Genomic DNA, 57671 nt, shown 5'->3' on the forward strand with positions numbered 1-57671 from the left:
TTAGCACCCGATTTCAATTACTGTACCGTATTTGCTGTCTTGTTTCTTAAATCCCTTGCCAGTAAACCTTTCAAGACTTAACGGGAAAAGTCAGAACTTGGTATGAGCCGTTGACTTGGTGGGGAAGACAATGGACTTTTTAGTTAGGGGAGATATAATATAGTTGATTTTAGGGGCAAGATAGGCTGAGAGTATTGCTGCATAAGCTTTTTACCATCGCTTTTAAATAAATAATTCCAGCTTTGTTTGCTTGTTATTAAAGAAGGCTGTAACGAAAGAATAAGAGTTTTAGTCCTGTCATCGGCATACTACAAACCTCGTTCTTAGGTAAATTTGTACTATTTTGCCCCTCATGACACGTTCGCTAGCTTTACCCCTCCTACTCACCCTTTGCAATCTTTCGCCCTGTACTTAGGAGACTTTTATACACAACAAATTACTTTCCGTCGGGAGCAGGGCCAGGGGGTTGCGCGTGCATTTCCTCGCCTTTCCTTAAAGCGTAGTCCATTACACGCGCACGCCCTATGTCCCTGCCTTGTGCGCGGACTTCATCGAGTGCTGTCTCTACTGTGGAATGCACTTCGTCTACAGCTATAGCGTGCTGGGAGCGATTTGAGGCATAGGTGTATAGCCAAACGCTGCCCACTTTCTCCAGCAAGGTATCTGCTGCCCCGTACAGACGTTCGGCGCGCTCAAAATCGCCAAGCTGTTGGGCAAGAGCCGCTAACTCTTCGAGATAGTAGCCGAGGCTGGCTTCATCTCCAGCTTTATCCGAAAGCACTAACCCTTCTTCGACGAGTGCCGTCGCTTCGGTCAGCTTGCCTTCTGTCCGCTTACTCAGCGCCAAGTTATAAAGGGACAACAGGAGAGGAAGGGTATCGTTTACGATCCGGGACACCCGCAGAGCTTCTCCAAAGAAGTGAGCCGCCTGGCTGCGATCGCTTTGGCCGAGAGGAATCATGCCGCGAAAGTTGAGCATTATGGCGAGAAACCAGTTGTCGCCTAGCTCTCGGTAGAGGGTTAGGCTTTCCTCAAGCAACGTCTCGGCTGCGGCGTAGTCGCCGCGTAACATTGCTAGACGGCCGAGCATTCCAGTAGCTTTGGCAATCCCAGGCTTATCTCCCACTTCCCGGTACAGAGGTAAGCTCTGCTCGAACAGAACCTTTGCCCGATCCTCATCCCCACGAACCTCGACTTGCATAGCGAGTCCGCTCAGTACCCGCGCCCGTGGGTAAGGTGGAAGAGAGCCACTCTTGGTCAGCATTTCCTCGAACCAGCGGACACCCTCATTAATGTGTCGCTTCAACCACCAGAACATCCATAGGCCCCAGCCGAGACGCGCCGCCAACGCAATCTGGTCTTGGCTCAAAAAACGCGTGAGTGCGGCTCTTAGATTGTCGTTTTCAGTCTCAAGGCGCTCTAACCAAGCTAGTTGGTTAGGACTTTTCAGTTCCGGCTCCGCAGCCTCTGCAAGCACCAGATAATAATCGGCGTGACGGTCGCAGGTTGCCTGCCATACGGCACTACTTTGCAAGCGTTCCAGAGCATATTCTCGTATGGTTTCTAGCATTCCAAAGCGCGGCTCACCGTCCCGCCCTTCCTGTCGCACCAGACTATGATCCAGAAGTGAACTCAGCGCCTCGATACTCGTTAGAACCTGATTTGATTCTGCTGAGGAACCACCATCAAGACAACAGATGGTTTCCACTGCTTGCAGGTCGAAGCCCCCCGAAAACACGCCCAACTGGGCAAAAAGCGCCTGCTCGTCTTTACCTAGCAGGTCATAACTCCAGGCAATGGTATTTCTCAAGGTCTGCTGTCGCTCTGGTAGGTCTCGCGCTCCTCCCGTCAGAAATCCGAGACTGCTTTCGAGCCTCGTGAGTAAAGCCTGGGGCGACAGGAGCCTTACCCTCGCAGCAGCAAGTTCTATAACGAGTGGCAGACCGTCCAGCCTGCGACATATCTCGGTGACATCACGAGCGTTCTCTTGCTTGAGTGCGAAGTCTGGATTCGCAGCCTGCGCCCGTTCTACAAATAGTCGCACTGCCTCGTATTGCCCCAAGCTCTCAACTTCCGGTTCGGCTTCCGGCTCCGGCAAAGAAAGGGGGGGAACAGTGAACACGTACTCGCCACTGAGCCTGAGCATCGTCCGGCTCGTCACGATTACCTGGATGCCCGGCGCAGCGCCCAGCAATTCAGCTATTAGCGGAGACGCTGCGGTTACTTGCTCAAAGTTATCAAGTATCAGCAAGAGACGCTTATTATGCAAGTAGGATTTCAAATCCTCTAAGGGTGGTTGGCTGCCAGACTCCAGCAATCCGAGAGCTTTTGCAACCCTGGATGCCACGAGTTCGGGATCTGTGATGGCAGCGAGCGCCACAAAGCGCACGCCGTTCTCAAAACTCGAACCGAGTTTTGCCCCAACTGCTAGCGCGAGTCTACTCTTGCCGATTCCGCCTGGACCCGTAAGGGTGACGAGACGCACCCCAGTACGGTGCAGCAGCGCAGTGACTGCCTCGATCTCCTGCTCACGACCTACCAAAGGCGTGGGCGGCGTGGGTAGTGTCCCCTGCCCAATCTGCGAGGCTCTTTCGGGTACGCTCTGTTGAACACTGGCTGTCTGGAAGTGTTCCGTCAGCAGCAGGGCTAGGTCATTCTCGACCAAGCTTCGCAGTTCGGTGGGGGTGGAGAATGCCTTATAGGAAACACGGTCGTCCTCTCGAATATGAGCCAGCATTGCTGCCAGACGGGGTTCGCGATCGGGTGCTGGCGACTTGACGTAGATGAGCTTCGGTAAAATTCCTGAAAGTAGATATTCGTCCTCAAGACCTGATGTCTTTTCATCCGGTGCTACCCACCCGTAGCTCTGCCAGTAGATACCTACAAAAACGTGGCTTTGGGCTAAGTAAGCGCGGTAAAGTTTGCGCGGCGGGTGAGGTCTGGCACCCAACTCGAACATTACCGGCGCAAGCCTAAGATGGGCGATTCCGTCGCGTACCGAGCCGCGCTCGATCGCCAACTCGCCAAGCGTTGAACTTACAAAGACCCGCAACCGTTGATCGGGTGTAAGGATAAGGCGGGCTGTGGGCGGCGTGTCTGCGGTTGTCAAAAGGTCACTCATGCTTTACCTTAAAAAACACTGTAGGGTCGAGTCTAAACGCTGCAACATACACCCAACTGGGTCACATTGCGTGCGTCTATAGCTAAGTCTGTATGTCCATGCTTCTCGCGGACGAGATTCACTAGCCGAGCGATATCTGCGCTCTTAGTCACCTCTGCCTCCGCAGTCAATGTTTCCTTGCTCAGTACCTTGGCAGCAGATGCCAGGGTTTCTGCATTACATCCCGTCACCACAACTTTTGCGCCCTCGCTTTCAAACGCTTGAGCAGTTGCCAATCCGATACCGCTACTCTTATCAGTGATGATGACAACTTTATCAATGAAGTGATTCATTTTGTAACTCCCGTCTTGTTTGATTTGATGGTGTGGTAAGTGAAGTTCTTAACAGCAAGCAGTGGCAATCAGCAAAGTCGAGTCTTGTGAGGTTGCTGATTGGATAGTCGAGCTTGGTGGAACATTGCTCGATCTAGGATTGGAAATCGCGATCGCCAGTAAAGTGGTTGTCAATGCGGCTTGTGGTAATGCAATATTCATTTATTTTCTCTTCGGTATGAGGAGTTAATGAAGTCGTTAATGCGATCGTAGTTCATTGATTCTTAAACTTTGAGTTTTGTTTCACGGGTTGCTTCAATTAGTGGTTAGTAATAAAAAATCCGTCTGTTTCGATATGAACTTAGTCTGCAAAACTTCTGCAAATTACACCACGCAAGATCCGCCAGTTAAGCCCCAACTTAAGCCCATCACTTCAACGCTAGACTGCACCTAATGTTTTCAGGGTGGCTTTTTGAGCAACGGTCAATCCGGTTGAGCCTTGAATATTCATGCCTTCATAGAGACGATCTACTGTTAAAGTTCTCGTGCAGCATCCGGTCTTGACGTTCCATTGTTTAATTGTGCGATCGTCACTGCCACTCAAGAGAATTTCACCGTTGGAGCTAAAAACTAACGAAGTTACCCAACTTTTATGCTCGTGCAATATCCCAAAGCATTGCCCCGTTTGCAGATTCCATAATCGAATTGTGCGATCGTCACTGCCACTTGCTAAGGTTTGCCCATCGGGACTAACGGCAAGGGTATATATTCCTCTCGTATGACCTTGTAAAACCCGCAAACATTCCCCAGTTTGCAGATCCCAAAGCCGGATGGTGAGGTCTAAACTACCGCTTGCTAACTGTTGACCTCGATCTGACGCAGAATTAATATCATTGCCATAAAATGCCAACGCGTGAATACCGCCCGTGTGACCCTCAAATATCCGTAAACACTCCCCAGTTTGCAGATTCCAAAGGCGAATAGTGCGATCGAAACTACCGCTTGCTAACCTCTGACCATTCATGTCAAAAGTAATCGCCCGAACTCCGTTTTGATGTCCGCGCAACTCCTGCAAACACTGATGAGTTTGTATATCCCATAGTCGTACTGTGCGATCGTAACTACTACTTGCCAGAGTTTGACCTTTTGGATTGAAAATTGCTGCCCATACGGGCGCGTCATGACCTGACCACTGATTGAGGTGTCCTGTAAGCACATCCCATACGAAAATTGAGCCATCTTGTCCATTGGTTGCCACGGTTTGACCATCGGGGCTAAAACTTAAAGACGAAATTGCCATAGTTGCGATGTGAAAGGTTTTGGCAGGACGAAGCGGCGGGAGATCGCCATCTAACGGCAAATGCCACAGATAAATAGTTTCATCCTGACCTCTACTAGCAAGGGTGCGATCGTCAGGACTCAGGCTAAGAGCGCGAATGCCACTGGTACATCCGCGCAGGGTCTTGAGGCTTTGCCCGTCTAAATTCCACAGCCGAACTGCTTGATCTTGACCTGCACTAACCAATAATTGACCATCGGCACTAATTGCCAGAGCAAAAATATCTAGAGTATGACCCTCGATAACATTAATCGAGTTTCCGTCTTTGACATCCCAAAGACGCAGGGTGCAATCATCACTCCCACTCGCCAAAATGCCACCCTCTGGGCTAAATGCAATGCTCCAAACCCAATTGGTGTGTCCATGCAGTACCCTAACATTAGGCTTGCTATCAAAATGTGACGAACTGGCTTTAAAGTTAGGTAGTCCGCTCCACAATCGCACCGATCGATCGTGACTGCCACTAGCAAGTAGTTGACCGTCCGGGCTGTACCGCACACACCGAACTGCATCAGTATGTCCTCGCAATACCTCTAGGCACTTCCCATCAAGTACATTCCAAATCCGAATAGAGGTATCCTTGCTACCACTAGCTAAGGTTTGATTGTTGGGTGAAAAGTGAACTGAGTAAACGCTGTTCGTATGCCCTGCCATGACTTGAAGACATTGCCCCTGCAAATTCCATATCCGTACCGTGCGATCGTCACTACCACTCGCTATCCGTTGACCATCGGGACTAAAAGCAACCGACCATACACAGCCGCTATGCCCCGTTAAAATCTGCGAACATTCACCGCTTGTCACATCCCATAATCGGATTGAAGCATCCACCCCACTGCTGACTAGCGTTTTGCCGTCGGGACTAAAGACAACCGACCATACCCAGCCTGTATGTCCTTCCAAGGTGGCAAGTAGTTGAGTTGCGGCAATATTCCAGAGATAGATCCTGCCGCTCGAATCGCCAACGGCAACGATTTGATTGTCTGGGCTGATATCGAGGGAGGTAGCGATTTCTAAGGTTTCTGAAAAGATGGACTTAGATAAGTCGGCGTTCTGAAAATTGACTCCTGCTAAATTGACCTGTCGCAAGTCGGCTTGTACCACTAGCTCAGAAAAGTCTGAGTTACACAAATCGACATCAAGCTGTACTAAAAGATTAATCAGATTGCCTGCGGCGTATCCTGGTTGCTGTCGCTGCTGGGTTAATAGCTGCCTTACTCTGGCTTCGACCTCTGATACACTGCCAAATCGAGCGACAAGCTTTTTAAGTGCAGGTTGTACGAGCATCCGCAATTGAATCTCTTGCACGTAATCTTTTGCCTGCACTCGACTTAAGGGATGGCTTCGCAGTAAGTCAATTTGAGAAGTCTCAAATTCCTGGCAAACTTGCCCAATGAATCGTTCTGTAACGTATTCCATGACAACGGGTTGCAAGAAAAATAAGCCATCTGTTTTTTCGATTAGCGATCGCCTAATTAGCAAATTAATCAAGTTAGGTATGCTTTGCCCAGAGTTAAAATCGACAGTATTGTCACGAATTTCTGCAATCGAGACTGGCTCTCGATAAATTGCCAACCAGAATAATGTTTTTTGTTCGGCTACCGATAGGCGCTCAAACTGACGCTCAAGCAAATCGCGGATATCTTCAAAAACAAAAATTCCCTGAGCAATATAGGGTAAAACCTCTGCAATACTGCCATTAAAAAGCTCCTGGGTTGTGGCTGCTACCATTTTTAGCGCCAAGGGATTACCGCCATAATGACCGATTAAGGACTTCCATTCGGTTTCTGAACCCGTAAATGCTCCCTTTTGGTGAAAAATGGCGTGTCCGTCATCAGGGGTAAGTCCACTTAGAGGTAGAAGTCGCACTACACCGCGATCGCCTTCCATTAGCCCTATTTCGCTGGGTTTTTCTCGACTGGTGATTAACAAACAGCTTTTGTGGGCAGTGTCTCCAACGGTTCGCAGCAATTGTCCATAATTTTCATAGCCTGACAGCCAATGTCCGACTTGTTTGCTATGCAAAATAGTTTCAGCGTTATCGAGTATTAACAGACATCGACGCGATCGCAGATAATCCATTAATTTAGAAAACTTTTCATTGAGCGTAGTAGGAATGACAGGATCTTCGCCGTAGATTGGCATGAGAAACTTCAACAGGCTTGATAGAAGTTCTTCTAACGGTGGCGCATTAGCAAGACTTCGCCACACAATAATCTCAAATTCTGCCTGCATCTGGAGTGCAGCTTTTACGGCGATCGCACTTTTCCCAATGCCCCCGATCCCCAATAACCCAACAACGCGACACTGCTCAGATACAATCCACTGCCATAGTTGTGCTAGTTCTGTGTCACGTCCATAAAATATCGATGTATCTACCGCATTATCCCAATCCTGTTGCGGATCTACCTGTCTGTTTGGCGATTCTTCATTGGACGCAATGGAGGTAAAGTCTGCTTTTGTTAATTCCAGCCCAAATGCCCGAAAAAGATATTCTAATGACTGGCGATCTACTCTTAATTCACGCTTGAGCAAACGATGGAGAGTATTAAGAGATAGTCCAGTGCGATCGCTCAAATCTTCCTGTGTAAAATGCTTTCCCCAAGTTTCATCATTTTCCGCCTGCTGTTTTGCTGCCTGAAATCGCTGCCATCCTAGAGGCGATAGGATAATTCCTCGTGATCGCCCAGAGGCAGAATTACCTTGCCTAAATTTAGACAGATTGGAATTCATTAGTAAGTTCCCAATAATAGGAAACGCGCTCAAGCTAAGGAGATCGGAGTAATTACTCTCTTTGCAGATCGACTAGCAGATCGTTTTCCTCACTACTAGAGATCATAGCGGTTAACCAATTTCATCCCACTGGCGATCGCTACATTCCTCAAAGATATGTCTATAGGCATAAAACCATTAACTTGCGTCTTAACTCAAAGGACTTGAGTGTTTTAAATCGAGCGCAAGTTGAAGAATGAAGACAACCGATTTAGAGCTAGGTAAATTACCTTTGAGCGCGATCGCCACAACAATCAATCAAAAAAACATCCAGGGAGGATGATTTATGGAAATTATGACAAAAGGCATTGCTGTTCCAGCAGGCGTTGGTAAAGCGCTCGAAGTGCTGCCAGGAGAAACAGTGATTTTTAAAGCAGTCAGCGCAGATACAGACGGTGCCTATACTTTAATCGAAGTTACTGACGAGCCGCAAGCGGGACCGCCTCTGCATTTACATCGGCGCGAAGACGAAGCATTTTATATTCTGGAGGGAACTTTTGCTTTTCAGATTGGGGATCGCACTATGACGGCAACAGCAGGCTGGTTTATGACCGCTCCCAAAGGTGTCCCGCATTCTTACAAAAATATCGGTACTACGCCTGCAAGGATGCTTACTCTCTTTGTTCCCGCAGGCATTGAAAACTTCTTCGAGGATCTGTCTAAGCTGACCGCCGCAGGCACATTGGACATTGATAACATCGTTGCCGTCTCAAAGAAACAGGGAATAGAGTTAGTGTCCCCAACACTTCAACATTAATCTGTTTTGGAAACTGTAATAAATAACTCCTTCATTAATAGGAGGAATCTAATGACTCAATCTTTTTGGCTGTTTAATACTCATTTGCGTATCGTTGCCGATCGCACTACTACCGCAGGCCAGTACGATCTGATCGAAGGCTACTTTTCTCCTGGCACACAGACACCTCTCCACCGCCACACTCACTACTCCGAACAATTGTACGTGCTGGAAGGGGAACTTACAGCTTGGGCTGGTGAAAACAAGGCGGTGCTAACTGCTGGCGACCAATTGATGATTCCTGCTGGTATCCCCCACACGCTCGCCGTGTTAAGCGATCGCCCAGTTCGCGCGTTGGTCGTTGCTGCACCAAGCGGCTTTGCTCGACTAATTACAGCAGTCGGTACGCAGAACAATACAGAAATGACTGATATGGCACTGTTTGAGCGCATCTCCACTGAGATTGGCGACGAAATTCTGGGTCCGCCCGGAGCGTTACCCTCAACACATACTGTAATAACACAGCAATTCTCCTAGTCCAGGACAAAACATAACTTTTTAACTTTGTCTTAATCGAATCGCTGCAAATACTTTGAGCGCGTAACTAAATGGTGCTTTAGCGATCGCTTTTTAATCCATGCTCATTCATTCTTGACAACCTTTATCTATTGAAAACAAAAAAGAAGGATATATCGTATGACTCACTATGACTACATTATCATTGGTGCAGGTTCGGCAGGCTGTGTGCTTGCCAACCGTTTGACAGAAGACAGTAAAACAACAGTGTTATTACTCGAAGCGGGCAACCCAGATACGAAACCAGAAATCCAAAGCCCGTCAGCAGTCTTGAGCTTGCTAGGCTCTGAGGTGGATTGGGGCTACTTCTCCGAACCAGAACCGTACCTAAATAACCGCAAAATCTTCTGTTCTCGTGGCAAAGTTTTGGGTGGCAGCAGTTCGATTAATGCCATGATTTATATTCGAGGCAATCCTCGCGATTACGACCATTGGCAGGAATTAGGTAATCCTGGTTGGAGTTACCAGAATGTTTTGCCCTATTTCAAGAAATCTGAACACTCCTCACGAGGCGCATCCAAGTTTCACGGGACTGATGGAGAATTAAGTGTAACCGACTCGATTGCGCCTACTGCCATTTCTCAACGATATATAGATGCAGCAATGGCATTGGGCTATAACTACAACCCTGATTTCAACGGGGTGCAGCAGTTAGGAGTAGGACGCTATCAATACACTATTAAAGATGGTAAACGGCACAGCACGGCGGCTGCCTTCTTAGTGCCTATTCTCCAGCGTCCCAACTTGACAATAACAACTGGAGCATTGGTCACTCGACTGTTATTTGAGGGTACTCGCACCGTTGGGGTGGAATATTTACACGAGGGTACGCTGCACCAGAACCGGGTCAATCGCGAAGTAATTTTAAGTGCGGGTGCGTTTGATTCGCCCAAGCTGCTGATGCTGTCTGGCATTGGGTCTGCACAACCTTTGCAAGCAATGGGAATTTCTGTTGTGGTCGATCTGCCGGGTGTCGGTCAAAACCTGCAAGACCACCTGCTTCTTTCTGTGGTGTATCAGGCAACTCAGGAGCTACACTTTGCCAGCACAAGTAGTATGGGAGAAGCTGGATTATTCTTACATAGCCAGAGCGATTCGGAGGTTGCACCCGATTTACAGTTTTTCTTTGCACCCGTCCAGTTATTATCACCGGGCTATACTCCTGCTGATTTTGGGTTCTCAGGTGCAATCTCTGTGACCGACCTGCAAAACGTCGGCAGTGTGAGTTTGCGTTCGCCCGATCCCAAAGATGCACCAATGATTCGGATGAACTATCTGCAAAGTCAAGCCGATGTGCAAAAGTCAGTGGCTGCGATTAAATTAACGCGCCAAGTGTTCCAAAACAGTGCCTTTGATGAGTTTCGCGGTGCAGAAATTGCTCCAGGTGCCGACGTGATTAGTGATGAAGCACTTGTTGCTTACATCCGAGACACTGGCAGCACGGTGTGGCATCCGGTCGGCACTTGCAAAATGGGTACTGACCCAATGGCAGTAGTAGACCCCGAATTACGGGTACATGGGATCGAGGGGTTGCGTGTCGTCGATGCCTCTATCATGCCAACTATCACCACAGGAAATACAAACGCACCTACCATTGCGATCGCTGAAAAAGCCGCCGATTTAATTAAAGCTGCATATTACTTACAGCAAAGACGGTTAGTGTTTGCATAGACTCTCTGCTGGAGATACTATAGCAACGACTACGTTCACTACATCAGGGTAACGCTTTAAACTGGAACTGTCCGGTGAGGACTGCCGCCAACGCAAAGCGAAACACGATCGGCGACGAAGCATCGTTGAGCAGGCTTTCAGCTTCGACAAGGCTGACCAAAGATTTTGGCACGTTGACCCGCCGCACGATCGTCGTTGCGGAAACGGCATCAGGCAGTGAGACAATGCCACCCAAAAGAAAACCCAGTGCTAAAGTAAAACCGGGAACGATCGCGCTTGAGACCACTGCGATCACGCACGATGTTAAAATGACGATCAAAAAAGCAAACCCGATAATTAGTCCTCGCCATTTCCAGAATTCTTTCCACGAAACTTGCCACGCCGCTTCATAGAGCAAAGGTGGAAGGAAAATCAGGAAAACTAGCTCTGGGTGAATGGTGATATTTGAAAACGGAGCGACGAAACTCAGCGCGAGTCCGCCCAATACAAGGACAATCGGGTAAGCCAGACGCAGTTTATTGGCAATTACGAGCAATCCGAGAACGATCAAGATGAGAAAAATATATTGAATGAAAATGCTTTGCATGAAGTAAATATTGAAGTGTTAGACGACAGCTATTTTCAGGCTTCACGACAACCAGAACATTTGCTCAGACCCAAGCATAGTCCTCCAGTGACTCTGCTAGCTGCTTGTTTACGTGACGCATTGCGTCTAGGCAACGCTCCAACGTATAACTGTCGCGAATACTCCGTAAAGCAAAGCTATCGAGAATTATAGCTGTCGTCCGCTCGTCATTAATCTACCTTTTGCTGGATTAGGCAAGCCAGGTTTTTTAAAGTCGGATCGTGACGCGCGATCGCTTCTCAACTATCGATTGTGGTATACCCCTAGTCAGGTTCTTCTGCTCCGACCATCACTGCACTGTTTGACCGCCATCGATGACTAGGGCGTGTCCGACGACGAAAGCCGCCGCGTCCGAACACAGCCAGACGACGGAATTAGCGATCTCTTCGGGCTGACCCATTCTTCCAATTGGCTCCTGTGCAATCACCTTCTCCTGTCCTTCGGTAGTGCCGCCAGTGAAACGCTCCATCATTGGGGTGTCGATGTATCCGGGAGCAACAGCGTTGACGCGGATGTTCTGCGAGGCGTAGTCAAGAGCCGCCGACTTGGTAAGTCCGATTACGCCGTGTTTTGCGGCGGTGTATGCGGCTCCGCCCTTGATGCCGATGACCCCAGCACCCGATGATGTGTTCACGATCGCGCCGCCCCCTTGCTTGAGTAGCAGCGGAATTTCATACTTCATGCACAGAAAAACGCCGCGCAGGTTAATGTTGACGATCCGCTCCCACTCTTGCTCTTCGATTTGGGCTGTTGCTACATTCTTCTGTTCCACACCGGCGTTGTTAAAGGCAAAGTCCAACCGCCCGAACGCTTCGATGGTACTGTCTAGAGCCGCCTTCACGTCTTCGGCTCGCGTTACGTCGCACTTGATAGCGATCGCTTGTCCGCCGAGTTTTTCAATCAGGCGCGCCGTTTCTTGATTGCCTTGTTCCGAAACGTCGGCGACCACTACATTAGCGCCCTCACGGGCAAATGCCAGCGCCGTAGCTCGACCGATGCCGTTCGCTGCTCCGGTTACAAACGCAACCTTTCCCATATAGTTTCCATTCTCGTTCGTTGTCATTTTTTAACTCCTAACTTTTATTCCCATCAAGATTTCTGAAAGCCGTCATTTCGCGTCAGCTTTATATTCCTCGTCCGTCACAGGCTTGAGCCAATTCACCTGACTGTCGCCTTTGTAGTTTGTAATTACAACGTGCGTCATCCTGCTTTCGGGTGATGCGCCGTGCCAGTGTTCAATGTCCGGATTGCAAAGAATTACATCGCCTTTATTAATCGTTTTGATGGGTTTGCCTTTTTCTTGATAAAGCCCTTTGCCCATTGTCACGAGTATAGTTTGTCCTGCCGGATGATTGTGCCAGTTTGCCCGTGCGCCTGGCTCGAAGGTCACGCTGGCGATTGAAAAATTATTGCTTTCGGTTTTTGGAGCGAGTGGCTGCACATAAACCGTTCCCGTAAAAGTTTCCGCCGGGGCTTTTTCGCCCTTCGGAAAAATCGTGTTTTCAGTTTTATTTTCTGCCTTTTCCATTTTTGTTTGCTCCGTATTAGCCGATTGCTGATTGCTGTATCCAACAGCTAAAAAAAGTGGCGCGCATAACATCAATCCGATTGTTATATTTTTCATAATTTTATTCTTCCGGTGATTACTCCAATTCAAACGTCACCGTTACGTTTCCTGCTCCTACTGCGGCTTCAAGCCCTGAAGGATCGTCTATCCGTCTGAGTTTTGTATAACTGTATTGCGTCGGAAACGTTTTATAGAAAAGCACTAAGGTATTGCTTCCCCAAACCATCAAATCGCCTTTGTTGATTGTTTGGGGATTGGAAGAATTAGTCGGCAAATTGTTCGAGAAATCATATTTTTTCTCGTTGCCATTCAGTTCATCCATCTTCAGCGTCAACGGCAGCATCGCTTTGAAAGCGTTTGCCGTCGCATTGTCAAAGAGTGTGGCGTTGAAAGTCTTTGACCCGATTTTAATTTTCATCTTATTGCCTTTTGTCTCGTTGGCAGCATTACTGCTTTGATTATTAATATTCGTATTACCAGGAAATACCGATTGGTCTTGACTGCAACTGACGGAGCTGCCGAAAAGAAATATTGCTGAAAACATCATTACGATTAAGAATTTTACGTTGCTCATTCGTCTGTTTTCAAAGTGAAACGACTTCTTGGTTTCTGCTTCCCAATTACTTTAGATTCGTTTTGAAAAAGCTTTCCAGCTTGTCAAAAGGAATCAGATCGGTTTTGTCGTATAAATCAACGTGTCCGGCATTCGGAACAATAACCAGTTCTTTCGGTTCGGCTGCGCGTTTGTAAGCATCCTCGCTAAACTCTCTTGAGTGAGCCTTGTCACCCGTGATGAAGAGCATAGGACGAGGAGAGATCGTTTCTATGTCATTAAACGGATAGAAATTATTAAACTTGGTAACGCTGCTCAATGTCGGATGCGTAGTCAATTCGGGCGAACTACTTTTAGGCGTGTATTCTCCTCTTGGTGTTCGATAAAATTCAAAAAATTCACGCTGTATTGGGTCGGTGTTTTCATCTAATTTATGAACGGTTCCACCCACATATTCTGTTTTGCCACCGCTAAATTCCACATAACGCTGTTCGGCTGCCAGTTTCTGAAGTTGTTTTCTCTGTTCAAGCGTTTGAGAATGGTTCAACGCATTACGGCTGGCTGCTCCCATATCATACATACTGACAGTTGCGATCGCTTTCATTCGCGGATCGATCTTAGCGGCACTGACAACAAAGCTGCCGCTACCACAAACTCCAATGATTCCAATTCGGTTTCTGTCAACAAATGGACGAGTGCCAAGAAAGTCAACTGCTGCGCTGAAATCTTCAGCATAAATATCAGGTGCAACAGCGTTGCGTGGTTCGCCCTCACTCTCACCCCAGAAAGACAAATCAAGAGATAAAGTTACAAACCCTCGTTCAGCCATGTTTGCAGCATACACGTTGGCACTTTGTTCTTTTACAGCCCCCATTGGATGTCCAACAATAATCGCCGAATGTTGTTTACTTCGATCTAAATTCTTGGGAATAAATAAATGTCCTGCAACATTCATTTTGTATTGGTTTTTAAAAGTAACCTTGTACATCGTAACGTTGTCGCTTACCTTAAATGTTGTATATCCCATTGGTGTTATCTGTTCCATTTATGCTATTTCTTGCGATCGTCCTTTTTGTTCTGTTTGTGTGTAAGCTTGCCCGCTTATCATAAAAGTCATCATCGCTAAAATTAATATATTTTTCATAATTCATCCGCTTTTTATCGTCAGATTTACAGATTAAAATTGTTGGCTTTATTAAGCTTGAATTTCTCCAAATATCAATCTGATTTTTATCAGCAGCGTTGCTAACGTTTGTTGTATAAGTTCAATTATGCGGGTGTGAGAATGGATAGCGTGAGGACGTTCATCGAAAAAAACCGGACAATTCTCCAAAAATCCGCCGTGCAATGTGCGAAAGAGATACAAAGCGTTTGAGATAAATTTATGCACCAAAAAGAAGCAGAACTTGAAAAGCGAAAGATGCAGATCAACCAGGAAGCGCTGATCGAAAGAATGATGCGTCTCGCTCCCGAAAACAGCCTTTTGGAGGTGTTTCCGGGCATTTTCATCTATCATTCGTCGAAACCGACCGAGAGTGAGATATCTGTACTGAAGCCCGCCTTTTGCATCATTGCCCAAGGCAGCAAGGATGTCCTTTTGAATAATGAATTATTTCACTACGACTCCGGTCATTACTTAATCTCGACGCTCGATCTGCCGATTATGAGTAATGTCGTCGAAGCGTCTGAGGAAAAACCTTATTTGAATCTTCGGATAGACCTCGATTCAGCGCTCGTGGCTGCGGTGATGATTGAATCCGGCATCGAAACTAAAAAAAGCGGAACTGGAGTCAAGGCGATGGATGTCAGCCCGGTTGATGCCGATTTACTTGATGCAGTCGTCAAATTGGTGAAACTATGTGACACACCGGACGAAATGAAGTTTCTCGCACCGCCAATCATCCGCGAGATCATCTATCGGCTTTTAAAGGGAAACCAGGGCGCACGGCTCAACCAGCTTATTACTACCGAAGGCGACGCGCAGCGCATCTCTACGGTGGTCAGGCAAATTCGCGAAAACATCGAGCAGCCGTTGAAAATCGAAGATACAGCCCGCGAAATCGGCATGAGTGTGTCAGGCTTTCACCAACATTTTAAGTCTGTCACGGCGATGAGTCCTTTGCAGTTCCAGAAACAAATACGGCTTCAGGAAGCACGCCGTCTGATGCTGGGAGAAAACCTTGACGCTACCAGTGCTGCCTACCATGTGGGTTATGAGAATTCCTCGCACTTCAACCGAGAGTATAAGCGACTCTTTGGCGAACCACCGATGCGGGACGTGGAACGGATGCGAGAAGCTGTTAGAGAGATTCCTAGTTCAATTACGCTCTCTTCAAAACACCCTAATCTTGCCAGAAATCGCTAAAATATTGTGGAGAAAAATCTGCGATCGCACACCGGATGCTGAATGTTCTTGTGTCCTAGATAGTGCTGAATAGATTGTGTATCGTGTCCTTGACAAGTTTGTATTTGCAACCTGTTGTCACTACAACTCTATGTTTCATTATCTCTGCTCAAATTAACTTGGGAGTATAGACTTATCATCTACAAACAGTAGGCATAAACCATCCAGCTTATATTATTACGAACAATGGGTCAGAAACTAAATACGCAAAAAGTTGTAAATATTGTAGGCTGGCAATAAATATGCCAATATGTCACAATGTTGCCGAATGCTAGTATGTTCTCTCTATGCGAACTAGAGCAATTGTTGTTCGCAATGTTTATGTCATAACAAGAAGCTCCGCGTATTCTTTCGGTGTGTCAATGTCCGTAGCGCCTCCTGGAAAAGATATACTAAACACTTCCTGAGAATGCTTTTTAATAACTTGTTTCGCTCCTTCGCCATTTCTAAGTGTGATAAGTTCGCAAAACAAGCGATCGCTAAATAAAGCTGGTACACCTAAAGTTTCTGCATACTCGCAAGCAACAATAGGCTGATTTGTCAAATAGTATGTTAAGGCAAGCTGATTAATAATCTCAGTGGAGATGAAAGGTTGGTCGCAAAGCATGACTATTGCTGCCTCTACTTCTGGATAAGATGTTTTGAGCTTCTGAATACCTACTCGAATTGAGGAACTAATTTCCTTCACTCCACTGCAAGTTTTCTACTATTTGAATAGAAAGCTGGCTAATATCAGGCTTAATAAGTTGGGCATATGCTCCCAAAACAACAACAATTGGACGGCAGAGCGAAGACTTCGCAACTTCTATAGAGTGACAAAGTAAAGTGCGTTCTTGATAGGGCAACAATTGCTTAGGCGTACCCATGCGCGTTGATGCTCCAGCAGCTAGAATAACAATCCCAATGTTTTGATTATATTTTTCAACGACCTTCATACGCTGACATACTTTTTAACTGACGGGTTTAATTGATTACCCTGGGCGTGAATCGCTCCCTTGCGCTCTCGTAACTGGTTTCCCAAACGGTTAGTAATCACAGCTTGAATGCCAGCAATAATTGATAGGGCAATTTCCTCTGGAGTATCAGCACCAATGTCAAGCCCAATAGGAGCATATAATCGGTGCATTTGTTCTCTAGTGGGATTAATTTCTATTTGGTGCAATTCTTCAAGTAAGCGTTCGGTTCTACTTTTGGGACCGAGAATACCTAAGTAGCAAACTTGCGATGGTAGGAGAGTTTTGAGAACTTCAAGATCGTGTAAGTAATTGTGAGTCATAACTACAGCTACAGTGCGATCGCCTAAATCGATATAGTCACCAATATTTTCCAGGCGAGATAGCACAATAGCATCCGCATCAGCAAACCGATTTTGAGTTGCCGGAGCTTGCTTTGTATCAACAACGGTGACATTCCAACCTAATTCTTTAGCAAAACGCGCTACAGGTATTGCATCATGACCCGCACCAAAAATTATAAGTGGTAATGGTGGCTGGATAACTTCAATAAAAACCTCTACTTCACCATTAGGTAATAGATAAAACTTCAAAGTTGAAACTTTGTCTTGTAATGCTGTACGTGCGTCTTCTACTATGCTTGCGGCTAGAGAATTTGAGAAATGATTAATAAGATTGCCGTTTTGAAGCAACATTAAACGAGTTCCAACTTGCTCTTGAACCAAGCCTGTGATGCTCACTAAGGTTGCTACAACACCGAATTGGCGATCGCCGTAGCACTTAGATAAAAACTCTACATAATCTGCTTGAGAAGGTGTAATCGGCTCAATTAAAACCCGTACCAAGCCATTACAACCTAGTCCCAGACCCCAGACAATATCTTCATCAGAAGTTGTGTCATAGGTTACTACTGTTGGTTGATTGGTTGCCATTACTTCAAGCGATCGCAAAGTAACATCGGCTTCTAAACAGCCACCACTAATAGTCCCTATACTATAACCATCAGAAGTTACCAGCATCCGCGCTCCTGGGCGGCGATAGGTGGAACCCCTGGCTTCAATAACTGTAGCCAGGATAGTTGTTTTGCCTTGACGGTTACTTTTTTCAAGTTCCGCTAAGATGGCGATAAATTCTTTCATGTTAAATTAATTTATCTAGGGTAATTGGCAAAGAACGAACGCGCTTGCCAGTAGCGTGATAGACCGCATTGGCGATCGCCGCAGCTACACCTGTAATCCCAATTTCACCCACGCCTTTAGCGCCAATAGAGTTAATATGCGGGTCATTTTCTTCCACAAAATAAGCCTCAATTGCTGGAATATCAGCATTAACAGGTACGTGGTACTCCCCTAGATTGGGGTTGACAATGCGCCCGGAGCGGGAATCAGTAATCGTATCTTCTAGTAATGCCATGCCAACGCCCATTGTAATCCCACCAATTATTTGAGAACGGGCAGTTTTCAGATTCATAATTCGTCCATTGCCAAAAGCTCCCACAAAGCGGGTTACACGAATTTGCCCTAGGTCTGGATCGACGTGCACCTCGGCAAATTGCGCGCCAAAAGAGTGCATTGAGTACTTTTTATTTGCCTCATCGAACTTAGCATCAAAGCTTGCTTCTACCATCTTCAAATTGTTGCGTTGAAGGATAGATGCGTAGGTTTCGCTTTTGGTGCGATCGCTCTTTAAAAACATCTGACCGTTTTCAATGGCAATTTCTGTTTCAGGGATGTTGTAAAGGGGGGATTTTTTATTTGCACGGGCGATCGCTAATACTTTGCTGCGGACTGCTTTTGTTGCTCCTGCTACCGCCGTACCTGTAGCGACCCGATATTATAATCGCTCCGACCCGAAATCATCGCGTTTTTGAGACCACATTAAATGAGAACAAAAGGGTGATTGAGACCACATTAAGCAAGAATAGAACCGCATTAATTGAAACCAGACTGAAATCATAAATTTCAGACCAGATTAAATGAGAATGAAGCATTTTAGTAAAACAAACCAGAGTGATTCAAATCGATGAACCTGCGGTTAGCTCTCGGTCATCTGTTGATACGCAGGCGTAACCAATTAGCATCATGTAGAGTAAATAAACTGGTGTTCATCGAACATATTTTGCCATTGATATAATTACTAAGTTTCTTGCCCTAGAGAATGACAGATTGTCATTTTGCTGCGACTTTTCCCACAACAGTAAAGAAAACGTCCGTTTTCTTTACTGACTTCTCCCCAATTTTTATTCTCAGTTAATCTGGTCTGAAATTTATGATTTCGGTCTGTTGTCGTTTAATGTGGTTCTATTCTCTGTTAATGCGGTCTCAACCACCTGCTTATTATCGTTTAATGTGGTCTCAAAAACGCGATGATTTCGGGTCGGAGCGATTATAATATCGGGTCGCTACAGCTATCTTGCCATAGATATTCTCGATCAGTGGTAGCTTTTGAGGTTAATTCAAAACTCAACAATTTTACGATACACAAAGGATATTCTTAGATGGACTATAAAATATTTGAGCTTGGCAATTGTGTTTTACAGTCAGGGGCTACCTTACGCGATGCCAAATTAGCCTATAAAACCTACGGCAACCTGAGTGCCGACAAAAGTAATGTAATTGTTTACCCTACTTGGTATTCAGGGCAGCATTACGACAATGAATGGCTAATTGGAGAAGGCATGGCGCTCGACCCTGAAAAATATTTCATCATTATTCCCAATATGCTAGGTAACGGATTGTCTTCATCGCCTAGTAATACTCCACCACCTTACGATCGCGCTCGTTTTCCTAATGTAACTTTCTACGATAACGTTAAGCTGCAACATCGACTGGTAACAGAGAACTTCGGCATCGAAAAAATTGCTTTAGTAGTCGGTTGGTCAATGGGTGCGGGACAAACCTATCAATGGGCTGTTAGCTATCCAGATATGGTAGAACGCATTTTTCCCTTTTGCGGTTCTGCTAAAACCAGTCTCCACAATTTCGTATTTCTAGAAGGCGTGAAAGCAGCTTTACAGGCAGACTCTGCATGGGAAGCTGGATGGTATAAGGAACAGCCAACTAAAGGTTTACGTGCGGTGGCGCGAGTATATGCAGGATGGGGCTTTTCCCAAGCATTCTATCGAGAAAAGATATATATCCAGCAAGGTTATTCATCATTGGAAGATTTTTTAGTAGCTTTCTGGGAAGGCTTTTTTTTACGCCGCGATGCCAATAATTTGTTAACAATGTTGTGGACTTGGCAGAACGGTGATATTGGTAAAACCCCTGGTTTTGGTAGCAATTTTGAACAAGCGTTAGGAGCAATTAAAGCTAAAGCAATTGTTATGCCGGGACAAACCGATCTGTATTTTCCTCCCGAAGATAACGAATACGAAGTTAAATACATGCCAAATGCTCTATTGCGCCCTATACCTTCAATTTGGGGTCATTTTGCTGGCGGTGGTGCTAACCCAGTGGATACGAAATTTATTGATGATAGTTTAAAAGAATTACTTGCTAGTTAACCTGATAGGATAACTTTTTTTATTCTAGCTACAGACTTGCAGTACAAGGCTGGAGAAACCCCCGTAATAAAAATTGTAAAAGTCGTGTAAACATTTGCAGAATAACAGCTTGGGTTGAACATGAATGGTAATCTTACGGGAAAGAAAGAAGCACTTTATTATCTGTTTCAAAGACTATTACTAACACCAGTTTCAACCGATAAAGATTGGGGAGGCGCTAATGTTGTGATAACTTCTCGTCAAGTTAACAGAGCAAGCAGTAGCTTTTATTCCCAGCTAAGATACGTTGTTAGTGCTGACGCAAAGGAATTGAGTTGGCTTTTCTGCCAACTTCAGGATATTTTTTTAGGATTGTACGACAGTACGTCAGAACTTGAGTTCTTTGGTCGTCTTACAAATACTGCATTGCGTTATCAGAGTATAAGCAAGGACGATGAAAATCAACGGGACTTGCTATTTGCTGTTCTTCATGAGGCGTTTACTATATTGGATGAGATGGAAAAAGGCACTTTTGAATACTTCCTTGTCTCACCGGGAAATGAGATTGTAGATGATTTTATTGAGCAGTCCCAAAGGCGTGGGTTTATTAGTATTAGCGAAACGACAAGGTTTTTAGCTGAAAAAGGAATTAAGGCATGATGCTTAAATAAAATTTTGGAGGCAAGACTTTTCCCACAGCTCCAGCTTTCCCAAAATTGGGAGGCGATCGCATTAGTTCTAGGGGATTTATTACAAAAGCCTGCATTACCAGCACGGGTCTTCATGTGCAGTTAATATAGCGTTCTGGTGGAATGCGCTTATGCAAACTAGACCAAGACAGCAGATGGAGTTAGGACTGATTGAAAGGTGGTGATCGCCATTTAATAAACAAAACTGTGCTTTATGGTGTACGCCATTTGTTTAGATATTTTTTACTCTACAAAGTTCAAAGTTGTAGAACAAGCACGATCACCAACTCTATAACTTGCTATTGCAAGCTTTGCATCGTTTATTATCAAACCGCCTGCGAGACTCTTCACACGCACGTTCACGCTAAAAGATAGCCCATATTTGATATAGCACTACCCAGAAATGCTTGCAGATTTATTTTAATCAGTAAGTAAATATATCAAGCAACAGAACTGAAAAAGTAGTTGAAATAAAGCTTGCCGATAGTATTGCAACCTTAACTTCAACTGTCAAAGATTGGAAATGCCGCTCTTTGCGTGAGTATGCCTTGAGCATCAAAACTGGTTTGCAACAAGATAAACTCGTAGGCGAACTTATTAAAGCTCAATTTTTTCAATATAACCAAGATTCGTGCGTGAGCTTTATTTTAATAAGTAATTACTTACGCTTCAATCTCTAGTTCCAATACATTTTACTGCTTATTTAATAGCTATATTTTTAAAATAAAATTAATATAAATTTATGATTTTACCTAGCATTTTCGCCCATTTTTTTTGAAACATTTGAATTTATAGACTTATAAAATAAATGTATAGATTGATTCGTTTTATTTATCAATGGTGTATATCTTCTTACAGATATAGAACTAAAGAGTCTATTAAATAAACTCATGAAAGTAAATTAGGAATAGAGTTTTACTATGAATAAGCAGCAGATTTATCCGAGAGGTTTAACGTATGGCTTGCTGTTGATATGCCTAGGGTTTGTAAGTGCTTGTAGCGAAACTTCAGCTAATAATTCAGGTAATACTGCTAATAAAAAAGTAATTCGGATTGCGATCGCAACTCAAGATCAAACAATTAACACGGCTACTGGTGGCTCAGTTATTCGAGAGGAAAAACTACTCGAAAAATATTTACCTAAAACTGGAAAGTATGCAAATGTTGAATACAACATCGAGTGGTCGAGCTACACATCTGGACCGCCAATTACTAACAAAATGCTGGCAAATCAAATTGATATCGGCATGATGGGCGATTTCCCGGCAACTATCAATATGACTACGTTTCAAAAAAAGGGAAATGGAGTTAAAACACTCTATATTGCTACTTTAGGCTATAGCCCCAATGGAGCCGGAAACGCCGTATTAGTTCCTAAAGATAGCCCAGTAAAGACACTAGCAGATTTGAAAGGAAAAGAAGTTTCTGTTCCTTTTGGTTCGGCGGCTCATGGGATGTTACTTAAAGCCTTAAAAAAAGAAGGGGTTAATCCAGAAAAAGATTTAACTTTAGTCAGCCAAGCACCAGAGGTAGGAGGAAGCAATTTAAAAACGAAGCAAATTGCGGCTCATGCTAATTTTGTTCCCTTTGGTGAATTATTTGCCTATAGAGGTTTCGCTAGAAAAATATTTGATGGCGCTCAAACTGGAACTCCGACATTTCACGGGGTTTTAGTGCGTTCGGATTTTGCTAAGGAAAATCCTGAAATAGTTACGGCTTATCTTAAAGCGCTGCTGACTGCAAATCAAATGTTTCAAGAACAACCAGAAGCACTCGCCACTAAGGTAGAAAAATGGTCTGGTGTAGAACGGGAAGTAGTGTATATGTTTTTGGGTCCTTCGGGATTGCAGCAATTGAATCCGGCGATCGCTCAAGTTAATTTTGAGGCGCTCAAAAATAGTGTTGTTACCTTAAAGCAGTTAGGTAAGTTAGATAATAGCGTTAATCCTGAAGATGTGACTAAATGGGCTGATGACAGCTATTTACGTCAAGCTATGCAAGAAATGGAACTTGACTATGACAAAGTAGCTAAGGCGGAGGCGTTAGCAATTGGCGGGGAAGATGCTCAAACTAAGGAAAAAATTGCTAACCCCAAAATGGCGGCTCAAGTTTGGCTAGAAAGCGAAGATAAAGTCATGAGTTTTGCTTCAATTCCTAACATGATGGCGATGCTGCAAAAGCTCAAAGCAGAAGGCAAAGAGACTAAGGGCGCTGTATTCGTCCACGACCGCGCTCGCGGTTGGAAGCTATTTGCAGAAAATTCTTTTTTTGTCCAAAACGGTAAGGAAATTTCGGCTTTTTTAACCGAAAAAGAGGCTCAGGCGTTTGCTAATAAATCGGGGGCGAAAGTTGCAAATTTTCAAGGACTCCAGCAATCTGTAGCTCAAAAAATGCCTGTATTAATAGGAGCGAATTGATATGGCTACATCAACAAAAACTTTGCGTTCTCTATTAGGCAGCTTGACAGCGATTGCCAAACGCAAACAAGGCGACCACCCAAGGAAGAAATTGCTCAACCCCCAAACCTTTAGACGCGGTTTGTCACTATTGCTATTTTTCGGTATTTGGCAACTACTATGTCATACCAAGTTCAACTTTTTCATCAATTTTGAAAACGTACCTTCTCCGGTGGAAGTTGTCGGCGCTACCGTAGATTTTGTTAAGAGTAATCCCACTAAGCACATTCAATCCAGTGCATTTAGAGTTCTAACGGGCTTTGCAACGGCGGCGGTATTGGGTATTAGTTTGGGAATTGCGATCGGTTGGTTTCAAAAAATTGAGGACTTAATCTTTCTCCCTTTAGAAATATTAAGACCAATTCCGGCGGTTGCTTGGATACCTTTAGCAATTTTGATGTTTCCTAATGCGGAAGCTGGGATGATTTACTTAACTTTTGTTGGTGCTTTCTTCCCGATTTTGATCAGCACAATTCGCGGTGTAGAAAGTACAGATTTATTACTGTTGCGAGTTGGTCAGTCTTTGGGCGCGAAGCAGTGGCATATTTTTAAAGATATCGTCGTTCCTGGAGCGATGCCCAGTATTGCTAGTGGTTTAGTAATTGGCATGGGTAACTCTTGGTTTTGCTTAGTCACGGCGGAAATATTAGCAGGTAGGTACGGCGTGGGTTACATCACCTGGGAATCTTATGTTACGTCCAACTACCCGCCAATTGTGATGGGGATGTTGTTGATTGGTTTGATGGGTGCATTTAGTGCTTACGCTGTTGATCGCCTAACTTGTTTACTCATGCCTTGGCGAATTACGAAAAAGAAAAGCGTTTAAGGTTGCTCGGAGGTTTAAATATTGTGGCAGTAGTGGTAGAAAAGAACCTAGTACAGAGGGTTAGAGGCTTTGTAGAAGTAGAAGATTTGTCAGTTTCCTTCAAACGCAAAGGGCATTGCGTTCAGGTGTTGGATTCGGTGAATTTTAAGATAACTCCTGGTGAATTTGTTTGTCTGTTGGGTCCGTCAGGGTGTGGTAAGTCAACGATTTTAAATGCGATTGCTGGATTTATTCAGCCTACTAGCGGTTTTGTTTTTGTTAATAAGCGTCATGTCAATGCCCCTAGTGCCGATCGCGGTTTTGTTTTCCAGCAATACTCTTTATTACCCTGGAAGACAACTTTTGAAAATGTTGAGTTTGGATTAAAAATTAAGGGAAGGCCCAATGCAGAACGACGGGAATTAGTAGATTACTATCTCAACTTAGTTGGCTTATCTAAGCATCGTCATTCCTATCCGCATCAACTTTCTGGCGGAATGCAACAACGGGCAAGTATTGTCAGAGCTTTAGTCAATTCTCCCTCAGTTCTGCTTATGGACGAACCATTTGCTGCTTTAGATGCTCAAACAAGACACATGATGCAGGAACTTTTGCTATCAATTTGGAGCGACTTAAAAACAACGGTGATTTTTGTCACTCACGACATTGAAGAAGCCTTGTTTTTAAGCGATCGCATTTTTGTTATGGGGGTAAATCCAGGCAGAATTAAGCAGCAAATAAATGTCACTTTAGCGCGTCCCCGTCATGTAGATAGTATAGTTTCACCCGACTTTATCGCCCTTAACCGTCAGGTATTTGAGTTAATTCGTGAGGAAACTCTTAAAAGTATGGAAGTTGAATAGTTAAAGTGCATGGGCGTGTTATGCCACCACTAATCCTTACTGCAACACCAACACCAACTAAGCTTACTACTGATGTGCCTGTATATAAGCTCTTAGCAATCAATCTGTGAGGGTTATTACTTCGTGATTTGCAATATAGTTTTTAGCTATACGGCTGCTCTTATATATGAACTCTTTGCAAAAATTCTGATTGAATCCAGCGATCGAGGTTGATTGTTTTTAAGCTTTCGTTACCGGGAATGAGACTAAGCTGGGCAATATGTCCCCTAATCCAGTCGGGACGAATTGTGACTTCCGAAAAAAAGCGCTCTGGCTGATTTTTGTAGTAGTTGGTGCTAAGTAGGCGGGAAATTATTTCGCTATCTAGATTTGACCACTGGCTAATTAGGGAAAGTGCAGAGGGCGTAGTTGCATACCAATATTGGGCTGCACTCAAAGCTCTGAGGTAGGCGATCGCAATTTCTGGATGCTGCTCTGCTAGGGAGGCGCTCACAACTACACCATAAAAAGCAGGTAGGATATTTGGATTATTGCCTTGCAAGTACCGAAACCTTCCTTGGTTATAAGCAATATCATGAAAAGGGGCAAAGTGGGCGTAGCCATCGGCTACGGTGGGAGAGCCAAAGGGATGAGCAATATCTGAATTTTCTAGCGCCGCCAACTTAACTTCCGTCAGGATGTTGGCAAAATTCAGACTCCGCATTACCATTCCGTGAGCAGACGAACTAAATGGTACAGCAATAGTTCTCCCCCGCAAGTCTTCGATGCTTTGAATTTTGGACTCGTTTGGCACAATTACAGCATTGCAAGAGCCATCGGGATTTGTAGAAACAAAGCTAACTAAGCGCGTTTGTTTTGTTTCGCCTTGCTGTACGGCGCTAAGTAATAAAGGATAGTCGCCCAAAATACCTATATCTAGCTCCCCAGAATGTAACCCTTGAACGATGGGCGCTCCGGTAGAATAATCACGCCAGCGAGTTTGATATTGAGTAGAACTGTAGCGTCCGGTTTTTGGTAAAAAGTGTTCTAGCAAGCCCAAGCGTTGAATTATCAACCCCGCCGTTACCGTTGTAATAGTGCTGTTTTGAATCCCAATCGACAAATTCAGTGTTTCTGGGCGTTGAGGGGTAGAACGAAGAACCAGATTAGGCGATCGCCAGCGTATAGGTTTCGGTTGAACTTCGGCTTGCTGACTTTCTAGCAAAGCGACAAACTTTTGCACCGGGTTTGAACTACGCCGCGCTGTTTGTTTCTCTGCTTGGGCGATCGCGCTCTGGTTTAAGCGTCGAGGTTGTAGCACAAAAATGTTGCTGGATAAGGCAAATTCTTGAAGCGGAATTGCAGTTAATTTTCTTGATTGGCATTCAGTTGTAAATTCTAAATTAGAGGCAAAACCTAGATAATTTCCTTGGGTGATAAAGGTTCGCATCAAAGCGGCAGTTTCTACTATCTCTACGGAAAAGTCATCAAAACTTAATCCCAATTCGTGCAAGCGAGATTCAAAAACTAAGCGACTAGGAGTACCCGCAGGTAGCATTACCCAAGGCTCTTTTTTTAGTTCTTGCAAGCTCAACCAATTTTTTTTAGCTAAGACGTGACTTGAAGTAACAAGCAAGCGATAGTCAATGGAAGAAATCGCTCTTGCGAATACTTCATCAAATTCAGAGCAATCAATGTCTGAAATGCCTACGTCAATCTGGCTGCTCGTTAAAGCCCGATACAAAAATTCTGCCGATTCAAATACTATATATTGCGTTGTAATGCCTGGATACTGTTGGCGATATTTGAAGATAATTTCTGGCAACCATTCACTCGCAATAGCTGCCGTACAACCTATTTTAAAATGACCAAGTTTTCCTTTTTTAATCTCTTCAATTTTTGCTAAGAGTTGATTTTCTGCTTCAACTAATCTATATCCTTCTTCATACAAAAAAGCTCCTACTTCTGTTAGCTGAATTTTGCGTCCTAATCGATAAAAAAGCGGCGTTTTTAATTCAGCTTCTAAAGTTTTTATTTTAACGCTAACCGCAGGTTGAGTAAGGTTCAAAGCGTCGGCGGCTTCTGTAAAGCTTAAATTTCTTGCCACTTCCAAGAACGCCTTAACTTGATTAATTTCCACAATAATTAGCTCCGTAAGCTTCTAAAAACATTTATAAAAATATTTTATGATTCTATAAATAACGGGCATGAAAGTCAGTATTGTCTGTTACAAAATAGTCTTGTATTTAACTAAACAGTTCATTAGTATAGAAAAAGCAAAAACAACTTGTAATTATTTTTTTGGCATCTTTAAAAGTTTTTCACAGCAGCAAAAAGGGGTAAAGAAGTGAATACTCAATGGATGAAGACCGATGTTTTAATTGTTGGTGGTGGAACTGCTGGGACAATGGCAGCAATTAAAGCAAAACAAGCAAATCCCCAAGGCGATGTCCTGATTTTAGAAAAAGCAAATATTCGCCGCAGTGGAGCGATCGCAATGGGAATGGACGGCGTAAATACTGCTGTTATTCCTGGTAATTCTACCCCTGAACAGTATGTCCGCGAAATCACTATTTCTAACGACGGTATCCTTAATCAAAAAGCAGTTTATCAAACTGGAAAACTAGGTTTTGAGGTCATTCAAGAGCTTGAAAGTTGGGGCGTAAAGTTTCAAAAAGATGCTCAAGGCGACTACGACTTAAAGCAGGTGCATCGAGTTGGTAAATACGTTTTACCCATGCCAGAAGGTAAAGACCTCAAGCAGATTTTGACTAGACAAGTAAAACGACATAAAGCCAGAGTTACAAACCGAGTAATGGCTACCCGCGTTTTGGTTAAAGATGGACGAGCGATCGGTGCAGTAGGTTTTGACGTGCGAAACGGTGATTTTGTTGTTATTCAAGCAAAAGCTGTTGTTCTGTGTACAGGAGCTTCAGGAAGGCTAGGTTTACCCGCTTCTGGCTACCTCTACGGAACTTATGAAAACCCCACCAATGCTGGAGATGGCTACTCAATGGCTTATCATGCTGGGGCAGAACTTACAAATATTGAGTGCTTCCAAATCAACCCATTAATTAAAGACTATAACGGGCCTGCCTGCGCCTATGTTGCTAGTCCTTTCGGTGCTTATACTGCCAATGCAGAAGGCAATCGCTTTATTAGTTGCGACTACTGGAGCGGTCAAATGATGCTGGAAGTATGGAAGGAACTAAATTCTGGTAAAGGGCCTGTCCAACTCAAAATGACTCATTTAGACGAAGATACTATCGCCGAAATTGAAACCATCCTGTGGGCAAACGAGCGACCTAGTAGAGGGCGATTCCATGAAGGTAGAGGTGAAAACTACCGCACTCATGGAGTGGAGATGAATATTTCAGAAATTGGCTTATGTAGCGGTCACAGCGCGTCAGGAGTCTGGGTAAACGAAAAGGGAGAAACTACAGTTCCCGGACTATATGCCGCCGGAGATATGGCAAGCGTTCCTCACAATTACATGATTGGCGCGTTTGTATTTGGTCGTTTGGCGGGTACAAATGCCGTAGATTACATTACTGACTTAGAACATCTCGAACCCGATGCAGAGTTTTTAGAGGTAGAAAAGACACGTATATATGCGCCGATGACTCGACCAAATGGTGTTCCCCACACCCAAGTAGAGTATAAGTTGCGTCGCTTGGTCAACGATTATCTCCAACCACCAAAAGTAGATAACAAAATGAAAATTGGGTTGCGTAACTTTGAGCGCTACCAAGAAACCTTAGATTTAATGGGTGCAAGAGATCCTCATGAATTGATGCGCTGCATGGAAGTTCACTTTATTCGTGACTGTGCAGAAATGGCTGCAAGAGCCTCGTTATATCGAAAAGAAAGCCGTTGGGGACTATATCATTATCGCGTGGAATATCCAGAGAAAAACAACGAAGAATGGTTTTGTCACGTCAATTTAAAAAAAGATTCATCAGGAGAAATGTTTTTATTCAAACGCCCTATAGAGCCTTACATCGTTAACGTTGATATCGAAAAAGAAGTCTATGACGTAGCAGTACGTTAACAATGTAGAGACGCTGCTAACGTCTAATTAACAATCGCCAAAAAGGATGAATTTTATGGCATTAACAACGCAAAGAGTAGATGTTCCCGTAATCGTAGACGAATCAAAGTGTCTAGAAAAGTGTACCGCCTGTATAGAAGTGTGTCCCTTGGATGTGCTAGCAAAAAATCCTGAGACGGGCAAAGCTTATATGAAATACGACGAGTGCTGGTTTTGCTTACCGTGTGAAAAGGAATGCCCCACTAACGCGATTACTGTGCAAATTCCATTTTTACTACGATAAGGAGTTATCAATGAGCAATGATATTGATTCTGAGTTAAACCAATGGCTAGAAATGCTCCAGTCGCCTGACCTAAGCGATCGCCTAATTGCGGTTAAAAGTCTTCAACATCTAGGTGATGAGGATGCAATAGATCCGCTAATTGCGGCTTTGGGCGACGAAAGCCTTGCTGTACAGAAACTAGCAGTAACCGCGCTTTGGGAACTTGCTAACCCTAAAGCAGTGCCAGCTTTACTAGAGTGTCTTGCCTCCCCAGATCCAGAGATTCGCGCCGAAGCCCTCTCAGCTTTGGGCGAACTTATTTCCCCCGATCGCTTGCTGTTACTCTTAGACGCGCTACATCGAGACGATCTAAATATGCAACTTAACGTGCTTATTTTGCTAAGAAAGATTCACGATGCTCAGTCTTTGCCTTACGTTCTACCCTTTTTTGAGTCAGAAAATGCTCTAGCTAGAGAAGCCGCCGTAACTACACTGCGTTATCTCAACCAAGTAGAAAGATGCGATCGCGCAATTCCATTACTATCCGATCCTGACGACAGCGTGCGTCGATCTACAGCCTTAACTTTGGGACACTTGACAGATCCAGAAGTAGTTTCTTGCCTCTGTCAAGCACTAAATTCCGATGTGGATTGGCAAGTACGTCGTAATGCCGCCAAAGCCCTAGAACTTCATGCCGATCCTACAGCAGTGGTGGCTCTAGAAACAGCGATCGCCGATGAGCATTGGCAGGTGCGAAAGTTTGCCTTACAAGCATGGCAAAAAACTCCCGATAACCGCACCATGCCAATTTTAATTAAGGCGCTAACCGACGAATACTCCGATGTCCGTAGAGAAGCCGCGAAATCTCTTGCAGCTTTAAAAAATCCCGGCGCTCTAAACGCCCTTCAGCAATCCTTGGACGACCCGGACAAAGACGTATGTATCTACACACAAAGAGCTATTGAGACGATTCAAGCAGCCACAAAAGAGATATCTAATGCCTAGCCATCAGTCCCCTTTTCGGCAAACTAACTTAGAAGATCGAGAGCCTCTACCCCCCGATCCGATTAGCGAAGTTCGTAATCAAGAAGTTGTCCGTTGCCTTAAACAGGTAATTGAACCAACTTTGAAAAACGACATTATCAGCTTGGGAATGGTGCGAAATCTGCGAGTTGTGGAAGGTTATATCTATCTGCGCCTCTATATAGGCAGACACCAGCACGATCTGCAAACAGAAATTCAACAGATCCTTGCACCCCTAACTTGGTGTAAAAAAACTTATATCCAAGTTTGTACAATTCCTGGGGTGAAAACTACCTTAGCAATTTCTAGCGGTAAAGGTGGGGTGGGTAAATCTACAACTTCTGTCAATTTAGCGGTTGCCCTAAGCTTGCAAGGCTTTAAAGTTGGTTTACTAGACGCGGATGTTTACGGCCCCAATGTTCCCCAAATGCTAGGATTAGGACGTGCCGAAGTAAAAGTAATTGAAACTTCCAACGGTCAAAAGTTTCTGCCTTTAGAAGCTTACGGTATAAAAGTTATGTCAGTAGGGTTATTGGCAGAACCGGAACATCCCTTAGCGTGGCGAGGGCCGGTTTTACACAAGATCGTCACTCAGTTTATTCACGATGTGGAATGGGGAGAACTTGACTATTTGCTCATCGATCTGCCTCCAGGTACGGGAGATGCTCAAATTACCATCGTCCAAGAAAGTCCGATTTGTGGGGTTCTGCTGGTTACAACTCCTCAACAAGTGGCGGTTTCTGATGTCCGGCGCAGCATCCATATGTTTCGCCGGGTGGGGATTCCAGTATTAGGGATTATTGAAAACATGAGCTATTTAATTTGCAGTAAGTGTGGAGAGCATACGCCAATTTTTGGTAGTGGCGGCGGAAAACAGTTATCGATGGAACTCCACGCGCCCTTATTAGGACAAATCCCTATCGACCCGCTTCTTTGCAATGGCGGCGATACCGGAGCGCCTCTAACCCTAGTAAACCCAGATTCTACAGTGGGTCAAGTGTTTGTACAAATGGCTGGGGCGATCGCCACAACTTTTGGCGACTAATTAATTCTTCGTATTTTTCCACTAATGAGGTTGCTGTGCGGCATAGTTTGAAGCTGAAAGTGCAGGCACGATTTCCTAAGAAATCTGCGGCAATTAGACTACAGCGCTGGTTATTGCAGATACTTCCAGGGGTAAGCTTAACGGCGGGGTTAGCTTTTTTAGCGATTTTGATGCGATCGCATCTTGGACTAAATTTCTTTAGCTCTTTGACTTGGGCGATTCTGCTGGGAATGCTGCTTCGTAATACTGTCGGTGTTGCTCAAGTTTACCAACCAGGAATTACTTTTTGTCTCAAGCGTATTCTCAAGTTGGGTATTATTTTACTAGGAATGCAACTAAACCTAACTCAAGCGATTTCTATTGGCGCTCCTGGACTATTTGTTGCTGTCACTTCTGTAGTTAGCACTTTCTTTTTTACTTGTTGGATCGGACAACGGCTAAAAGTTAGCAAAAAATTGACTCAATTAATTGCTGGAGGTACATCAATTTGCGGTGCGGCGGCAGTGGTAGCAGTGGGGACAGCAATTGATAGCTCCGAAGAAGATACAGCTTATGCGGTTGCCTTAGTCACAGTGTTTGGCGCTGCTTCGATGCTAATTTATCCGCTATTACCTGCTTTACTTGACCTGACACCGCAAGCTTATGGTTTATGGTGTGGTGCTTCTATTCATGAAGTTGTCCAGGCGATCGCTGCGGCTTTTGAAACAAATCCCCTTAGTGGTGAAGTGGCAACGATTGCGAAATTATCACGGGTCATGCTACTAGCGCCGATTACACTATTACTAGGTTTATCATCAGTAGATCGGACGGCAGGAAAATCGCGTAAACTGCCGATTCCCTGGTTTGTGCTAGGTTTCATTGTCTTAATCTTAATTAATAGCCTCAACTTTATTCCTGAGACTTTGAGAATAGCGATCGTCGATTTCAATCAGTTTTTATTAACAACCGCTTTAGCTGCAATGGGTTTAGCCACCAATATACAGTGTATTAAACTGCTAGGACTTAAACCTATCTATTTAGGAACAATGTCTTGGCTATTTATTTCTCTAGTAAGTCTTGGCTTGATAAAGTTGCTTTATTAAATTTTTGAATCTTTCCCATCTTCCTCATTTTTGCAACATAACTCTCATACTTATGCGTTGCTAAGTAGTGTAGATTGAAGGTTCATGCAACCAAGTATAACTTTTAACTAGAAACCATATACAGCAACGGTTACAAAAATTTAGCTGAAGAACAGTTGAGCGAACAAAGCTTTATGGCAGTGTCTTCATTCTGAAAGACATTGCCTAAAATAAAATGAAATAGGCAAAGTTATAGTTTATATTGCTTATCAAACAAACCCAGAAACGGGTTGGGCAAAGTGTAATTATCCTCTTTTGCCCCTGGTTACACAAAATACATTTTTCTATCATAACTACTGTTGATAATATTTAGTCTGCATTCTATAGTCAAATACTAACTGGGTATTTTCATGATGATTTCTAAGCTTTGCCCTGTCCCCGTGACAATAATTACCGGTTATCTTGGCTCTGGTAAAACTACGCTGGTTAATCGTATTTTGACCCAAAAACATGGGAAAAAAGTAGCAGTAATTGTCAATGAGTTTGGAGAAGTCAGCATTGATAGCCAGCTTATTGTAAATGCCAACGAAGAAATTTTACAAATGAATAATGGTTGTATCTGTTGCACAGTGCGGGGAGATTTGATTCGCATCTTCAGGGTTGTGTTGCAAAAAATGGTAGGCTGAAATAATTCCGCTAGAGAAAATCATTGTACCGGCCTCTAATGAATTCTAAATCCCCCTTCAAGTGGCGGCATTATCAGTCAGAAATCATCCTACGTTGTGTTCGGTGGTATCTAAGCTATCCGCTTTCCTATCGCCAAGTAACAGAGATGGTGAACGAGCGGGGATTAGATATACATCACAGCACCGTCTTCCGTTGGGTGCAAGAATATAGTCCAGAAATGGACAAACGAGTCAGACCGTATCTAAAGCTTACTAATGACTCATGGCGGGTAGATGAAACCTATATTTTGGTCAAAGGCAAGCAGAAGTATTTATACCGAGCAGTCGATTCGGCAGGGAACACCTTAGACTTCCTCCTCACAGCGAAGCGGGATGCGAAAGCGGCGAAACGGTTTTTGCGTAAGACATTGAAAGCAATTCACACTTCCGTACCAAGAGTCATCACTGTGGATAAGAACCCTGCTTATCCAAAAGCGATTAACGTACTCAAAGCTGCCAATAAGTTACCCGAAGTAGTGAAATTACGACAGATTAAATATCTCAATAATATTGTGGAGCAAGACCATCGCGGGGATAAAACGATTAGTCAAACCAGGAATGGGATTTGGCTCCTTCAACACTGCAAGAAGAACCATTCGGGGATATGAAACTCTGAACATGGTTAGAAAAGGACAAGTTATTGGTGTTCCCAGGGGAGCCATCAAAGAGCGACTTGTCTTTATCTATCAAATCTTTGGGGTAGTTGCATAATTTCAACTCCTGCCACAGGGGTTTTCTGTCTTCACTAAGTTTTTGCAACACAACCAGTCAGACCGTATCTAAAGCTTACTAATGACTCATGGCGGGTAGATGAAACCTATATTTTGGTCAAAGGCAAGCAGAAGTATTTATACCGAGCAGTCGATTCGGCAGGGAACACCTTAGACTTCCTCCTCACAGCGAAGCGGGATGCGAAAGCGGCGAAACGGTTTTTGCGTAAGACATTGAAAGCAATTCACACTTCCGTACCAAGAGTCATCACTGTGGATAAGAACCCTGCTTATCCAAAAGCGATTAACGTACTCAAAGCTGCCAATAAGTTACCCGAAGTAGTGAAATTACGACAGATTAAATATCTCAATAATATTGTGGAGCAAGACCATCGGGGGATAAAACGATTAGTCAAACCAGGAATGGGATTTGGCTCCTTCAACACTGCAAGAAGAACCATTCGGGGATATGAAACTCTGAACATGGTTAGAAAAGGACAAGTTATTGGTGTTCCCAGGGGAGCCATCAAAGAGCGACTTGTCTTTATCTATCAAATCTTTGGGGTAGTTGCATAATTTCAACTCCTGCCACAGGGGTTTTCTGTCTTCACTAAGTTTTTGCAACACAACCTCAATTTGAATCACTCAATTATTTCTACTTAAATGCTTTATTCTCATTTAATCTGGTCTGAAATTTATGATTTCGGTCTGTTATCGTTTAATGTGGTTCTATTCTTACTTAATGTGGTCTCAATCACCCTTTTGTTCTCATTTAATGTGGTCTCAAAAACCCGATGATTTCGGGTCGGAGCGATTATGATTTCAGGTCGCTACAGTTAGTTTGTAGATATTGTTTTCCAGAGCGGATACCAATGCGTTCAACTTGAATGAAGCTTTTTGCTCCAGACCAATCGAAGTCGATGCCACGGAGGTCAGCGAAAACACTTACGAGTCTACAGGTTGTTCGACCTCGGTTTTTCTCAATATCAACAAACCGTTCGCAAGGTTTTTGAGCTTCGGCAAGCGTTTTAAGTTGTGCCAGTAGTCGAGGTTGATTCCCTTTAACGGTGATCAGGTAATCGTTGCCGCCCTCAATAATCAGCTTAGTATTTTTTTTGGCAGTGCAGGGCATCTAGCGTAAACACCACTTCTTCAAGTTGCAATGCCTCCAACATTGTTTGTACTACTTTCAACTCACTATTGTGTTTCGATTCAAACTGTTGGCTAGCAAGCACTATCCCTTGGTTATGCCTATAAACCGAAACCATATTAACGAAGTTTTGGTAAGCCGTTCCCGGTTCTGTGACCGTTCCTCTAATACTCTTGCCGTCCATCGCTACCCACTCACCTGGTTCGGTATCGAAAGTGCTGTTAACCCATTGCCCGAACTGCTGCGCCAGCGCTTGAAAGTCAAGCTTTTGTAAGATGCGACGAAAAGTAGTATCCGATGGCAGGCGAGTTACCGTTAGTCCTAGTTGCTCGCTGACTGCCCCGTAGTGTCGCGCCCCAAAGTCTTCGAGTGCATAGTAACTTCGGCATCCACTAATTGTTCCCATGATAACTAATAGTAAAATTAGCCAAAGTGGATAACGTCTACCTTGAGCAGCGCGGAAATCTCTAATTTCTTGAAGTGATTGGATTAAGTTTGTCCCCATTTCCTTTCTTCAATTCATTCATCTCAATTATTCTAATATTTCTTTAAGCAACGAATTATCCCTGGGGCTTACACCTACATCGACCTTGAAGTTCAACCTCTAGTGACAGTAATCTGCTGTCGGGTTGGGTAGCTTATGTACGGGCTGTTTACCGCGATTTAGCTACCAGCGAATCGCACTAAGGGCTTTCGTTCAGATATGCCCCATCGAGGATCTCTGACAAATTATAACCGCGCAGTTCCTCAACCCAGTGATAAATAAACTTCAGATCGCCATCTTTCTCCTCTAAATTCTTATTAGGGTTGTAGATGCGGAATGTATCAGACAACGGATTAGTTACTCCTGCTTGCATCTGCCACTGCCAATTGTCTATGCCCAGATTCCCGTCAATCAGTTGCTGCATATAATGTTCAGCCCCGTGATGCCATGAGATGCCGCCGTTGATACATAGGAAAGTAGCGCACATTGCCCTCATCCGAAAATTCATCCACCCCATTGTTTTGAGTTGCCGCATCGACGCATCTACTAAAGGAAAGCCTGTTTGCCCTTCTTTCCAGGCAGCAAATAACTCTTGCTTCTCCTCACTTAATTCGGCAGGTGAGTAATACTCATCGAACTCTGGGTAACGGTTGGTATCTACTAACTCTGGGTGGAAGTACAACCGTTGAGTAAAACTATCGTGCCAGCGCAGGCGATCGCGGAATGCCTTAAGCGAAAACTGGGCTTTGGGATTATTGGCTAATTCGGCAGCTTTAGCTTTGGTACTTTGGTAAACCTGGCGAACAGAAATAGTACCAAAAGTCAGATGCGGTGATAGGTGGGACGTAGCACCTTGCTGAGTCAACCAAGGGCGCGAGATTTTCCAATGATATCCGTGAAAGCGAGAATTTAAGAACGAGTTTAAGGTAGCGATCGCCTGTGTTTCGCCGCCACTAAAATAAGTGTTCTCTGTTTCCCAGAATTGGTTATACTTTTGCTTCAATTGATCGAAGGTAAGCTGCGGCAGATCGATTTGTAGTGCTGGCGTGTTGATTTGTTCTGGCGTTGGATGCAACGGCTGCCGCAGGTAGGTGTAGTATTCTTCCATCCATTCATCGCGGCGGTTTTCATCAGTTTGCAGAAAGTTGTTTAGTCCCTGGTGGTATTCAAGGCTGTGTTCGCGGTAGAAATTTATGATTTGGCGATCGCGCTCAATCCCGTACTGCACTTGTACGTCACGGTTGAAAAATAGTTTAGGGCGATCGCCTTGTTGGATCAGTTGGCAGGTAAGCTCTTGAATTACATTGAGGCTATTACCTTCAAACAAATAAAGTTGACTACCCCGCTCTCTAAGGTTTCTATCTAAGTCTTCCAACGACTCGAACAAGAATTTGACTCTGGCTTTGCCTACCTCAGCTTGCTCGTAGAACCAGGGGTCTATAATGAAGCAGGGCAAAACTTCAGCGTTATCGGCAGTAGATAGAGCGGCAATCTCGTTGTCACTCAACCGTAAATCCCGTCTAAGCCAGAGTATGTGCATTCGTGATTTGTACTATTTTTGTACTATTACCTCTTTATTATCCTGGTTTTTTGCAGGTGATGCTGAAGGCAATTCGCTTTGCGATCAGCGTTCATTAACGATCAAACAATTTGCTTAATTGAGTCAAGATGGGATTACTATCCCAAGCTACATTCAAATTTTATGTTTCGAGTCGCTACCAAAGGATTTTCGCAGGAGTTTAAAAGATGGACAGATGCGGTAAATACTGCCAATTCTCTCAAACCTAAGTGCAAAAGCTGGTTGGAAGATATCAGAGTTTTTGATAATGAGAATTTGGTTGTGTTGCAAAAAATGGTAGGCTGAAATAATTCCGCTAGAGAAAATCATTGTACCGGCCTCTAATGAATTCTAAATCCCCCTTCAAGTGGCGGCATTATCAGTCAGAAATCATCCTACGTTGTGTTCGGTGGTATCTAAGCTATCCGCTTTCCTATCGCCAAGTAACAGAGATGGTGAACGAGCGGGGATTAGATATACATCACAGCACCGTCTTCCGTTGGGTGCAAGAATATAGTCCAGAAATGGACAAACGAGTCAGACCGTATCTAAAGCTTACTAATGACTCATGGCGGGTAGATGAAACCTATATTTTGGTCAAAGGCAAGCAGAAGTATTTATACCGAGCAGTCGATTCGGCAGGGAACACCTTAGACTTCCTCCTCACAGCGAAGCGGGATGCGAAAGCGGCGAAACGGTTTTTGCGTAAGACATTGAAAGCAATTCACACTTCCGTACCAAGAGTCATCACTGTGGATAAGAACCCTGCTTATCCAAAAGCGATTAACGTACTCAAAGCTGCCAATAAGTTACCCGAAGTAGTGAAATTACGACAGATTAAATATCTCAATAATATTGTGGAGCAAGACCATCGGGGGATAAAACGATTAGTCAAACCAGGAATGGGATTTGGCTCCTTCAACACTGCAAGAAGAACCATTCGGGGATATGAAACTCTGAACATGGTTAGAAAAGGACAAGTTATTGGTGTTCCCAGGGGAGCCATCAAAGAGCGACTTGTCTTTATCTATCAAATCTTTGGGGTAGTTGCATAATTTCAACTCCTGCCACAGGGGTTTTCTGTCTTCACTAAGTTTTTGCAACACAACCCTCCTGCTTACCCAAAAGCGATATCTTTACTCAAAGCCGCTAAAAAGCTCTCCAAAATTGTAAAGTTACGACAGATTAAGTATCTTAATAACATTGTGGAGCAAGACCATCGAGCCATTAAACGATTAGTCAAACCTGGAATGGGATTTTGCTCCTTCAACACTGCAAAAAGAACCCTTCGGGGATATGAAATTATGAACATGGTCAGAAAAGGACAAGTCATTAGTGTTCCTAGGGGAGCAATCAAAGAGCGGATTCTCTTCACTCATCAGATTTTTGGACTATCTGCGTAATCGAAACTCCTGAAATAGGGGTTTTCTATCCTCACTAAGTTTTTGCGACACAACCACTATTCCTATCATCCCAAGAAGCCTTCTTTAGCTCTGGAATACAAGGGGTTTGCTTCACTTCCTCCTGCTATTTTCTAGCATCGAACTCACGTTTTCTTAAGATTATTCGCTGTGCCGCAACAAAAATAGTTTGTACCCCTTGCTCGATTAAACTTATGCTTCTATCTCTCGATAATCTTGGTTGCTAATATTGTTGAGATACTTGCAATGCCTGTATTTTTACTTCTTTGGACAACTTTTTTCTGCTTTAAGTGTGTTAATCGCTTTGGGATAAACAAGGTTCTTATCCTGCAATATTCAATGTATTTTTTACTTATGCTTTCAGCAACGCCGTAATTTGAATATTCATCAGCTTACGATGAAATTACTTCATCATCAACAATTTCAATCCGGTAATTGTATCCTTGCTCTACTAAAAAAAGTTGGCGATGGCGAGCAAAATCTTCCTCACAGGTGCGAAGCGATACTAAAGTATAAAAATGAGCGCTGTGACCATCGGTTTTAGGACGGAGAACTCGCCCTAATCTTTGTGCCTCTTCCTGACGAGAGCCGTATTTACCTGAAACTTGAATTAAAACATCTGCATCAGGCAGATCCAGAGCAAAGTTACCAACTCTTGACAAGATTAATCCAGTTATAGCTCCGCAGCGAAATTGTTCGTACAGGCGATCGCGCTCTGACTGTGGCGTTTTTCCCGTCACCACAGGTAATTTTGTTTTTTGGGCAATCTGCTTGAGTTGCTCCAAATATTCGCCAATGATTAGGATGCGATGTCCTGCTTCTTTTTGTAGCAACGATTGCACGACTTCATATTTGCGGGGATTTTCTGCAGCAATCCGAAACTGATGACGTTTGTCTGCTAAGGCATATTCCATCTGGCGATCGGGAGCTTGCGGTACGCGAATTTCAACACATTCGGCGGGGGCAATAAAGCCCTGTACTTCCAGTTCGCGCCAGGGAACATCGTAGCGTTTGGGACCAATTAGCGCGAAAACATCGCCTTCCTTGCCATCTTCTCGAATCAGCGTGGCGGTTAAACCCAAACGTCTCCGAGCTTGCAGTTCGGCAGTAATGCGGAAAATAGGTGCGGGCAATAAGTGAACTTCATCGTAGATAATTAATCCCCACGAGCGCGCGCTGAACAACTGAAAATGGGGAAATTCACCATCTTTATTAGAGCGATAGCTGAGAATTTGGTAAGTTGCCAGTGTCACGGGTGCTGTTTGTTTTGATTCTCCACTATATTCGGCGATCGCATCCTCTGGCAATGTAGTTTTATCGAGCAATTCCCGTCGCCACTGGCGCACCGAAGTGAGGCTACTGGTAAGAACAAGAGTATTTGACTGCACCGTAGTCATTGCTGCCAATCCCACCATTGTTTTTCCGGCTCCACAGGGTAGGACAATCACGCCGCTACCACCCTGGGCGCGTCCTGCTTGGTAGAATGCGGCGACAGCTTCTTTTTGATAGTGGCGGAGGTCAAAAGCAGATCCAGATTGGCTAATCGAGCGTAGTTCAATAGCCAGCGCCTCTCCTTCCACATATCCAGCTAAATCTTCCGCCGGATACCCTGCTGCCAGCAACGCCTGTTTCAGTACCCCACGATTGGCAGCATTGACTTGAAAAACTAAATCTGAACAGCGAGTATCCAAAAACTTTGAGATTGTCTGATTCCGGCGGAGCAATTCTGCTAAAGGTAAATCTGCCATTTTTAGCAGCAAATGCCCATCACCTCTCTCAATCACGGTTAACCCATAGCGGCTACCCAATGATGTAATTTCTTGAGCTACTGCCTCCGGCATTGAATACTTGGCGTGCGATCGCAGGGCAGCAATCATTTCGGAAACGGGCATTCCCGCCGCCCGTGCGTTCCAGACGCTTAACGGTGAAATTTGGTAGGTGTGAATGTGTTCCGGGCTTTTAATGAGTTCGGCAAAAGGAGAAATTGCATCACGGGCAGCATCTGCACGCGGCGAATGAACTTCTAGAAGAACAGTGCGATCGCTTTGGATAATTAGAGCATTTTCAACAATGTAAGACATAATGGCTCAACTCAAACAGGAAGGCTGTAACCCAATTTTTTTAAAGCATTATGAAATTTGGCTGCTGTTGCGGCAGGTACAACCAAGTAGCAAGCTTGTCCAATAGCAACTTCTTTCGGTACGTCAGCGAGGAAGCAATAGGCTTTGGTGCGAGAATCATTGGCAATCAAGTTAGCAAGGGCGGTGTCTGTACAGCGAATTAATCGCGCGGAACCCAAATCTTGCAAACTGGTAATGCGTGTTTTTAAGTCGGCAAGAAATTGTGTTACAGGTTGTGGTAGTGCTTCGCTGCTATTCATACGCAAGAATTTTTGCAGTTCATCCACACTCCGTCCCTGAGAAATCGCCTCCAGCAATTTTCCCTGCTCTAGCTGCCACACCACATCAGAAACTGGTTGCAGAAAACTATCAAGGAGTAAGCGATCGGCACGACTCAGGGGTTGCACTGCTACCACTTCTAGGTTAGGCAAAATTCGCAGCACTTGTTTTGGTGGCAAGGTTGCAGGGGTATAAAAGTCACTCAAGCCCAAGCAATATGCGCCCAATGGAGTTAACCGAAAATACGTCAATCCGTCATAGCGACTCAAACATCCACTGTAGTAGTAATCCAGACTTACATCTTTTTGAAAGTTGAATACGCCATCATCAGGATGAATATACGCTACATCCACTAATCCTAAAGTAGAGACATATTCAAATAAAAAACACAGGATGTATCGTGCCTCTAAAATTAGGAAACTGGAATCATATAGTGAACCGTACCCTTCTAGTGTCAAGCTCTCAGGATTACGGCTAACTTCAAACTCATAACCTGCGGCAATTATGTAGCGAAAGAAATCAGTTACCTCAATCCAGCGACCAACCGGACAATCTTTGAGAGCGTCAACAATTTTACTCCGCCGTCCGGTAGCCGCCGTTAAACTCCGTTTTCCTTTGCCTGTTTGTCCTTTGATACTATCAACTCGTCTTAGTTCGTCGAGTAAGGTATTTTTTAACCAGCTTTTCCAGAGGGTTTGTAATACCTTTTCCCTTGGCTCATTTAATGCCTTTTGTCCTGCTTTCGTCAACCCCAGTCGTTTAGCACTAAGTTCTACCAGTTTGCCTGCCTGTAACAGCATTACCCAAGCAAAAGGTTTGATAAATCCGATCTCGTAATTATACTGCCGACCTCCTGGTGATTGAGTTGCCGTCCAATCACTATAATAATCTCCCATTTCTAGCACTTCGGCGATCGCGCTCAGAGTTACACCAGTGGGATAAAACGTCTTGTCACTGATGGTGACTTTGCCTAAATCTACCAGCCGCAGGATAGTCTGCAAGTCCCGCCCTGCTAATGACTCTGTTTCGCGTAGGTGTAGTGGTAGTTCAAAGGAGCGGGATTCCCGTTGGCGATTGCTGTAGCCGTAGTTTTTCTCGGTACGAGAGAGAGTGTTTGGCAAACTTTCCACACTTTGAATGCGTGTTGGTTCGGGAATTGGTACAAACGCCTTAAGTCGTGCTTTCAAATCTTGAGGCATTGTGAAACTGTAAAAAAACCAGCCCAAAATGGAGGGCTTATAGTTGTAAGAGTAGTGTCCACCTGTATCCCAAAGGGGTTCTTGACCGTACTTACTAATAAATCGTGCTGGCTGATAGCGATCGTCTGCTGAATGCACCACTTCGGAAATTACTGCTTGCTGGAGGCGATCACACTGTTTCCAAAGGTTTTGCAGCGCTTCACCTTGCATTTGTTGCCAGACATGATTTATCAGTTCAGCTTTACGCGAGGGAATGTTGCTCGTAGCCTGCAAGCTTGCCAGCGCCTTCAATTGCTCAACCGTTTGGTGGTTAAGTGCCTCTAGTACCGTGGGAATGCGATCAGGTTGATTGTAGTAGGGCATGAATCGCTGATTTTGATGAACTGATTATTCTTTTTACTAGAATACTGTTTCTATTGCAAAAACTTTGTGAGCATTGAAAACACCTGTTATCCTATCGAAATGCCATCTTATTTTTTAATCTGACTTCTTACCCAACTGCGAAAGACTTTTACCAACTCAAGATAATCCATTGTTTTTGCTTGTTGTAAAAACCCGGCAATTTCTGAAATCGGTATACTTGGAAAAAACTGACTCGTTTGAGATTTACAGTAAGCTCCATTTTGTAATTGCTCAACCATTAACAACTCTCCGTTGTAAACCCAGATTTCTGCTACACCTAAATCTGCATAAACCTGGAGGCGATTTGGAGAACTGCTGGTAATGTCAATTTCAATTACTAAATCGGGTCCCGGATCGACGGTAAGATCCAATCGCTTCTTACCTCGAACTAAGGCGATATTACGGAAATAAAAACATTCATCAGGTTCCGCACCGCTTAATTCGGGTCTTTGAAAGGTCGTTGAACCTAAAGGATGAATTTGAATATTTAATTCTTCTGCCAAGGTTTCTACAAATCGACCCATGACCGTTTTACTTAATTCATGTTCTGGAGAGGGAGACATAATTTCTAGAGTACCGCGATTATAAGTAAGCCTAAAATGGCGATCGCCTAGTTCTGACCGCAGAGTTTCATAAGTCTGCCAACTTATCCCCGAAAGATGGATTATTTCTGTAGGTAGCGTGAGCAATGTTGCAGTCATGGTTTAACCTAAAACCTAAGTCTTTATTATGAATCACAAGGTGATCGCGCAAGCGCTGGTGCGAAATCTTGCAGCAGCAAACTCGCCGCCAATCGCCAATACCACTTCCCCCCTCTGTTATACCTTACTCTAGTCAAGGGATCAGCACGATCGCAGAGCTTCTTTACCTTCGATTGGATGCTCTCACGATTCTAAATATAAACTAGAGCTATCGGTTGGTCGCGCATGAAGGTAACGCCCAGTCGTAGCAATATTAGCATGACCCAGCGTTTCTTTGACCAAGTGAACCGGAGCGCCGCGATCCATTGCGTGACTTGCATGAGCATGACGCAGCCAGTGCGGCGATACAGTGTCAGCTACAACCTCCTCTAACCCTGGCACTCTTTTCGCCGCCGCTTTGACAATGCGGTTGACCTGCATCTCCTTCAAATGCCCCTTTTTCTTACGGCTAGTAAACACTGGTTCACCAATTGCCGCATCACCCCGCATTGATTGCAATTCTTGCCAAAGTGAAGCAGGCAGCTTAATTGCCCGCGTTTTACCGCCTTTCCCGTAGACCAACACCTGTCCCCCGACATCCCTTGGTTGCAACGATAACCACTGCAACTGCGTCACTTCTGATACCCTTAGCCCTGCAACATACAGTAGCTGGTTGTGTTGCAAAAAATGGTAGGCTGAAATAATTCCGCTAGAGAAAATCATTGTACCGGCCTCTAATGAATTCTAAATCCCCCTTCAAGTGGCGGCATTATCAGTCAGAAATCATCCTACGTTGTGTTCGGTGGTATCTAAGCTATCCGCTTTCCTATCGCCAAGTAACAGAGATGGTGAACGAGCGGGGATTAGATATACATCACAGCACCGTCTTCCGTTGGGTGCAAGAATATAGTCCAGAAATGGACAAACGAGTCAGACCGTATCTAAAGCTTACTAATGACTCATGGCGGGTAGATGAAACCTATATTTTGGTCAAAGGCAAGCAGAAGTATTTATACCGAGCAGTCGATTCGGCAGGGAACACCTTAGACTTCCTCCTCACAGCGAAGCGGGATGCGAAAGCGGCGAAACGGTTTTTGCGTAAGACATTGAAAGCAATTCACACTTCCGTACCAAGAGTCATCACTGTGGATAAGAACCCTGCTTATCCAAAAGCGATTAACGTACTCAAAGCTGCCAATAAGTTACCCGAAGTAGTGAAATTACGACAGATTAAATATCTCAATAATATTGTGGAGCAAGACCATCGGGGGATAAAACGATTAGTCAAACCAGGAATGGGATTTGGCTCCTTCAACACTGCAAGAAGAACCATTCGGGGATATGAAACTCTGAACATGGTTAGAAAAGGACAAGTTATTGGTGTTCCCAGGGGAGCCATCAAAGAGCGACTTGTCTTTATCTATCAAATCTTTGGGGTAGTTGCATAATTTCAACTCCTGCCACAGGGGTTTTCTGTCTTCACTAAGTTTTTGCAACACAACCCTTTTGCGACATTAAAGCACGTTAAATCAGCTTTAATGCGATTGTCTCCCGGTGGTCGATTGGTGGCAATTACTGCCAACTGGTTTAGTCCCAACAATCAACACTGGCAAGATTTGTTTACTAATCATCTAGAAAAATATGGCACGGTAGGATTTTCTTGCGGGATTCAAGGGAACGTTTGGCATAAGCATGGCGTTGGGATTGAAACTAGGATTACGGTAATCGACCGGATTCCTACTACTGATACACAAGTTATTATTGACGAATGTTTAGAATTGCCTCAATTACTAGAGGAAATTTCCAAGCTACCACCTAGAACTGTAGAAGTTGCAAAACAAGTTTTAGCACCAGCTAAGGTTTTGTCTGCAACGCCAAGTACATTAGAGCGCTCCGTACAGCTAACTTTTGCTAAAGCAACAGCAGTTATTGGGTCAGAGCTAATTCCCGCAGATTTTGGAGAAATTATCGACCTAGAGTACGAAGTAATTGACTGGGATAGAAACACTTCGTCGTTAAGTTCGGGGATTTATGAAGCCTACGAGCCGCAAACCATCCGTATTCCAGGGACGAGTTCTCATATTACGCCCTTGGTGCAATCGGCGGCAATGGCTTCGGTAACTCCCCCAAAACCTGCCTACCGCCCCAAGTTGCCTCGAAAACTAATCACCGAAGGCATCCTTTCTGATGCTCAGTTAGAGTCTATTATCTACGCGGGTAATGCTCACGAGCAATTTCTCTCTCACTGGTACAAAGTTGACGAGTCTTTGGATCGGGTAGAGCGCTCTTTGGAGGGAGAATCTGGGGCTATTCAATTTCGCCAAGGGTATTTTATTGGCGATGGTACAGGAGTTGGTAAAGGTCGCCAATGCTGCGGTATTTTGCTAGATCGATGGCTGCGCGGTCAAAAGAAAGCACTTTGGTTTTCTAAATCAAGTAAGTTAATTGAAGACGCAAGGCGCGACTGGTCTGCGTTAGGGGGCAGCGAACATGACATTATTCCTTTGTCCAAGTTTAATCAAGGTGAAGCAATAAATTTAACTCAAGGGATTATTTTTAGTACCTACGCAACTCTCCGAACTGAAGCAAAGCAAGGTAAGATTTCACGAGTCGAGCAGCTTGTAAATTGGTTGGGCAAAGATTTTGCAGGACTAATAATATTTGACGAATCCCACGCAATGGCCAACGCCCTTACCGAAAAAGGCGGTCGCGGTGATACGAAAGCCTCAATGCAAGGTGTCTGTGGTTTAAGACTCCAAAAAGCTTTACCCCAGGCACGAGTGCTTTATCTAAGCGCAACAGGTGCTACGGCACTTGCCAACTTAGGTTATTTAGATAGGCTGGGTTTGTGGGGTGGGGGAGATACCGCGTTTAAGAACCGCGAAGATTTTATTAGCAGTGTGGCAACTGGTGGAGTTGCCGCCCTCGAAGTCGTCGCTCGTGACCTTAAAGCTTTGGGACTGTATACTGCCCGGAGCCTTTCTTATGATGGAGTCGAGTACGAGGTATTGGAGCATCAACTGACCCAAGCCCAAGTTGATATTTATGACCGTTACGCTGAGGCTTATCAAATTATTCACGCCAATATTGAGGCAGCAATGGAAGCCACTAATATTGTTTCCCCTGTCGGTAAAACTCGAAATTCTAACGCCAAATCAGCCGCTTATTCTGCCTTCGAGTCTACTAAGCAACGATTCTTTAACCACCTGCTAATTTCAATGAAATGCCCAACTCTGATTAAAGCTATTGAGCAAGATTTGGAAGCTGGTCACGCTGTAGTTATTCAGCTTGTTTCTACCGACGAAGCGCTATTAGACCGAAGACTTGCCGAAATTCCCACGTCTCAGTACAACGACATTCAAGTGGATGTTACGCCTAGAGAATACCTGTTCGACTACCTGATGAAAGCTTTTCCGGTAGTGCTGCATCGAGTTTGGACAGACGGAGAAGGGGTAGAGCATTCCGAGCCTGCTACTGACGGCGATGGCAACCCAGTCTTCTGCGTTGAGGCGATCGCGCAAAGAGACGAATTGATTGAGTCTTTAGCTTTATTGCCGCCAATTCCATCGGCTTTAGACCAAATTGTGCAGCACTTTGGTTACGAACAAGTAGCAGAATGTACTGGGCGAAGCAAGCGGATCGTCAGGGAAATTACAAGTAATAGCGACAAACTTGTAGTTCAAAAGCGTAGCGCTAACGCAAATTTAGCAGAAGCTCAAGCGTTTCAAAACGACCAAAAGCAAATTCTAATTTTCTCCCAGGCTGGCGGTACAGGTCGCTCTTACCACGCTGATAAGAGTGCCAAAAACCAGAGGGTAAGAAGACATTACTTGCTGGAATCTGGTTGGAGAGCGGACGAGGCTATCCAAGGGCTGGGACGTACTAACCGGAGTAATCAAAAGCAACCTCCGGTATTTGTGGTCGTCTCTACAGATGTTAAGGGCGAAAAGCGTTTTACTTCTACGATTTCTCGGCGGTTGGACTCTCTTGGAGCTTTAACTAAAGGTCAGAGGCAAACTGGAGGTCAAGGTTTATTTAAGGAGGAAGATAACCTAGAGAGCGATTATGCGAAGGCTTCTTTGCGCCAATTGTACACTGCTATCTTTCACGGTCAAATTGAGGGCTTTAGTTTAGGAAAATTCTTGGCTGTAACAGGTTTAAAGCTAGTAACGGAGGAAAACACTCTCAAGGAAGATTTACCCCCAATCACCCAATTTCTCAATCGCTGTCTGGCAATGCCGATTGCCGACCAAAAGCGCCTCTTTGAGGAATTAGAGTCACGGATTGAGTCTAGAATCGAACAAGCGATTAGCGCTGGAGTTTACGAGGTTGGAATTGAAACGTTGCGTTCAGAAGGTTTTCGCGTTCTTGAACGTACTGTAGTTTACCAGCATCCTCGTACTCTTGCTTTAAGTCACGCCGTCAAAATTGAGCAAAAACAAAAGGCAAAAATTACTTCCCTCGATGCTGCTTTAGCAACAGCTAAGTTACAGGATGGTCAATTTTATATCAACGCAAAATCTGGGGCGGTTGCAGTAATATCGTCCACTAATAGCTTAATAAATGATGACGGCAGTTTTGTTCCCCGCGTCAATTTACTGCGCCCTTTGGGAAATAAAAAGCTATGCGTTGAAGATTTTGAGAATTCTGAATGGAATGTTGCTTCTCTTGAGGAATTCACTTGTACTTGGAATCAAGAAATCCAAGATATGCCTGAGTTTACTTACAGCACTTTCTACTTAATCACGGGACTACTACTGCCCATTTGGAAAAAGCTCGATCCTACTCTTATGCGGGTGTATCGACTACAAACCGATGATGGTGAACAACTGCTTGGACGAGTTCTCAATACCGCTAGTATGTCTAGGATTGCCTCTCAATTTGGAATAAAGTGTTCGATGAGCGATCAGGAGATTTATCAATCACTTATCGAACATAAGCAAAAAGTTAATTTAACAGAGAATCTAACTTTAGTTAATAGTCTAGTTGCGGGGGAACATCGAATTGAAATAATTGGTTTTCAAGGAAAAAGCGAACTTGACTTCCTTAAGTCTCTAGGAGCTTTTGGCGAAATTATCCAGTGGAAGGCAAGGGCTTTTATTCCAACCAAAACTGAAGTTGCCTTAGAAGTTATCAAGAAAATTGGTTGTGTTGCAAAAAATGGTAGGCTGAAATAATTCCGCTAGAGAAAATCATTGTACCGGCCTCTAATGAATTCTAAATCCCCCTTCAAGTGGCGGCATTATCAGTCAGAAATCATCCTACGTTGTGTTCGGTGGTATCTAAGCTATCCGCTTTCCTATCGCCAAGTAACAGAGATGGTGAACGAGCGGGGATTAGATATACATCACAGCACCGTCTTCCGTTGGGTGCAAGAATATAGTCCAGAAATGGACAAACGAGTCAGACCGTATCTAAAGCTTACTAATGACTCATGGCGGGTAGATGAAACCTATATTTTGGTCAAAGGCAAGCAGAAGTATTTATACCGAGCAGTCGATTCGGCAGGGAACACCTTAGACTTCCTCCTCACAGCGAAGCGGGATGCGAAAGCGGCGAAACGGTTTTTGCGTAAGACATTGAAAGCAATTCACACTTCCGTACCAAGAGTCATCACTGTGGATAAGAACCCTGCTTATCCAAAAGCGATTAACGTACTCAAAGCTGCCAATAAGTTACCCGAAGTAGTGAAATTACGACAGATTAAATATCTCAATAATATTGTGGAGCAAGACCATCGGGGGATAAAACGATTAGTCAAACCAGGAATGGGATTTGGCTCCTTCAACACTGCAAGAAGAACCATTCGGGGATATGAAACTCTGAACATGGTTAGAAAAGGACAAGTTATTGGTGTTCCCAGGGGAGCCATCAAAGAGCGACTTGTCTTTATCTATCAAATCTTTGGGGTAGTTGCATAATTTCAACTCCTGCCACAGGGGTTTTCTGTCTTCACTAAGTTTTTGCAACACAACCTTTCTGTTCTCCCTTGCGGCTATAACTGTAACTGACAGGACTCCAGAGGCAACAACCGGACTCATCAAGGTACATCAGTTCAACACCGCCTAATTGTTCTACTTGTTTAAGCGCATCTAACTGAGCTTGTTTGAGTAGTTTGAACTCAAGATTTTGTTTGGCTCGATGACTGTGCCGTGTGCGTTTCCACTTGAAGCCCTTTTTTGCAACAAATGTCGCAAGCGGTCAGGACTTAATTTTACCTGTCTCTCCTGGGATAACTTGTGCGCTAGTTGGAGACTGTTATATGTGCGCCCTTCTTTCTCCAAACACTGCTCTAAGTATTGTAAGTCTGTTTCTGACCATTTACGCTTTGCTCCGCGCCCTGGCGCTTCCCACAAACCACTTAACCCATCTGCTTGCCAGCGCCGAATTGTGGCTCTTACGGTATGCTCATGACACTTCTTTAATTTCTGCAATTGCAGGCGTATTCCACCCCTGCGCGTTTAGGCGCAACATATGGGCGCGATCTCTTGTCCTCTGTGGCACACTGGTGGCTACTCGCAATTCCAATAGTGTACGGTCTTCTTCCTCTGTCAAAACTATCCGGATGGGAGCAGGCATTAGGAAAATTGCCTCAGTACAGAAAACACATCCCTTTTATCTTACATTTTATTGCAGCCGCCTACTTACTACCGTTTCTAGCTGACAATCATCGGAGACTAATCTTTTTTTTCCTGGTAATCTTAGTTCGGGTGCTTGAATTAAAATATCTTCAACTTTTTTGACAATTCGATAAGCTGTAGACTCATTAATTCCCCAAGTTGCTCCTAAATGAAAAAAAGTTCTGTATTCTCGTAAAGTCTTCCGGGGGGATACTCCCCCCGGAGAGCTTTACGCAAGTATTCCAAAGTCATTAATACTTGGTCTTCTACTTTTAATTTTGATGGTCTTCCTGTTATCTTGCGTGAGCAATATACTTTTTTAACTATTTCTACCATTTGATTAAATGTCTGATAATGCACTCCAGATAATCGCTTGAATTCTTCAGCTTTAAGCTTTTTTACCTGTTTGTAAGTCATTATTGTCTCTATCTCATCTTTTTTTCCCAATTCTAACACCTACTTTTGCAAGAGGTCTAATATCTTTCTGCTCATTTCCTGCGGAAAACGAGCCATTTTCAAAGAAGTAATAGCGCAACTTCGTTCCGTTAGCCCACTTCTTCTCAACCATTTGAATCAGCCGAACCCTTTCTGGGGACAAACTCGGAGCAAATACTCGCGGCTTTACTTGTGGTAAAGAGCAGTTCTGCTGTGTCTCGTTACCGTAACGTCCTTCACCAACTCCAATACTAGCGACTCCAAGTTTAGCTTCAAGCCGCTCAATTCGGTTTAACAACTGCTCAAGTTGAACAGTTGTTAATTTTGAAATCTCAGCTATGACAATTTCCTCCAAACCAAAAAGATTTGAGGTAGTATTTAGTTCAATTTAGGAACTTACTAACTCGCATTGTTATATGTACTCTTCAGTGCTTAATAAAGCCATTTCCAAATTGTTTAACAAGGCTTAATAAATCTATTTTAGAATTCTTTAATTCTTCACAGCATTGTGTTTTATCTGCCACAGGACTGTAATACTCAAGTGCTTAACTATTGATATGAGCAAAGACAATGTTTGCTCCTTACACCCGATTCAACATCATGCCCTTCTCAACGCTATGCCGCGTAGGAGGGTATTTTATTGACTCAGTTGCTAACTACGGTGCTTTGCTTCAAGCCTTACTGTTTATCAGGGGTATGAGTATCATTCGTGCAGAAAACCGGGCTAAGAGAAGTTACAGGGGTAATACAAATGTTTTTAAAAGCTGAAACCCTTATTTTATCGTTGAGTAGTGACTCGACATCGGCATTAGCCAATGCTCTTGGTTATCACGATAATCCTTACCTAATAAGGCTTTTAAGCTTAACTCGGTTTTTGGTTCCGATAATACTCATGCCCCTATCTAACGGTTCTATCCAGGTTCACTCAGCAACAAAATCAAATGCAACAGCGTCTTCGAGAATAGCAAACAAGGCGTTTTTAACAAGTTCGTGCTTGGGATGCGGTAGATAGAAATCGCGTGCTGCTGCGCTTTCAAAGGTTGTGAGAAAGCCATGCGTAAAGCCTTTGTTAAATCCTTCAGGACTGGAATAAGCACCGCTAGAACAGTAATCAATTCCAGGAATAGAATGCTTTAATTCCTCAACTGCTTGCAGAACTTCAGCGATCGTCGTATCATTCAAATCTTGCTTAAATTTGAGCAGCACCATGTGATGAACTTGAGGCATAATGATTAGGCTCCAAAACTATTAATGTGCAAACAGCACTACTAAAGATTGCAATTCTGTTCAATCAAATATATCAGCTTTAATAAAGCCATCAGGGATACCAAGTGAAGAAGTTCGGAACTTTTTCAGGACAAAGGTAGCAAGTTGTAAAAGCTCAGGTAGTGCATTGAGGGCGATCGCAATCAATTGGTCAGTAAAGCTTTTGCACTACTGCTGACGAGCTTATACGGAATCATCTACCCATCCACAACTAGGGCAATCAAAGTGAACGATGTGAAAATTAGCTTGTGGGAAATGGTACTTGCAAGCAGGACAAACGCCAGTAAATAATGGGTGATTGTCTAGAAGCCACAATTGCTCCTCTCTTGTTCGTTGCTTAGGTTGAAGGATTAACTCGCCATTGTAGTAAGTAGCCCCTTCTGGCTGCCACTGTTCCTCATCAGAATCTAGGCTGAAAGGATTGCTAAATGGCTCGTCACTATTTTCTGGCTGTTGGGGTTGCAATCCTAGAAAGTCTTGGAAGCGCTTGTTCTCTGAGTCGGGGTCGGGTCGAAAGTCTGGGCAGAAATCGCTATCTTGTCCGTAAGGGTGGACAGCGCAGACCAATGATGGGTCGTGGGCGCACATGAGGCAGATTTCGCAATCGGGAATTTTGGGCATAAGAAAAAACGTTTTGACTACTGCTCAACAATATTAATCCGACCTGGTTGTTCGCAGTCCGTATCGTAAAGCTTGACGGCAACACCATTACGAACGACGACACAAAGTATTTTTGGCGGTGGAAATAGCTTTAAATACCATATCGGGAAGGTAGTAAGGGGAATTAATATTGCCTGGGCGTTCACGCAAGTGTCCGCTCTGCGGAATCGCAAATCGTTTGAAATTGAAACGTTGTTTTTCCATGCTCTTAGATTACCCAGATCGAAAGGTAAAAGCGCCACTGTCATCCCTAGAAAACACAAGCCCAGCAGACCTTCTCGCAGTTCCCAACTAACGCGGCTTGATAGTAAAAGCAAAGGAGGGCAAACCAAGGCAAATAGAGGTAAGGTTGCTAAATAATTAAAAGGTTAATCAAAAATTTAATGGTTCGCAACTGAAACCATCCAGCCTTGATGTCAAGCTGGACGGCAGAGGAACTCCAGGTAGTTCTTGGAGTTCCTGATTAAGCGATCGCTACTTTAGCTGCGTTTTCTATTCCAGGGGCCCCAAATAGCAAAGGTAATACCGGGGGTCTGGATATTGACAAAAAGTGTTCTGCCATCCGGTGAGAAGCAAGCACCAGCAAATTCATTACCGACAAATGCTTCCTTTGCTGGGTCGTTAGTTACTCCAGCAAAAAGAACATTCTTAGCAAATTGATAAAGTTCGCCCTGTGGGTTAACACCAACAAGATATTGGAAATCGTCGCTGCTATCTTCGCAAAGCAACAGGTCGCCGAAAGGAGTAACCGTCACGTTATCAGGTTCATCTAGCAATTCGCCACTAGAAGCGGCTTCAACTAAAAGGGTCAAGGTTTCATTTGAAGGGTTGTAAGCCCAAACTTGTCCGTTACCGCGACCATTAGTGCTACCGGAGGCTGGAGGCCCAGCTTGAGTCGCCACAAAATAAACTAACCCATTGCCGTACCAAGCTCCCTCACCCCGAAAGAAAATAGCTGCACCTTTTAACTGCGCTTGATAGCGGACTCCAACTTCACCTGCGGTAATATTGCCAAGTCTATTTTCTGATACTGGGTCGGGATTATCGATGGCAACCCACTCCACAGGCATTGGTACTCCAGGCTGGATAGCTCCGAGTTGACCGCCTTGAGTTGGGTTGTTAGTTGTATTTACAGGCACGCTTGAGCCTCTAATCTTTAGAGCATAAAGATTACCGCCTTCAGTTAACTGTCCGGGGGAAGTTGGTCTACCTACTGCTGGGACAAATCTATAAAAACAGCTATCACCACGATCTTCGGTTTCGTAAATGTATCCAGTATTGGGGTCTACTGCTACAGCCTCGTGGCTGAAACGTCCCATCGCTGTGAGCGGAACTGGAGTTACTAATCCTGTATTGGGGTCGGCAATAACCTCAAAATTGTAGCCGTGCTTAACTGTATTGCCATTGCTAGTAGTGGTAGAGAAGGTTTCTTCGCAACTAATCCAAGTACCCCAGGGTGTTAGTCCCCCTGCACAGTTCGTCCTCGTTCCTGCTAAAGAGGCAAAATGCTTGATGACTTCGCGGTTAGGTCCGAGCATCAGAGTTGTCGTTCCACCCAAGGCGGAACTTGAATATCTTGGCGAACCAGAAACCGGATAGTTATAATTGGGAGGCAAGGAAGTGCTTAGTTCATGGTTGCGAACTAGGATTGTCGTATTGCCTGGGCCGGGAAATGCTGCCATGCCGTCGTGACCTGCGGGGACAAGAGTGCCATCACTCATTGGTTGACCAACAATTGAGATAGCGCGGTAGTTAAAACCTGGGGGAAGCGCCAGTAAGGCTTCTTTACTTAAGTCGCCAACAACGGTGTTCGCTAGTTCGGCAGCATTGACAGGAAGCTTAGGCTCTAATGAACCAAAACCAATACCTGTTGCAACTTGACCTTGGGCAACCTTGGCATAAAAAGCTTCCAAAGGAGAAACCATTGTTACGCCAGCCGCCGTTGTGCCAGCTAGGGTTAGAAACTTGCGTCGTGAAAACGACATTTTTTTGTGTCTCCTGCTGATTAGGGATGCGATGTTAAACTAATGTCCTAAATCCAGAAAAGTCTGGAGTATTTCGTAGCAAAAAATACTTAAACTAGGCTATCAACCAGTAGTTAATTTTTGATTAAATAAAAGTTAATATTCTGTTTGAAGCGCTATCTACGGTATTGACGAATCAAAAATCGGGAGCATTTCTGATTTAAGTTTTCTTGGCTAAATACCGATTGCTCTCAATTATTTCTCAATCTCTTCTCTTAGCAATTTAAGGATGCTTTGTGGGTGTGGTCAAAAGTGGTTGGTCAGTCAGAATAGTTAATGTTTACAAGAGTTAGGTATTGAAATAAAATCCCATCGTTTTTAGCGCAGCTGACCATTTCCTTAAAGGATGAAAGTCATCTTCTTTCACTGCTTATTGGGCTAAGTGTGTAAGTCCTAGTTTAAGCCAAGCAATACGACGCAATTAACCTAGCTTGAGGAGGGCGCAACAAGAAGTCTTAATGTTGTAACCGAGAGTAAGTAATCTTTTGCGTCAGGTCTCCCAGCACCAATTAGTGTGTAGATTTACGTACAAACTGAAATGACACTCAATATCACTTGAAAATATTGCCGTATTATTCAGTGATTCTACCATAGCCGCTTTTAGAGCCACTAGAGGAAAATATCATTAGTGTAAAGTTGCTGTGAAGCGAAGGATTTGACAGTCAAACTGTTGAACACCAAGAGCTTAATGCAGCAAAGGTCAATTCAGCACAGGTAGGAACAATATTGACAAACGCTCTTCTCAAAACTTGTTCCCAAACTGCAAGCACAATTGTTATCCTGATTGGCTGCGTAGTGATACTGGGGTGGCTATATAATATTCCCTTACTAAAGAGTATTCTTCCAGGATTTGTCGCCATGAGACCAAATACAGCACTGGGATTCATAATGGCAGGTCTATCATTAAAGTTACGATTGCCTACGAAAGAGCGCGGTAGAGGTGTGTATGCTTTCTGGAGAGAATTAATTGGCTTAGGATGCTCGATTTTGGTGTTCCTGCTGGGAGGATTAACGCTTATTGAGTATTTTTTCAGGTGGGACTTGCACATCGACCAATTGTTATTTATCCAAACCACCGCTCCCGATAGTTTTGGTACTATTGCCCCTGGACGGATGGCGTTTAGTACCGCTCTAGGCTTTGTAATATGCGGTTTGTCTTTAATCCTGTTAAAAGTAAAAGGGCAAAAAATTCAGATATTGGCACAAGGGTTGACCCTTGTGCCAGCTTTGCTCGGCTCAATGACATTGATTGGTTATGCCTATGGTGCTACAGCTTTAATCGGGATTGTTTTCCTAGCGACGATGGCTTTGCACACAGCCGTTACCTTTATTATTCTCTCGATTGGCATTGTCCTAACTGCTCCAAACCATACCTTAGTTCGGACAATTTTGGCAGATACGGTGGGAGGAGTGACGGCACGGCGTTTGTTGCCATCTACTATTATTATTCCCTTAGTGCTTGGTTGGTTATGTTTGCAAGGTCAAAAAACTGGACTATTTGGCACAGAATTTGGTGTAGCGCTGCTGGTGCTGTCTAACATTATTACCTTTGCTGTCTTAGTCTGGTGGAACGCCAGAATATTAAATCAGATGGACAGGAAGCGTAAGCAGGCAGAGTTGACGGTCTTAAAAGCATATGATGATTTAGAAAACCGAGTTAGCGAACGAACTGAAGAACTAGAAGTCGCAAATGTACTTCTGCAAGCAGAGATTATTGAGCGTAGACAGGCGGAGGAAGCTTTGCGACATAGTGAAGAACGGTATCGTTGTTTAACGCTAGCAACTACACAAATTATTTGGACTAACAGTGCGGACGGAAGAATGATTGGAGAGCAGCCTAGCTGGAGTACCTTCACTGGTCAAACCTATGAAAAGTATCAGAATTTTGGCTGGTCAGCAACTATACATCCGGAGGACTTAGAGCATACTCTAGCTAGCTGGAATAAAGCTGTCTCAACTCAAAGCTTATGCGAAATGGAACACCGCGTGTGCCGCCACGACGGAGAATATAGGTATTGTTCTGTCCGTGCGGCACCAGTTCTCAACGCTGATGGTAGTATCCGTGAGTGGGTGGGGGCGCATACTGATATCACAGAGCGGAAGCGAGCGGAAGTTGCTCTGCGGGAGAGCGAGCAGCGTTTAGCTTGGCACAGTCGCCATGACGGGTTGACAGGATTAATAAATCGATGGGAATTTGAGCAGCATTTGGAACAGACCCTCTACAGTGCTAAAACTCATAATCAACAGCATTCACTGTGTTTTCTGGATTTAGATCAGTTCAAGATTGTCAATGACACCTGCGGTCATGCCGCAGGAGATGAACTACTACGTCAAGTTACTGCTTTGCTCCAAAAGCAGGTGCGTGCCACCGATACTCTTGCCCGTTTAGGCGGCGATGAATTTGGTCTATTGCTAAATCTTTGTCCCTTAAGTCAGTCACTGCGTATTGCTAATGCGCTGCGTCAAAGTCTCCAAGAATTTCGGTTTAGTTGGCAAGACAAAACTTTTACGATTGGGGTGAGCATTGGTTTAGTTAGCATTAATGCCGATAGCTTAGACCTATCTAACGTTTTGAGTGCGGCGGACATGGCTTGTTATGCAGCTAAGAATGCTGGGCGTAATCGCGTACACCAATATCAAGCTGACGACCAGGATTTGGCAATTAGGCATGGTCAAATGCAATGGATATCTCGGCTGACTAAAGCTTTGCAGTTTAATTCTTTTTGCCTTTATTACCAACCAATTATCCCCTTGGCTCTAGCCGAGTCCCAAGGGAAGCATTACGAAGTCTTGCTACGTCTCCAGGATGAACCTGGTAAGTTAGTGCCGCCAATGGCGTTTATTCCGGCGGCAGAACGCTATAACTTAATGCATCTCATTGACCGTTGGGTCATCAGTACGTTCTTTGCTAGTCTTGACCAGCACTGTCAGGAAACTGGGTCATCTTGCCTAGAACTGTGCTGTTCTAATATGTACGCCATTAACCTCTCTGGGGCAAGTATCAATGATGAATCTTTCATTGACTTCTTAGAGCAGCAGTTCTCCTTATACTCTGTCCCCCCCCAAGTAATTTGCTTTGAAATTACTGAAACTGTCGCTATTACTAACTTAAGCCAGGCAGGTAAGCTAATTTGCAAACTCAAGCAGCTTGGTTGTCGTTTCGCTTTAGATGACTTTGGTAGTGGTATGTCTTCTTTTGCTTACCTCAAAAATCTACCAGTAGATTATTTGAAAATTGATGGCGAATTTATCAAGGACATTGTTGAAGATCCAATGGATTTAGCACTGACCCAAGCAATCAACCAAGTTGGTCATGCCATGGGAATTCAGACTATTGCGGAGTTTGTTGAAAATGATCATATCTTGAAGAAAATCACCGCCCTTGGCATAGATTATGCCCAAGGCTACGGCATTGCTAAACCACAGCCTCTTCAATTTAACTGATGAACAGTGGCGCAAGCAAAGCAAATCAGATATTTATATAACTCTGACGTATATTCGCCTTCATCGTCCAGAAATCATCCCACCAGCCGTTAGCCCGAATAACTCGCAGCGCTAACATTAGATTAACTGTATTTGGATGCCAGCTAG

49 protein-coding genes and 5 pseudogenes (1 of these 54 only partly in view) are annotated in these 57671 nt (G+C 44.2%); 23 read left to right on the top strand and 31 right to left on the bottom strand.

Annotated features, from left to right (window positions below):
- Positions 1-436: 436 nt before the first annotated feature.
- The 4 genes from SYN7509_RS27935 to SYN7509_RS0222970 form a co-directional block, all read right to left on the bottom strand.
- The gene (locus SYN7509_RS27935) at positions 437-3109 is read right to left on the bottom strand and encodes a tetratricopeptide repeat protein (RefSeq protein WP_158506192.1); all 2673 of its coding nucleotides are present in this window, start codon (positions 3107-3109) and stop codon (positions 437-439) included.
- A 44-nt stretch (positions 3110-3153) separates the two neighbouring features.
- Positions 3154-3453, bottom strand: a complete 300-nt coding sequence (locus SYN7509_RS0222960) for an SDR family NAD(P)-dependent oxidoreductase (protein WP_009630585.1) — start codon at positions 3451-3453, stop codon at positions 3154-3156.
- A gap of 48 nt (positions 3454-3501) precedes the next feature.
- A complete protein-coding gene (locus SYN7509_RS30335) occupies positions 3502-3654 on the bottom strand; it encodes a hypothetical protein (protein ID WP_158506193.1) in 153 nt (50 codons plus the stop codon).
- Positions 3655-3871: 217 nt separating this feature from the next.
- Positions 3872-7504 (bottom strand): WD40 domain-containing protein, encoded by a 3633-nt coding sequence (locus SYN7509_RS0222970; protein ID WP_009630584.1) that lies wholly within the window; start codon positions 7502-7504, stop codon positions 3872-3874.
- A 325-nt stretch (positions 7505-7829) separates the two neighbouring features.
- On the opposite strand from SYN7509_RS0222970, the gene SYN7509_RS0222980 reads away from it, so the two are divergent.
- From SYN7509_RS0222980 to SYN7509_RS0222990, 3 genes are all read left to right on the top strand, one after another.
- Positions 7830-8300: a cupin domain-containing protein gene (locus SYN7509_RS0222980; protein WP_009630583.1), complete on the top strand. Its 471-nt coding sequence runs from the start codon at positions 7830-7832 to the stop codon at positions 8298-8300.
- Between the two features lie 51 nt (positions 8301-8351).
- Complete coding sequence (locus tag SYN7509_RS0222985) at positions 8352-8816, top strand: cupin domain-containing protein (RefSeq protein ID WP_009630582.1); 465 nt, start codon at positions 8352-8354, stop codon at positions 8814-8816.
- Between the two features lie 159 nt (positions 8817-8975).
- Positions 8976-10526 (top strand): GMC family oxidoreductase, encoded by a 1551-nt coding sequence (locus tag SYN7509_RS0222990; RefSeq protein ID WP_009630581.1) that lies wholly within the window; start codon positions 8976-8978, stop codon positions 10524-10526.
- Positions 10527-10569: 43 nt separating this feature from the next.
- Here the strand turns inward: SYN7509_RS0222990 and SYN7509_RS0222995 are convergent, their stop codons facing one another.
- The 5 genes from SYN7509_RS0222995 to SYN7509_RS0223020 all read right to left on the bottom strand — a co-directional run bounded on the left by SYN7509_RS0222995 (position 10570) and on the right by SYN7509_RS0223020 (position 14316).
- Complete coding sequence (locus tag SYN7509_RS0222995) at positions 10570-11112, bottom strand: cation:proton antiporter domain-containing protein (protein ID WP_009630580.1); 543 nt, start codon at positions 11110-11112, stop codon at positions 10570-10572.
- A 328-nt stretch (positions 11113-11440) separates the two neighbouring features.
- Positions 11441-12214, bottom strand: coding sequence for an SDR family oxidoreductase (locus SYN7509_RS0223005; RefSeq protein WP_009630579.1), 774 nt, complete (start codon positions 12212-12214; stop codon positions 11441-11443).
- A 45-nt stretch (positions 12215-12259) separates the two neighbouring features.
- Positions 12260-12775 (bottom strand): (R)-mandelonitrile lyase, encoded by a 516-nt coding sequence (locus tag SYN7509_RS0223010; RefSeq protein WP_009630578.1) that lies wholly within the window; start codon positions 12773-12775, stop codon positions 12260-12262.
- Between the two features lie 19 nt (positions 12776-12794).
- Entirely contained in the window at positions 12795-13292 is a 498-nt protein-coding gene (locus SYN7509_RS0223015; protein ID WP_038022416.1) for a cyclophilin-like fold protein, read from the bottom strand.
- A 46-nt stretch (positions 13293-13338) separates the two neighbouring features.
- Entirely contained in the window at positions 13339-14316 is a 978-nt protein-coding gene (locus tag SYN7509_RS0223020) for an alpha/beta hydrolase (RefSeq protein WP_009630575.1), read from the bottom strand.
- A 339-nt stretch (positions 14317-14655) separates the two neighbouring features.
- On the opposite strand from SYN7509_RS0223020, the gene SYN7509_RS27020 reads away from it, so the two are divergent.
- The gene (locus tag SYN7509_RS27020) at positions 14656-15636 is read left to right on the top strand and encodes an AraC family transcriptional regulator (protein ID WP_009630573.1); all 981 of its coding nucleotides are present in this window, start codon (positions 14656-14658) and stop codon (positions 15634-15636) included.
- Positions 15637-15994: 358 nt separating this feature from the next.
- On the opposite strand, the gene SYN7509_RS31500 is transcribed toward SYN7509_RS27020, so the two are convergent.
- The 4 genes and pseudogenes from SYN7509_RS31500 to SYN7509_RS0223045 all read right to left on the bottom strand — a co-directional run.
- The gene (locus tag SYN7509_RS31500) at positions 15995-16363 is read right to left on the bottom strand and encodes a nucleotidyltransferase family protein (protein ID WP_255327341.1); all 369 of its coding nucleotides are present in this window, start codon (positions 16361-16363) and stop codon (positions 15995-15997) included.
- Entirely contained in the window at positions 16350-16610 is a 261-nt protein-coding gene (locus SYN7509_RS31505) for a nucleotidyltransferase family protein (RefSeq protein ID WP_255327342.1), read from the bottom strand. Before SYN7509_RS31505 ends, SYN7509_RS31500 begins: the two co-directional genes overlap by 14 nt.
- Positions 16607-17767, bottom strand: coding sequence for an XdhC family protein (locus tag SYN7509_RS0223040; RefSeq protein WP_028954548.1), 1161 nt, complete (start codon positions 17765-17767; stop codon positions 16607-16609). The genes SYN7509_RS31505 and SYN7509_RS0223040 overlap by 4 nt, the downstream gene beginning before the upstream one ends.
- Before the next feature lies 1 nt (position 17768).
- Positions 17769-18440, bottom strand: a pseudogene (locus tag SYN7509_RS0223045) (xanthine dehydrogenase family protein molybdopterin-binding subunit); the annotation flags it as partial.
- Positions 18441-19125: 685 nt separating this feature from the next.
- Here SYN7509_RS0223045 and SYN7509_RS0223050 point away from each other — a divergent pair.
- From SYN7509_RS0223050 to SYN7509_RS0223070, 5 genes are all read left to right on the top strand, one after another.
- Positions 19126-20133 (top strand): alpha/beta fold hydrolase, encoded by a 1008-nt coding sequence (locus tag SYN7509_RS0223050; RefSeq protein WP_009630483.1) that lies wholly within the window; start codon positions 19126-19128, stop codon positions 20131-20133.
- A gap of 120 nt (positions 20134-20253) precedes the next feature.
- Positions 20254-20772 carry a hypothetical protein gene (locus SYN7509_RS0223055; RefSeq protein WP_009630484.1) on the top strand — a complete coding sequence of 173 codons (519 nt, stop codon included), beginning with the start codon at positions 20254-20256 and terminating at the stop codon, positions 20770-20772.
- A gap of 949 nt (positions 20773-21721) precedes the next feature.
- The gene (locus SYN7509_RS0223060) at positions 21722-23218 is read left to right on the top strand and encodes an ABC transporter substrate-binding protein (protein ID WP_009630485.1); all 1497 of its coding nucleotides are present in this window, start codon (positions 21722-21724) and stop codon (positions 23216-23218) included.
- Between the two features lies 1 nt (position 23219).
- Positions 23220-24083: an ABC transporter permease gene (locus SYN7509_RS0223065; protein ID WP_009630486.1), complete on the top strand. Its 864-nt coding sequence runs from the start codon at positions 23220-23222 to the stop codon at positions 24081-24083.
- On the top strand, positions 24053-24925 hold the full coding sequence (locus SYN7509_RS0223070; protein WP_227501588.1) for an ABC transporter ATP-binding protein: 873 nt from the start codon (positions 24053-24055) through the stop codon (positions 24923-24925). Before SYN7509_RS0223065 ends, SYN7509_RS0223070 begins: the two co-directional genes overlap by 31 nt.
- Before the next feature lie 160 nt (positions 24926-25085).
- Here the strand turns inward: SYN7509_RS0223070 and SYN7509_RS0223075 are convergent, their stop codons facing one another.
- Complete coding sequence (locus SYN7509_RS0223075; protein ID WP_009630488.1) at positions 25086-27044, bottom strand: LysR family transcriptional regulator; 1959 nt, start codon at positions 27042-27044, stop codon at positions 25086-25088.
- Between the two features lie 207 nt (positions 27045-27251).
- Here SYN7509_RS0223075 and SYN7509_RS0223080 point away from each other — a divergent pair, with 207 nt between their 5' ends.
- From SYN7509_RS0223080 to SYN7509_RS27035, 8 genes and pseudogenes are all read left to right on the top strand, one after another.
- Positions 27252-28955 (top strand): fumarate reductase/succinate dehydrogenase flavoprotein subunit, encoded by a 1704-nt coding sequence (locus SYN7509_RS0223080; RefSeq protein WP_028954550.1) that lies wholly within the window; start codon positions 27252-27254, stop codon positions 28953-28955.
- 55 nt (positions 28956-29010) lie between these two features.
- Positions 29011-29238 (top strand): 4Fe-4S dicluster domain-containing protein, encoded by a 228-nt coding sequence (locus SYN7509_RS28870; RefSeq protein ID WP_009630490.1) that lies wholly within the window; start codon positions 29011-29013, stop codon positions 29236-29238.
- Between the two features lie 10 nt (positions 29239-29248).
- Positions 29249-30223 carry a HEAT repeat domain-containing protein gene (locus SYN7509_RS0223085; protein ID WP_009630491.1) on the top strand — a complete coding sequence of 325 codons (975 nt, stop codon included), beginning with the start codon at positions 29249-29251 and terminating at the stop codon, positions 30221-30223.
- The gene (locus SYN7509_RS0223090) at positions 30216-31286 is read left to right on the top strand and encodes an Mrp/NBP35 family ATP-binding protein (protein ID WP_009630492.1); all 1071 of its coding nucleotides are present in this window, start codon (positions 30216-30218) and stop codon (positions 31284-31286) included. Before SYN7509_RS0223085 ends, SYN7509_RS0223090 begins: the two co-directional genes overlap by 8 nt.
- Positions 31287-31345: 59 nt before the next feature.
- A complete protein-coding gene (locus SYN7509_RS0223095; protein WP_227501589.1) occupies positions 31346-32368 on the top strand; it encodes a YeiH family protein in 1023 nt (340 codons plus the stop codon).
- A 392-nt stretch (positions 32369-32760) separates the two neighbouring features.
- Positions 32761-33021: pseudogene (locus SYN7509_RS0223100) on the top strand (CobW family GTP-binding protein); the annotation flags it as partial.
- 50 nt (positions 33022-33071) lie between these two features.
- Entirely contained in the window at positions 33072-33680 is a 609-nt protein-coding gene (locus tag SYN7509_RS27030; protein ID WP_432205691.1) for an IS6 family transposase, read from the top strand.
- Positions 33681-33842: 162 nt separating this feature from the next.
- A pseudogene (locus tag SYN7509_RS27035) lies at positions 33843-34358 on the top strand (IS6 family transposase); the annotation flags it as partial.
- A gap of 238 nt (positions 34359-34596) precedes the next feature.
- On the opposite strand, the gene SYN7509_RS27040 reads toward SYN7509_RS27035, so the two are convergent.
- The 3 genes from SYN7509_RS27040 to SYN7509_RS27045 all read right to left on the bottom strand — a co-directional run bounded on the left by SYN7509_RS27040 (position 34597) and on the right by SYN7509_RS27045 (position 36956).
- Entirely contained in the window at positions 34597-34914 is a 318-nt protein-coding gene (locus SYN7509_RS27040; RefSeq protein WP_051482683.1) for a hypothetical protein, read from the bottom strand.
- Positions 34886-35437: an ISAs1 family transposase gene (locus tag SYN7509_RS0223120; RefSeq protein ID WP_028954552.1), complete on the bottom strand. Its 552-nt coding sequence runs from the start codon at positions 35435-35437 to the stop codon at positions 34886-34888. Before SYN7509_RS0223120 ends, SYN7509_RS27040 begins: the two co-directional genes overlap by 29 nt.
- Positions 35438-35615: 178 nt before the next feature.
- The gene (locus SYN7509_RS27045; RefSeq protein ID WP_084610798.1) at positions 35616-36956 is read right to left on the bottom strand and encodes an FAD-binding domain-containing protein; all 1341 of its coding nucleotides are present in this window, start codon (positions 36954-36956) and stop codon (positions 35616-35618) included.
- A gap of 362 nt (positions 36957-37318) precedes the next feature.
- On the opposite strand from SYN7509_RS27045, the gene SYN7509_RS0223135 reads away from it, so the two are divergent.
- Together SYN7509_RS0223135 and SYN7509_RS0223140 are read left to right on the top strand one after the other, a co-directional pair.
- Positions 37319-38029, top strand: a complete 711-nt coding sequence (locus SYN7509_RS0223135; RefSeq protein WP_028954484.1) for an IS6 family transposase — start codon at positions 37319-37321, stop codon at positions 38027-38029.
- 57 nt (positions 38030-38086) lie between these two features.
- Positions 38087-38377, top strand: a pseudogene (locus SYN7509_RS0223140) (DDE-type integrase/transposase/recombinase); the annotation flags it as partial.
- A 410-nt stretch (positions 38378-38787) separates the two neighbouring features.
- Here the strand turns inward: SYN7509_RS0223140 and SYN7509_RS0223145 are convergent.
- From SYN7509_RS0223145 to SYN7509_RS27050, 4 genes are all read right to left on the bottom strand, one after another.
- Positions 38788-40476, bottom strand: a complete 1689-nt coding sequence (locus tag SYN7509_RS0223145; RefSeq protein ID WP_009629995.1) for a DNA repair helicase XPB — start codon at positions 40474-40476, stop codon at positions 38788-38790.
- Between the two features lie 11 nt (positions 40477-40487).
- Positions 40488-42356 (bottom strand): helicase-associated domain-containing protein, encoded by a 1869-nt coding sequence (locus tag SYN7509_RS0223150; RefSeq protein WP_009629994.1) that lies wholly within the window; start codon positions 42354-42356, stop codon positions 40488-40490.
- Between the two features lie 107 nt (positions 42357-42463).
- Positions 42464-43096: a Uma2 family endonuclease gene (locus SYN7509_RS0223155; RefSeq protein ID WP_009629993.1), complete on the bottom strand. Its 633-nt coding sequence runs from the start codon at positions 43094-43096 to the stop codon at positions 42464-42466.
- Between the two features lie 183 nt (positions 43097-43279).
- Entirely contained in the window at positions 43280-43798 is a 519-nt protein-coding gene (locus SYN7509_RS27050) for a tyrosine-type recombinase/integrase (protein WP_051482684.1), read from the bottom strand.
- Between the two features lie 14 nt (positions 43799-43812).
- On the opposite strand from SYN7509_RS27050, the gene SYN7509_RS0223165 reads away from it, so the two are divergent.
- The 3 genes from SYN7509_RS0223165 to SYN7509_RS0223175 all read left to right on the top strand — a co-directional run bounded on the left by SYN7509_RS0223165 (position 43813) and on the right by SYN7509_RS0223175 (position 48996).
- Complete coding sequence (locus SYN7509_RS0223165) at positions 43813-44523, top strand: IS6 family transposase (RefSeq protein WP_028954484.1); 711 nt, start codon at positions 43813-43815, stop codon at positions 44521-44523.
- 90 nt (positions 44524-44613) lie between these two features.
- Positions 44614-48252, top strand: coding sequence for a strawberry notch family protein (locus SYN7509_RS27055; protein ID WP_009629947.1), 3639 nt, complete (start codon positions 44614-44616; stop codon positions 48250-48252).
- A gap of 33 nt (positions 48253-48285) precedes the next feature.
- The gene (locus SYN7509_RS0223175; protein WP_028954484.1) at positions 48286-48996 is read left to right on the top strand and encodes an IS6 family transposase; all 711 of its coding nucleotides are present in this window, start codon (positions 48286-48288) and stop codon (positions 48994-48996) included.
- A 171-nt stretch (positions 48997-49167) separates the two neighbouring features.
- Here SYN7509_RS0223175 and SYN7509_RS29950 read toward each other — a convergent pair whose 3' ends face one another.
- From SYN7509_RS29950 to SYN7509_RS0223205, 9 genes are all read right to left on the bottom strand, one after another.
- A complete protein-coding gene (locus tag SYN7509_RS29950; RefSeq protein ID WP_158506194.1) occupies positions 49168-49509 on the bottom strand; it encodes a helix-turn-helix domain-containing protein in 342 nt (113 codons plus the stop codon).
- Positions 49484-49654, bottom strand: a complete 171-nt coding sequence (locus SYN7509_RS30340) for a helix-turn-helix domain-containing protein (protein ID WP_158506195.1) — start codon at positions 49652-49654, stop codon at positions 49484-49486. The genes SYN7509_RS29950 and SYN7509_RS30340 overlap by 26 nt, the downstream gene beginning before the upstream one ends.
- A 48-nt stretch (positions 49655-49702) precedes the next feature.
- Positions 49703-49846 carry a hypothetical protein gene (locus SYN7509_RS31855; RefSeq protein WP_084610823.1) on the bottom strand — a complete coding sequence of 48 codons (144 nt, stop codon included), beginning with the start codon at positions 49844-49846 and terminating at the stop codon, positions 49703-49705.
- A 14-nt stretch (positions 49847-49860) separates the two neighbouring features.
- A complete protein-coding gene (locus SYN7509_RS29430) occupies positions 49861-50112 on the bottom strand; it encodes a hypothetical protein (RefSeq protein WP_148298180.1) in 252 nt (83 codons plus the stop codon).
- Positions 50113-50125: 13 nt separating this feature from the next.
- The gene (locus SYN7509_RS0223190) at positions 50126-50485 is read right to left on the bottom strand and encodes a hypothetical protein (RefSeq protein ID WP_028954554.1); all 360 of its coding nucleotides are present in this window, start codon (positions 50483-50485) and stop codon (positions 50126-50128) included.
- Positions 50486-51051: 566 nt separating this feature from the next.
- Entirely contained in the window at positions 51052-51357 is a 306-nt protein-coding gene (locus tag SYN7509_RS27070) for a Dabb family protein (protein ID WP_038022423.1), read from the bottom strand.
- 222 nt (positions 51358-51579) lie between these two features.
- Positions 51580-51984 (bottom strand): hypothetical protein, encoded by a 405-nt coding sequence (locus tag SYN7509_RS0223200; protein WP_227501590.1) that lies wholly within the window; start codon positions 51982-51984, stop codon positions 51580-51582.
- A gap of 50 nt (positions 51985-52034) precedes the next feature.
- Positions 52035-52388, bottom strand: a complete 354-nt coding sequence (locus tag SYN7509_RS29955) for a hypothetical protein (RefSeq protein ID WP_148298181.1) — start codon at positions 52386-52388, stop codon at positions 52035-52037.
- A 147-nt stretch (positions 52389-52535) separates the two neighbouring features.
- The gene (locus SYN7509_RS0223205) at positions 52536-54041 is read right to left on the bottom strand and encodes an alkaline phosphatase PhoX (protein ID WP_009630688.1); all 1506 of its coding nucleotides are present in this window, start codon (positions 54039-54041) and stop codon (positions 52536-52538) included.
- 897 nt (positions 54042-54938) lie between these two features.
- Here SYN7509_RS0223205 and SYN7509_RS27075 point away from each other — a divergent pair.
- A complete protein-coding gene (locus tag SYN7509_RS27075) occupies positions 54939-57524 on the top strand; it encodes a bifunctional diguanylate cyclase/phosphodiesterase (protein ID WP_009630689.1) in 2586 nt (861 codons plus the stop codon).
- Between the two features lie 25 nt (positions 57525-57549).
- Here SYN7509_RS27075 and SYN7509_RS27080 read toward each other — a convergent pair.
- Positions 57550-57671: pseudogene (locus SYN7509_RS27080) on the bottom strand (hypothetical protein); its annotated part runs 79 nt beyond the window's last position; the annotation flags it as partial.

Source organism: Synechocystis sp. PCC 7509, assembly GCF_000332075.2.
Lineage (GTDB): Bacteria > Cyanobacteriota > Cyanobacteriia > Cyanobacteriales > Chroococcidiopsidaceae > Aliterella.

Excerpts from the sequence above, each read along its gene's own strand:
- SYN7509_RS0222960 (WP_009630585.1), bottom strand. The coding sequence starts at position 3,453 with ATGAATCACTTCATTGATAAAGTTGTCATCATCACTGATAAGAGTAGC.
- SYN7509_RS0223020 (WP_009630575.1), bottom strand. The coding sequence starts at position 14,316 with ATGGAACAGATAACACCAATGGGATATACAACATTTAAGGTAAGCGAC.
- SYN7509_RS0223145 (WP_009629995.1), bottom strand. The coding sequence starts at position 40,476 with ATGTCTTACATTGTTGAAAATGCTCTAATTATCCAAAGCGATCGCACT.
- SYN7509_RS0223120 (WP_028954552.1), bottom strand. The coding sequence starts at position 35,437 with ATGGGGACAAACTTAATCCAATCACTTCAAGAAATTAGAGATTTCCGC.
- SYN7509_RS0223175 (WP_028954484.1), top strand. The coding sequence starts at position 48,286 with ATGAATTCTAAATCCCCCTTCAAGTGGCGGCATTATCAGTCAGAAATC.
- SYN7509_RS31505 (WP_255327342.1), bottom strand. The coding sequence starts at position 16,610 with ATGAAGGTCGTTGAAAAATATAATCAAAACATTGGGATTGTTATTCTA.
- SYN7509_RS30335 (WP_158506193.1), bottom strand. The coding sequence starts at position 3,654 with ATGAATATTGCATTACCACAAGCCGCATTGACAACCACTTTACTGGCG.
- SYN7509_RS28870 (WP_009630490.1), top strand. The coding sequence starts at position 29,011 with ATGGCATTAACAACGCAAAGAGTAGATGTTCCCGTAATCGTAGACGAA.
- SYN7509_RS29430 (WP_148298180.1), bottom strand. The coding sequence starts at position 50,112 with ATGACTTACAAACAGGTAAAAAAGCTTAAAGCTGAAGAATTCAAGCGA.
- SYN7509_RS0223065 (WP_009630486.1), top strand. The coding sequence starts at position 23,220 with ATGGCTACATCAACAAAAACTTTGCGTTCTCTATTAGGCAGCTTGACA.
- SYN7509_RS0223010 (WP_009630578.1), bottom strand. The coding sequence starts at position 12,775 with ATGAAAAATATAACAATCGGATTGATGTTATGCGCGCCACTTTTTTTA.
- SYN7509_RS0222970 (WP_009630584.1), bottom strand. The coding sequence starts at position 7,504 with ATGAATTCCAATCTGTCTAAATTTAGGCAAGGTAATTCTGCCTCTGGG.
- SYN7509_RS27055 (WP_009629947.1), top strand. The coding sequence starts at position 44,614 with ATGCGATTGTCTCCCGGTGGTCGATTGGTGGCAATTACTGCCAACTGG.
- SYN7509_RS0223155 (WP_009629993.1), bottom strand. The coding sequence starts at position 43,096 with ATGACTGCAACATTGCTCACGCTACCTACAGAAATAATCCATCTTTCG.
- SYN7509_RS27050 (WP_051482684.1), bottom strand. The coding sequence starts at position 43,798 with ATGATTTTCTCTAGCGGAATTATTTCAGCCTACCATTTTTTGCAACAC.
- SYN7509_RS0223005 (WP_009630579.1), bottom strand. The coding sequence starts at position 12,214 with ATGACAACGAACGAGAATGGAAACTATATGGGAAAGGTTGCGTTTGTA.
- SYN7509_RS0223150 (WP_009629994.1), bottom strand. The coding sequence starts at position 42,356 with ATGCCCTACTACAATCAACCTGATCGCATTCCCACGGTACTAGAGGCA.
- SYN7509_RS0223060 (WP_009630485.1), top strand. The coding sequence starts at position 21,722 with ATGAATAAGCAGCAGATTTATCCGAGAGGTTTAACGTATGGCTTGCTG.
- SYN7509_RS0222980 (WP_009630583.1), top strand. The coding sequence starts at position 7,830 with ATGGAAATTATGACAAAAGGCATTGCTGTTCCAGCAGGCGTTGGTAAA.
- SYN7509_RS0223055 (WP_009630484.1), top strand. The coding sequence starts at position 20,254 with ATGAATGGTAATCTTACGGGAAAGAAAGAAGCACTTTATTATCTGTTT.
- SYN7509_RS27040 (WP_051482683.1), bottom strand. The coding sequence starts at position 34,914 with ATGCCCTGCACTGCCAAAAAAAATACTAAGCTGATTATTGAGGGCGGC.
- SYN7509_RS0222995 (WP_009630580.1), bottom strand. The coding sequence starts at position 11,112 with ATGCAAAGCATTTTCATTCAATATATTTTTCTCATCTTGATCGTTCTC.
- SYN7509_RS27070 (WP_038022423.1), bottom strand. The coding sequence starts at position 51,357 with ATGCCTCAAGTTCATCACATGGTGCTGCTCAAATTTAAGCAAGATTTG.
- SYN7509_RS0222990 (WP_009630581.1), top strand. The coding sequence starts at position 8,976 with ATGACTCACTATGACTACATTATCATTGGTGCAGGTTCGGCAGGCTGT.
- SYN7509_RS0223205 (WP_009630688.1), bottom strand. The coding sequence starts at position 54,041 with ATGTCGTTTTCACGACGCAAGTTTCTAACCCTAGCTGGCACAACGGCG.
- SYN7509_RS27020 (WP_009630573.1), top strand. The coding sequence starts at position 14,656 with ATGCACCAAAAAGAAGCAGAACTTGAAAAGCGAAAGATGCAGATCAAC.
- SYN7509_RS27030 (WP_432205691.1), top strand. The coding sequence starts at position 33,072 with ATGAATTCTAAATCCCCCTTCAAGTGGCGGCATTATCAGTCAGAAATC.
- SYN7509_RS0223090 (WP_009630492.1), top strand. The coding sequence starts at position 30,216 with ATGCCTAGCCATCAGTCCCCTTTTCGGCAAACTAACTTAGAAGATCGA.
- SYN7509_RS27075 (WP_009630689.1), top strand. The coding sequence starts at position 54,939 with ATGAGACCAAATACAGCACTGGGATTCATAATGGCAGGTCTATCATTA.
- SYN7509_RS0223015 (WP_038022416.1), bottom strand. The coding sequence starts at position 13,292 with ATGAGCAACGTAAAATTCTTAATCGTAATGATGTTTTCAGCAATATTT.
- SYN7509_RS0222985 (WP_009630582.1), top strand. The coding sequence starts at position 8,352 with ATGACTCAATCTTTTTGGCTGTTTAATACTCATTTGCGTATCGTTGCC.
- SYN7509_RS0223040 (WP_028954548.1), bottom strand. The coding sequence starts at position 17,767 with ATGAAAGAATTTATCGCCATCTTAGCGGAACTTGAAAAAAGTAACCGT.
- SYN7509_RS0223050 (WP_009630483.1), top strand. The coding sequence starts at position 19,126 with ATGGACTATAAAATATTTGAGCTTGGCAATTGTGTTTTACAGTCAGGG.
- SYN7509_RS0223085 (WP_009630491.1), top strand. The coding sequence starts at position 29,249 with ATGAGCAATGATATTGATTCTGAGTTAAACCAATGGCTAGAAATGCTC.
- SYN7509_RS27045 (WP_084610798.1), bottom strand. The coding sequence starts at position 36,956 with ATGCACATACTCTGGCTTAGACGGGATTTACGGTTGAGTGACAACGAG.
- SYN7509_RS30340 (WP_158506195.1), bottom strand. The coding sequence starts at position 49,654 with ATGCCTGCTCCCATCCGGATAGTTTTGACAGAGGAAGAAGACCGTACA.
- SYN7509_RS0223165 (WP_028954484.1), top strand. The coding sequence starts at position 43,813 with ATGAATTCTAAATCCCCCTTCAAGTGGCGGCATTATCAGTCAGAAATC.
- SYN7509_RS0223135 (WP_028954484.1), top strand. The coding sequence starts at position 37,319 with ATGAATTCTAAATCCCCCTTCAAGTGGCGGCATTATCAGTCAGAAATC.
- SYN7509_RS0223200 (WP_227501590.1), bottom strand. The coding sequence starts at position 51,984 with ATGTGCGCCCACGACCCATCATTGGTCTGCGCTGTCCACCCTTACGGA.